The following is a 57,671-nucleotide window of genomic DNA, read 5'->3' as shown; positions in this document are numbered from 1 at the left end:
GATCGCCCGCGCGCCTTCTCCAGGTGGAGAGGCATGCTGGCCCTGAGAGTCGAACTGGAGAATCCGCCTTGGGTTGGAACATGAAACAGAACAGGCCTCGCATCGCACACCCCTCAGGCAGCGCTCGATCATGAGCATCCGACGACTCGCCTACCTGCTATTGGCAGCATTCGCCCTGCTTTCAATGTCTGCAGGGGTCTGGCAGTTGGCCGACAGCCGCAAGAAGGTGCTTGCGGTGGAGTGGGTTCAGAATGCGAACCGGCTATCGGACCTGGCACAGCGCGCAAGCGCGCAACTGGCCATGGAGCGGGGCGCCACGGCAACCCTGCTCGCCAGCGCCGATGCGGCGCCCCTCGCGATGCGGGACGAGATCCTGCGGATTCGCAGCGCCGTTGATTTGATCTATCGCCGGATTGCTGCGCACGCGGCGAAGATGACGCATCGAGCACCGGATCACCCGCTGCTCGATCAGTTGGAACGGCTGGATCGGGGACAGCGGGAAATAGAGCTTTTCCGCGCCCGGCTCGATGAGCAGTTGCGAGGCATTCCGCACGGCCTTGCGGCCGAGACCTGGATCGCGCTGATGAGCGAGCAGATCGAGCAGTTGCGCAGTCTGGGCTCGATCGCGACGCTTCCGCTGTCGGGCAATGACTACACCCAGGCCTCTGCGCCCGTCATCAAGGATCAGCTCTTCACCCTGAGCGAGCACCTCGGGCGCGAGCGCGCCCTGATCGGCGTGGCGATCGCGCGCGGCGCCGCCCTTGGAGAACGGGAACTGGAAGCCCTGGAGGCGTACCGGACCATCGCCCTCCACGCCAGGCACCGCATCGAAGCAATCGTCGAGCAGATGCCGCAGACACCCGAGATCGTGCTCGCACGCGAGACCTATCGGACCGAGTTGCTCGACCGCTACGAAGCCCTGCGTGCCCAGATTCTCGCAAGCAGCTCGGGCGGTCAGGCATACCCCATCGACGCGGAGCAATGGTATCGCGGAGCGACAAGCGGCATCGACGCCGTGCTGGGCCTGACAGCCGCCATCAGCGCGCATTTCGAGCGCGAGTTCGGCAGGCTGCGTACACAGGCCGAAAGCACCTGGGCACTGCTGTGTCTGATCGCTTTTGCCATGCTGGTGCTGCTGGTCGTCACCTTGCAGGTATTGCGCCGCAAGGTGTTGCAGCCGCTGCGCACGCTGGATGACGCAGCCGCCACGATCTCCGTGGGCGACCTGTCACACCCCCTGCCGCCCATGCCCGACGATGAACTCGGCCGTCTGGGCCAGACCTTCGAACACATGCGTGAAGCGCTGCTGGCAGACATCACCCGCAGGGAACAGGACGCCCGGCAGCTGAGCCGGTTCAAGTCGCTGATCGAGAGAAGTGCGAGCGCAATGGTGGTGACGAGCCCGGGCGGAATCGTCGAGTACGTCAACGCCAGCTTCGAGACGATGACCGGCTACAGCCCGACCGAATCCATCGGACGCATGGCCGGGTTCTGGGGCTCTGAAACCGGAGCGTCCACCAACCGCCCCAGCCTCTGGGAAACCCTGCGTCAGGGCAGAGCATGGGAGGGCGAATTCCTGAACCGGCGCAAGACCGGCGAGCTCTACTGGGCGTCGGCAAACATCGCGCCCGTTGTGAACGACGACGGCCACATCACGCATTTCATCGGCATCCAGAACGACATCAGCGAACAACGACGGCTGCAGGAACGGCTCAATTTCCTCCTGCACTACGATGAGCTGACCGTCCTGCCCAACCGGAACCTGCTCGAGCTTCGCTTCGTCGCAGCCCGTGAGGAAGCGCAAGGCCAGGGCGGACAGATCGCCGTCATCACCTTCGGGCTGAGTCGCTTCGAGCGCATCAACGACAGCATGGGGCGCGACGTGGGAGACCGGATCCTGCGCGAGTTCGCCTCGCGCCTGGGTCAGCATGCACGTCGCAGTGACATGGTCTCGCGCCATGGAGGCATCGAATTCTCGATGCTGGCGACGGGGCTCAACACCCGCGAGGACCTCCACAAGCGGCTGGCACCGATCATGGAATCGCTGAACCTGCCCTTCCTGATCGATGGAGAGAGCCTGCGGCTGGTGGTGCGCGCCGGCCTGAGCGTGCTCCCCGAGCATGGCGAGTCCCTCGATGTTCTGCTGCGCAAGGCGACGATCGCCCTGCACCACGGCGAACGCTTCGGGCTCGATCACTGCATTTACGCCGAAGAGCTCGACGAGGACGCACGTGAGCGGCTTGCGCTCGAGAACGCCCTGCGGCGCGCCCTCGAGCAGAATGAACTCGAGCTGTATTACCAGCCGAAGGTCGACATGGCTACCGGCAGGCTCGTCGGCATGGAAGCGCTCGCACGCTGGCAGAGCCGGGACACTGGCGAGTGGATTTCACCCGCGCAGTTCATCCCGGTCGCGGAGGAGAGCGGACTCATTCAGCACCTCGGCGCCTGGGCACTGCGCCAGGCCTGCCTGCAGAACTGCGCCTGGCAGGCAGCAGGGCTGCCACCGCTGGTCGTTGCGGTGAACCTTTCACCCGCGCAGTTGCGCCAGCCCGACCTCCCGGAGGTGGTTTCCAGCGTGCTCGCGGAAACCGGGCTCGACCCCGCGCTGCTCGAGCTCGAGCTGACCGAGAGCGCGCTGATGGACTGCCCGGAACAATCAAACGCAGCCCTGACCCGACTGAAGTCGCTCGGGCTGCAGTTGTCGATCGACGACTTCGGCACCGGATACTCCAGCCTGGCGTATCTGGGCAGGTTCCCGGTCGACCAGTTGAAGATCGATGCGAGCTTCGTTCAGAACGCCACGACCGACGCCACGGCCGCGGCAATTTCCACCTCCGTGATCGCCCTCGCACATCAGATGGGACTGAAGGTGATCGCGGAAGGCGTGGAGACGGAAGATCAGCTCATGTTCCTGCATCGGCACGGATGCGATGCGATCCAGGGCTACTACTACAGCCGCCCGGTTTCCGCCGCCGCCTTCGCAGTGCTCGTCGCCAGCGACAAGCGCCTGGCCTTTCCCGACACTCGCCCCGCGGAGCGAACCCTGCTGGCCGTGGACGACGAACCGGCAGTGCTGGCGATGATCTCGCTCGCGCTCGAGAACGAACCCATGCGCGTGCTCACGGCGCGCAGCGCTCGCGAGGCGCTGGAGTTGCTTGCCAGCAACGAAATCCACGTCATCCTCGCCGACGACCGAATGCCGGAGATGAGCGGCACCGAACTCCTCGAGCGCGTGAAGAGCATGTACCCGGACACCGTTCGTATCGTGTTGTCCGGACACGCAGACCCGGGGAAGATACTCAACATCTTCAATAGCGGTTCGGTGTACAAATTCTTCACCAAGCCGTGGGATGCCGCCAGCCTTCGCGAACAGATTCTGGACGCCTTCGCGTATCGCGACGCCCAATCCAGACGGTCGGACAGCGCCTCGGCCCTCGACCGCAGCACGAACATCGCCCACCGGACGGACCGGCAGAAGTGAGCTGCGAGCGCGCGCCGGGCCTCAGACCCGCGCGCTCGGCCGCTCCGCGACACGGTCGCGCCAGTCCTGCAGGTTTGCCAGGCCCTCGGCACCGGGCCGGAACTTCATCAGCCCGCGCGCGAACTCGATGGCGCAGAACGCGGTGATGTCCGCGATGGTGAAGCGCTCCCCGGCCACGAAGGGGCGCGTGGCCAGTTCGGCATCCAGCCAGCGGGCCACCTTGCGCATTTTCTCCCCTTGCGATTCGCCAAATTCCGGAAACTGCGGCTGCTCCAGCGGTGCCAGCCCGGGATGGGTGTGGCGGATGCAGTTGGCGATGGTGCCAAACAGGTAGAGCTCCATGCGGCGGTCGGCCATCTCGATGAAGGCGCGCTCCTCGAAGGTCTCGCCCATCAGGTTCGGCTCGGGGTACACACCCTCGAGGTAGCTGCAGATCGCCCGCGTCTCGCCCAGGTAGCGGCCGTCGTCCAGTTCGAGCACCGGCACCTTGGCCAGCGGGCTCTTGGCGCGGTAGTTGGAGCTGCGGTGCTCGTCGCGAGCGATCTCGACCACCGCCTCCTGAATGCCGCGAATACCCTTCTCGGCAATGAACATCTGAACACGGCGCGGATTGGGCGCACGCGGCGAAACGTAGAGCTTCATCTTCCTTCCTTGAGAACGGCTGGCATCGGTCAGCCCGGAATAGCAGGATGATCGGTCCAAGAAGCTACGCCGGCAAGCACGCCGCAAGCGCTTCTATGCCAACCCACGTAGCGGGCGTGAAGTCCGCCACGATCGCATCCCGAAAGCTGCACGCCACGGCGGCGGGGACACTAGAATCGAACATCCTGTACCGCACGGTCGATCATGAGCACACCCGACTCGAACCTGTTCCACGCCGCGGTCATGCAGTCCTGGAACGCGATCGTGATCACCAGCGCGGACCACGCGGCAGGCTATCCGGTGCTGATCGCGAATCCCGCGTTCTGCAAGATGACCGGCTACACCCTGGACGAGCTCAAGGGGTGCTCGCTGAAGGTGCTGCAAGGTCCGGAAACCGACGCGGCGGTGATCGAGGAGTTGCGCGCCTGCCTGACGGAGGGGCGCTTCTTCGAAGGCACCGCGATCAACTATCGCAAGGACGGCACGACCTACGTCGTGCACTGGAACATCACCCCGATCCGCGACACAGACGGCGTCATCACCCATTTCGTCTCGGTGCAGGAAGACATCTCCGCCTACGTACGCGCCAGCCGCGAAAACCGCCTGCTCGCCCGCGCGCTGGATGCTTCTGGCGACCCGATCATGGTGACCGACGCGCAGGAGCGGATCCTCTTCGCCAACGCCGCATTCTCGAAGACCACCGGCTATCCTGCCGAGGACTTGATCGGCAGCACCCCCACCCTGCTTTGCTCCGGCCGGCACGATCCGGAGTTCTATACGGCCCTCCGCAGGGCGCTTGCGAGCGGACGGGACTTCCGTGCCACCTTCATCAACCGCCGGCGCGACGGATCGCTCTACCACGCCGACCAGAGCATCTCGCCCATTGTCGACGACGCCGGCCAGACCACCCATTACGTGTGCGTAAGCCGGGACATCACCGACCAGGTGGACCGGGAGGAGGCCCTGCTGGAGGCCGCCACACGGGATGCGCTGACCGGCCTGTACAACCGTCGCTACGGAGACCAGCGGCTCGACGACGCCCTGGAACGGGCGGAGGCGCTCGGCCACCCGCTGTCCCTGATCCTCGCCGACATCGACCACTTCAAGCAGATCAACGACCGCTACGGACACCCCGCCGGAGATCGTGCCCTGGAGGAGATCGGGCGCATCCTGCGCCAGGCGGTCCGCAGCCGCGACGCGGTCATCCGCTGGGGTGGCGAGGAGTTCATGATCGTGCTCGAGGACTGCCCCCTCCAGCCGGCCAAAGAGCTTGCAGAACGCATCCGGCTGAAGGTGAGCGAGTACCGCGACGCCACGTTCGGCGGGCTGACGATTTCACTCGGACTCGCCACCTTTGCGGCCGACGAACCGAGGAAGCGGCTGGTCGCCCGCGCCGATGCCGCGCTCTACGACGCCAAGCATGCGGGACGCAACCGGATTTCGGTCGCCGCGCCGCCCCGCGCCGCTTCGGGCTGAAGAGCAAGCGGGCGCCAGGCGCCCACAAGCCCGGGATAACACGGGGCCATCCGCACCGGAGCGTGAAATAACCCTTCTTCGATCAGGTATAAATCCGGCACAATTACGGCAAGGACGGGAGGAAACGGGCCGGGCCGTAACACCCCCGGTGGATCGCCCTCCGAACTTCAGCATGCACACCGTCATTCTCGATCGCAGCGCGCCCCAAGCGGCCACACCCCTGCTCAGCCCCGCCCAGATGCTCGGGCTGGTTGCAGTCATCGGCCTGCTGCATCTCACCGCGGCCTACAGCTTCCTGCTGTTCCATACTCTGGTCGAGATCCTGCGCATCGTCGTGCTCGGCGGCATCTTCGTGCTGGCCTGGCACTCCCGCCGCTGGAGCGCGAACAACTTCCTGCTCATCATCGGCACCGGCACCCTCTTCGTGGCCGGGCTGGAACTGCTGCACACCCTGTCTTACAAGGGATTGAACCTGTTCCCGGGGCGCGATGCCAACCTCCCCACGCAGCTCTGGATCGCCTTCCGCTACCTGGAAGCCGCCTCCTTCCTGTTCGCCGCGCTGGCGATCGGGCGCAGTCACTCACCACACCGCCTGGTGCTCGGCTACGGGTTCATCACCGCTGCGATCGCGGCTGCGGTATTCAGCGGCTACTTTCCCGATTGCTACATCGAAGGCAGCGGGCTCACCCCGTTCAAGGTCTACAGCGAATTCGTGCTCATCGGGCTCTTCGGCCTGAGCCTGGCGATCCTGCTCGCACGACGCGATCACTTCACGCCCCATGTGCTGCAGCTGATCGTGGCCGCGGTCGTCTTCGGCGCACTGACGGAGGTCGCCTTCACGCAGTACGTGGGCGTCTTCGACTACGCCAACGAGGTCGGGCACTACCTGCTGCTGGTGTCGACCTACTTCCTGTACCGGGCAATGCTGGTCACCGGCATCGTCGCTCCGTTCGATCTGCTGTTCCGCAGCCTCAAACAGAACGAAAGCCAGCTCGAGGCCAGGGTCGCCGAGCGTACACGCGCGCTGCGCGAAAGCGAGTCGCTCAACACCGCCTTCCTCGACAACTCGCCCGCAGTGATCTACCTGATCGACCGCACGGGCCGCTATACCCTCGCAAATGCCGCCTTCGAGCGTCTTGCAGGGCGCCCGAAGTGCGACATCCTCGGCAGGACGCCCTTCGACCTGTGGCCTACGGAAACGGCCACGGAACTCGACCGCAACAACCACCTGGTCATTGAAACAGGGGTTCCGATGCTGATCTCCGAGCGTCTCGGCAGCGGCATCGACACCCGCTTCTTCGAAACCAGCCACTTCCCGCTGCTGGACCCGAGCGGCGCAGTCGTCGGCGCGGGTGGCATCGCAACCGACATCACCGAGCACCGCCTGGCCGAAGAGCGCTACGGCATCATGATCCGCACCTCGATGGACGCCTTCGTGCTCATCGACGCCGCGGCGCGCATTCTCGAGGTCAACGACGCCTGCTGCACGCTCACCGGCTACACACGTGAAGAGTTGCTCGGCCTGTCGATCCAGGACATCGAGGCCGCAATGGATACGCAGGCGGTGCACCGCACCATCGAGCATGTCGAGCGCGAAGGGGCGGCCCGCTTCGACAGCGTGCTGCGGCGCAAGGATGGCGAACAGCGCGACATCGAGGTCAGCATCCAGTGCCTGAACCACATCGTTGAAGCACGCCTGTTCTGCTTCATCCGCGACATCACCGAGCGCAAGCGCACGATGGCGCGCATCGATTACCTCGCACACCACGATACGCTCACCGGGCTGCCGAACAAGCGCCTGTTCCAGGAGAAGTTCGCCCCCCTGGCCGCACGAGCCCTCGCCGCACAACGCCGGCTTGCACTCGCCTACGTGGACCTCGACAACTTCAAGAACGTCAACGACACGCTCGGCCACGTCGTCGGGGACAGCCTGTTGCGTGAGGTCGCGCAGCGCCTGAACACCCTGCTCGGAGAAGGCGACCGTCTGTGCCGCATCAGCGGCGACGAGTTCCTGCTCCTGCTCGACAATGTCGGCGACCAGGCCAGCGTCGCCGCGCGCGCCGGGGAGATCCTGAGCCAGATGGCGACACCGGTGCACGTTGACGGACACGAATTGAGCAGCACGGTCTCGGTCGGCCTCGCACTGTTCCCCGAGGATGGCACCGACTTCGACACCCTTTACAAGAAAGCCGACACCGCGATGTTCCAGGCCAAGGCGGCTGGGCGCAATGTGTTCCGCTTCTTCGACGAGGCGATGCACGCCGAGGCGATCGAACGCATCGCCCTGCTCGCCGAACTGCGCGGCGCAATCGAGCGCAACGAACTGCGTCTGCACTACCAGCCCCAGATCGACCTCGAGACCGGGGCGCTGATCGGCGCCGAGGCGCTGTTGCGCTGGGAACGCACGGACCAGCAGATGACGCCGCCCGGGCTGTTCATCCCGCTTGCCGAAGACAGCGGGCTGATCGTACCGATCGGCACATGGGTGCTCCACGAAGCCTGCCGCGAGGCCATGCGCTGGCAGCAGCAGGGCCTGCCGCCCATGGTGGTGGCGGTCAACCTTTCAGCCGTGCAGTTCCACCGCACGGACCTGCTCGAAACGGTCCGCAATGCGCTGGCCCTGTCCGGACTGCCCGCCGCCCGGCTCGAGCTCGAACTCACCGAATCCCTGCTCATCGGCGACACCGACGCAGCGCTCGACACCGTCCGCCAGCTCAAGGCACTCGGCGTTCGGCTGTCCATCGACGACTTCGGTACCGGCTACTCCAGCCTCGCCTATCTCAAGCGCTTCGCGGTCGACAAGCTCAAGATCGACCAGTCCTTCGTGCGCAGCATGGACAAGGAGCCCAGCAACGCCACGCTCGTGCGCACCATCGTGCAGATGGCGCACAACCTCGGCCTGAAAACGATCGCCGAAGGCGTGGAGCACGAGGGTCTGATCGCGCAGTTGCGCAACCTGCAATGCGATGAAGCGCAGGGCTATCACTTCGCACGGCCAATGCCGCCGGACGCATTCGCGTCCTGGGCCACCGCGTTCGCGGCCCGGATCGCAGCCCGCCGCGAGCCCGAGAACGCATGAGCGAAACCCGCCTCACCGCGGTGCGCGGCGAGATCGTCCATTTCCTGGCCGATCCGGCACACGATACGACCGCACTCGTTCACTTCAATGACGGGCTTCTGATCCTGTCTGGCGGTCACATCGCCGAATGCGGCCCGGCCCAGGATCTGCTCCCGCACCTGCCCAGCGGCACACCGGTGGCCGACTACCGTGGCAAGCTGATCCTGCCCGGCTTCATCGACACGCACGTCCACTACCCGCAGACCGACATCATCGCCAGCCATGGCGAACAGCTGCTCGAGTGGCTGGAGAAGTACACCTTCCCCGCCGAGCGCCGTTTTGCAGAACGCGCCCATGCCGACGAGGTGGCAGGCTTCTTCTGTGACGAATTGCTGCGCAACGGCACCACCACTGCATGTAGCTTCGCCACCGTGCATGCGGCTTCGGTGGACGCGCTGTTCGAGGCTGCGCAGGCGCGCAGAATGCGAATGATCACCGGCAAGGTGCTGATGGACCGCAACTGCCCGGACTTCCTGTGCGACACCGCGGCCTCCGGCTACGCCGAATCGAAGGCCCTGATCGAGCGCTGGCACGGTCGTGACCGCCTGCTATATGCGATTACCCCGCGCTTCGTGCCGACCTCCACGCCCGCGCAGTTGGCACTCGCGGGCCAGCTCTTCGCCGAGCATCCAAGCGTGCTGCTGCAGTCCCACGTCGCCGAGAACCGCGCCGAGCTCGAATGGGTCGCCCGACTCCACCCCGAAGCACGCAGCTACCTCGACGTTTACGCACACCACGATCTGCTCGGCAAGCGCGCCCTCTACGCACACTGCATCTGGCTCGACGACACCGATCGCCAGCGCATGGTCGACACCGGCACCGCGATAAGCTTCTGCCCCACCTCGAACCTCTTCCTCGGCTCGGGTCTGTTCGACCTCGCCCGCGCCCGCGAGCGCGGGATTCGGGTGGGCCTGGGCACGGACGTGGGCGGCGGCACCAGCTTTTCGATGCTGCAGACCCTGAACGAGGCCTACAAGGTGCTGCAGCTTGCCGGCCAGTCGCTGTCGGCGGTGGCCGCTTTCCACCTCGCCACACTGGGCGGGGCGCGCAGCCTCTACCTGGACGACCGCATCGGCAACTTCGCGCCTGGAAGGGAGGCGGATTTCGTCGTCCTCGACCCCTGCGCCACGCCCCTGCTCGCACGCCGCAGCGCAGCCTGCAACACGCTGGAAGAGCGCCTCTTCACAATGATGATGCTGGGCGACGACCGCGCGGTCGCGGCCACTTTCGTGCTCGGCGAGGCGGCCTGGCGGCGCGACACGCTGCCCACCTGAGGCAGCAGGGCACCGGCACATCCGCGGCGGGGTGGTAAGCTTCGCTCGAGACTTCGAGCCACCCCGCCCCCGCCCGAACAAACAAGCACCTACGCGGAGATACCAAGCCTTGCACCCGCTTCGGGAATTCAGTCACATCCTGCTGCACGCATTTCGCAACCTGATGCCGATCGTCGTCGTGGTCGCAGTGTTTCAGCTTGCGGTGATCCGGGAAGTGCCGGACGGCTTGCTGTCGATGGCGGGCGGGCTGCTGATCGTCGCGATCGGCGTCGCACTGTTCCTGCAGGGCCTGGAACTCGGGATTTTCCCGATCGGCAAGAACCTGTCGAACGAGTTCGCCAAGAAGGGCTCCTTGCTCCTGCTGATGGTCTTCGGCTTCTGCCTTGGATTCGCCGCGGTGATTGCCGAGCCGGCGCTGATCGCGGTCGCCTCGCAGGCGGAATCCATCAGCGGCGGGCGGATCGACGGCTTCACGCTGCGCGTGCTGGTGGCCCTGTCCGTGGGCGCCGTGGTGGCGCTGGGCGTGGTGCGCACGATCCTCGGCCACTCGCTGCACTGGTACATGATCGTCGGCTATCTGCTGGTGGTCACGGTGACCTTCTTCGCGCCGGAGGAGATCGTCGGCCTGGCCTACGACTCGGGCGGCGTAACTACCTCCGAGGTGACGGTGCCGCTGGTGACCGCGCTCGGCCGGCGCAGGTGGCGTGGCCATCCCGGTCGAGCTGAGCGTCCGCCATGCGGCGCGCATGATGGTGAACATGCGCCTGCGCCGGCTGCTGGTGCTCGACGGCAACGAGCTCGCCGGCATCGTGACCATGAACGACATCGTCACCGACATCCTGAACATGGCCGAAACCGAAACCCCCTGACTGCCTCCTCCGCAGCCCCCAGGAGCGCCGCGAGATGACTGCCCTGCATACCCTGCTCGCCCCGACCGACCTGTCCGCGCTCGCACGCCACGCCGCCCTGCGCGCAGCGATGATCGCCACCGAAACCGGGGCGCGGCTGTGCCTGCAGCATGTGGTGAACATCAACGCGCTCGACAGCCTTCGCCACCTGCTCGACCAGGGGGCGGACGAGATCGAGCGGCGCCTGCTCGACAGCGTGCACGACGACCTCGTGGCGCTTGCTGCGGACATCGCAGCACGCACAGGCATCCCCGCTGAGGTCCGCCTCAGCAGCGGGCCGATCCTCACGGAAATCGCTGCCCACGCCGGCGCCATCGACGCCAGCCTGGTGGTGATGGGCGCGCGCGGCGCAGGTTTCCTGCGCGAGATGCTGATCGGCTCGACGACCGAACGGGTGCTGCACAAGACCCGCCACCCTTTGCTCGTGGTCAAGCAGAGCCCACACGAGCCTTATCGGCGCGTGCTTGTCCCGGTGGATTTTTCCGAGCGCTCGGCGGAGGCGATCCGCATCGCCCAGGACGTGGCGCCGAGCGCCGAGATCTTGCTGCTGCACGCCTTCGACGTGCCGTTCGAGGGCAAGCTGCGTTATGCGGGCGTCGAGGACGCGCAGCTCTCGTCCCTGCGTGTGAATGCCAAGCGCGAAGCGGTGGAGCAGCTCAACGCGCTGATCGATGCGGGCGGCTTTCCCACCGATCGCATCCGCCGCCTGGTGCTGCACGGCGACGCCAGCACCTGCATCCTGGAGGAGGAGCAGCAGCAGGACTGCGACCTGATCGTGATGGGCAAGCGCGGGCGTGGCGCGCTCGAGGAGATGTTGCTGGGCAGCGTCTCCAAGCACATCCTGCTGCAATCCAGCGCGGACGTGCTGATCACGGACCGCGTCTCCGGCGGCTGAGCGCCGCGGGCCTCCTGCATGAGGGGCGCAGGAAGCGGGGCCGGCCGGTTCGCCCTCCCCGGCTCAAGCCATCTCGAGAAAATCTCCCCAGGCTTCGATCGGCATCGGCTTGCCGAACAGATAGCCCTGGTAGAACTCGCAGCCGTGCTGGCGCAGGAAGTCGCGCTGGGCCGGCGTTTCCACGCCTTCGGCCACTACCTCCAGCCCGAGGGCGTGGCTCATCGACAGGACGGCGAGTACGATGGCCTCGCTGCCCTCGTCCTGTGCCATGTCGCGAATGAAGGACTGGTCGATCTTCAGCTGGGCGAAGGGCAGACGCTTCAGGTAGGACAGCGAGGAATAGCCCGTGCCGAAGTCGTCCAGTGCGAACTGGATGCCGAGTGAACGCAGTTGGTTCATGCGGATTACCGTCTCATCCAGGTCGGCGAGGATGGCACTCTCGGTGAGCTCCAGCTTGAGCCGGCTGGGGTCGATGCCGGCGCGCATGACGACTTCCCGCACGCTGGCGACGAAGTCGGCCTGATGGAACTGGCGGGCGCTCACGTTCACCGAGATGCAGAGCGGATGCGTGCGCTCGTCGGACTGCCACACAGCCAGCTGGGCACAGGCGGTGCGCAGGACCCACATTCCGAGCGGAATGATGTGCCCCGTGTCTTCGGCGAGCGGGATGAACTCGGCGGGCGACACCATCCTGCCATCGTCCTGCGGCCAGCGCAGGAGTGCCTCGGCGCCGGTGACGCGGCCGTGACGGTCCACCAATGGCTGGAAGAACAGGCGGAAAGCCTCCTCAGCAAGGGCCTCGTGCAGGCGTGCCTCCATGCGCGCATGGGCATCCACCACCGCCTGCATTTCCGGGCTGAAAAAGCGCACGGTGTTACGCCCGTCCTGCTTCGCCCGGTACAGCGCCACCTCGGCCTGCTTGAGCAGAGTGTCCAGCGAACTTTCGCCATCGAAGAACAGGCTGACCCCGATACTCAGCGTGGCAAAGTGGCGTTCGCTCTCATCCCCGCCGAGCACGTAGGGCGCCTCGAGCACCCGCTGCAGCTTGCGTGCGACGTGCTCAGCGTGGGCGAGCGCCTCAGCCTCGGTACCGCCGATCTGCTCGATCAGCACCGCGAAGTCGTCATCCCCATGACGGGCGACCGTGTCTTCCTCACGCACCCCGCTCCGCAGACGCCTGGCCACCGTACGCAGGAGCTGATCGCCGGCAGCGTGACCCAAGGTGTCGTTGAGCTGGCGGAAACGATCGATGTCGACCAGCATCAGCATGCCCCAGACTTCCTTGCGCGAACTGTTTCGAACCGCCTGGGCGATACGATCGTGCAGCAGGGCCCGGTTGGGCAGCTCCGTGAGGGCATCGTAGTAGGCAAGCCGGTGCAGCAGGGCCTCGGACTGCTTGCGCTGGGTGATGTCCTCCTTGACCGCCACGTAGTGTGTCACGACGCCGGCCGCATCCTTGATCGGCGCGATCGTGGCGAGCTCCAGATAGGTCGATCCGTCCTTGCGCGTATTGTGAAACTCGCCGCGCCAGACCTCTCCGCGTCCGAGCGTTGACCACATGTCTTGGTACGTTGCCTTGGGCGTGAGTCCGGTGTTGAGCACGCGCGGATTGCGACCGACGACTTCATCATGTGCATAGCCGGTGGTGCGCCGGAAGGCGTCGTTGACGTAGAGGATCTGTGCATCGGTGTCGGTGATCACGATCGACTCGGGACTCTGCTCGATCACCATCGACAGCCGCCGCAGTTCGCCCTCGCGCTTCTCGATCTCGACGGCCATGCCGTCCACCCCTGCGGACAGTTCGTCGAGTTCGCTGACCCCCGTGTCGTACCCCACACGTGTGCCAGGGCTGCCGCTCGCGATACGGGCAACGGCATCGCGCACTCGCAGCGCCCACACCTCCACCAGACGATAGATGTAGAAGCGCGCAAGCAGGGCCGAGACGAGGGCCAGACCGGCGATCAGCGACAGATGAAGCTGGAAGCGGTGGTCAACCGCGTCCAGCGAGCGATCCAGCGGCGCGCCGATGGTGAGGAAGCCCGAGTCGGGCGCAAAGTCCGGCGTCGAAACGCCGTACAGGCGGAGCATGCCGTCGAGCCCGGCAAACTGCGCGATCCCGGTTTCCGTCCGCATGACCTGTGTCATCTGTTCCAGCGCGTCCGCCGGGACGACGTGGTCGCGCCAGCGCGAAACATCGGGGTGATGAGCGAGCACATGCCCGGTCGCGCTGATCACGCTCGCCTCCCACTCACGCGGCAGATTGAAGTCCTGGATCAGGCGCTCGAACCAGCCCTGCGTGATCGAGGCAAAAAGCACCGCACGTACCTCACCCGCCTCGGTGGCGAGCGGATACCCGAACACGAGTCCCGGCTTGCCGCTGATGCGCCCGACGATGAACTCCCCGGCGGTGATTCCATGCCCGCCCAGCGCTGCTCGAAACCAGGCGCGATCCGCAACATTGATCGACGCCGCAGCCGGTTCGGCGCTGCAGAACACGCTGCCATCGGGCCGCACCGCGCCAATGTTGGCAAAGCCCTGCACCGAACCCAGCAACCGGCGCGCAATGCCGGTGCAACGCTCGGGGTCCGCATCGCGCAGCTCGTCTGAGCGCGCCATGATCTCCAGAACGAGTACGACCACGCGGTGAGCCGCACGGATCTCGCGGTTCGCGTCTGCGAGCCGGTGTGAAATCTCGGTGTGGATGCTGGCGACCGCCTCCGCACGCCGCTCCTGGTAATCGAGGAGCGCGAACAGCAGGAGCGGGACGACCGCGATCGCGATCGTCAACCACAACCGGAAGCTGAGAGAGTTATGTCGCATCGTTCATGCGGCGCGGAATGCCGGGTTTTCAGCCAATGCAGTACTCGGAAGGGAGCGTGGGCACACTTTGCCCCAATCTGCGGAGTTTGTCTCCTGTCGAGGGCGCTCCCCTGTCAAGAACGTCACGCTGGCACATGCGAATGCGCATGCGGCCAGAAGTGACTCGAAAAATATGACAAAGACCATTTCGGGAAGTTCGCCTTCCCTCCAGTTCCGCCATGACCTTCGACGACCCACCACTCATGCCTTGAGCCGGTAGCCTGTCTTCAGCATCCAGGTCGCCACCGCCACGAATACCGCGAGGAACAGCAGTGCCATCGCCAGGCTCACCCCCACCGCCACATCGGCCGTGCCATAGAAGCTCCAGCGGAAACCGCTCACCAGATACACCACCGGATTGAACAGCGACAGCGTGCGCCAGGCCTCCGGCAGCATGTCGATCGAGTAGAAGCTGCCACCGAGGAAGGTCAGCGGCGTGATGATCAGCAGCGGCACGAGCTGAAGCTTTTCGAAGTTGTCCGCCCAGATCCCGAGGATGAAGCCGAGCAGGCTGAAGCTGAGCGCAGTGAGCAGCAGGAAACCGACCATCCACAGCGGGTGTTCGATGCGCAGCGGCACGAAGAAGGTGGCGGTGGCGAGGATGATGAGGCTGAGCAGGATCGCCTTCGTGGCCGCCGCACCCACATAGCTCAGCACGATCTCGAAGTGCGACACCGGCGCCGACAGGATCTCGTAGATGGTGCGCGAGAACTTGGGAAAGAAGATGCCGAAGGACGCGTTCGACACGCTCTGGGTGAGCAGGTTGAGCATGATCAGGCCGGGTACGATGAAGGCCCCGTAGCTCACCCCTTCCACCTCCGGAATGCGCGCGCCGATCGCCGCGCCGAACACGACGAAGTACAGCGAGGTGGTGATCACCGGGGCCAGCACGCTCTGCAGCAGCGTGCGCTTGGTGCGCGCCATCTCGAAAAAATAGATCGCACGGACTGCGTGCCAGTTCATCTTGCGCCCTCCTTGGCGGGCGTGCCCGCGGCGTCCTTGTTGCGCGGGTCGCCTGCGCCGCCCGGTTCGCGCTCGCTGACCAGGCTGACGAATATTTCCTCCAGCGAGCGCTGGGTCGTGTGCAGGTCGGCAAAGGCGATGCCGGCAGCGGCGAGATCCTGCAGCAGGTGGGCGATCGCCCTCTCGCCGGCCCCCTCGCCGCCCTCGCTGCCCTCGCCCCCCCTGGCCATCTCGTACGCGTAAATGAGCGTGCTGCCGCCCTTACCCAGCGTCAGCCCGTAGTGCGCGAGCGCGGGCGGAACCTCCTGCAGCGGCGCCACCAACTGCAGTGTGAGCTGCTTGCCACCGAGCTTGCGCATCAGCGCGGCCTTGTCCTCGACCAGAATCAGTTCGCCCCGCGCGATCACGCCGATGCGCTCGGCCATCTCCTCGGCCTCCTCGATATAGTGCGTGGTCAGGATCACGGTGACACCGCTGTCGCGCAGCCGGCGCACGAGTTGCCACATGTCGCGGCGCAGTTCCACGTCCACACCGGCGGTGGGCTCGTCGAGGAAGAGGATGCGCGGCTCGTGCGACAACGCCTTGGCGATCAGCACCCGGCGCTTCATGCCGCCCGAGAGCATCATCAGCCGGGCGTCCTTCTTCGCCCACAGCGACAGATCCTTCAGCAGCTGCTCGAGATAGGCCGGGTCGGGCGGCTTGCCGAACAGCCCGCGCGAGAAGCTGACCGTGTTCCACACCGTCTCGAAGGCATCGGTGGTGAGCTCCTGCGGCACCAGGCCCACCAGCGCACGGGCTGCGCGGTAGTCGCACACGATGTCGTTGCCGTCGACGCGCACGCTGCCCGCGCTCGCATTGACCAGGCCACAGACGATGCTGATCAGCGTGGTCTTGCCCGCACCATTGGGGCCGAGCAGCGCAAAGATCTCGCCGCGGCGGATGTCGAGGTCGACACCCTTGAGCGCAGCGAAGCCGGAGGCGTAGGTCTTGGACAGACCGGAGATCGAGATGATGGAAGTCATGGCCCGAAGATAGCAGATCGGCGCACATCGACGGCAGGCGGCTGCGCGAGCGTGCCGCACAGCCGTCGCATCCGGCGCACCGATCACCGCAGGCGGCCGAGTCGCTCGATCAGGTGGTCGCGCAAGGCGCGCAACGCAAGCAGGCCCGCATCGTTGTCGGGGATGGGCGCAGTCGCCCTGCGGCTCATCAGTTCGTGCGCGAGTTCGTGCACCCGGTCGTGCATCGCCAGTGCCTCGTCGAATGCAGGGTCGTTCCCGTGGCGCAGCCTGCCCTCGTCTTCGAGCCACATCCCGAGCGCGCACTGGTCATCGGTCGCAGGCGGCGCAAGCGTCTCGGCGTGCGACAGCAGGTAAGCCTCGATGCGCGCCACCCAGGCGCGATGATGGGCGATCGCGAACATGCGCGGCAGCTCGTCGTACTCGACACGCGGCCGGTCCAGCCAGGACGGACCGGGGCGCCAGCCGCGCACCCAGCCGGGAACGTCATCCGCCGCCATGGGACGGGCGATGCCATAGCCCTGCGCGATCTCGCAGCCCAGATCCAGCAGCAGCTCACCATGGAGAACGGTCTCGACCCCCTCGGCGACCGTCTGCCGGCTGAAGGCGCCCGCGAGGTCGATCACCCCCTCGAGAATCGCCAGATCCTCGGGGTCGTCCAGCATGTCGCGCACGAAGCTGCGGTCGATCTTGAGCGTGTTGGCGGGCAGATTCTTCAGATACGTCAGGGAGCAGTACCCGGTACCGAAATCGTCCAGCGCAAAGCGCACCCCCAGGCTCTGGCAGGCGTGCATGATGCTGGACACTTCCGCGATGTCGTCGAGGGCACTGCTCTCGAGCACCTCGAGCTCGATCTGCTCGGGGCGGACGTGGGGATACGCTTCGAAGCGCTGGCGCAGGCCCGCGACGAAATCCGTCTGCTCCAGTTGGCGCGCGCTCACGTTCACGCTCACGGACAACCGCAGGCCTTGCGCCTGCCAGGAGGACACCTGCGCGAATGCGCTGTCGAGCACCCAGGCACCCACGGCGACTGCGAGCGGATGCTCCTCGATCAGCGGCAGGAAGGCGGCCGGCGGCAGCAGACCGCGCTCGGGGTGACGCCAGCGGATCAAGGCCTCGAGACCCAGCACCGCGCCGGAGCGCATGTTCACCTTGGGCTGGTAGAAGAGCACGAACTCGCCCGCCTGAAGCGCCTGGCGGATACGCTCGCGCCCCTCGTGGCTGTCACGCACGGCGCGGTCCTGCTCGGCGTCGAACAAATAGTAGCGGTCCTTGCCCTGAAGCTTCGCCTGGTACATGGCCTGATCGGCCTGGCGCAGCAGTTGGTCCGCGTCGACGGGGTCTGCCTGCGGGAAGAAGGTGACCCCCAGGCTGGCAGAGACGCGCAGTTCGCAGTCTTCCTCCACCCAGGGCGCGGACGCGGCCTCGAGCAGACGGTTGAGCAAGGGCACACACGCCTCGACCGTCGGCATGTCCTGCAGCACGGCGACGAACTCGTCACCGCCGAGCCGGGCCAGCGTGTCGCCCTCTCGCAGCACCGCATGCATGCGCTGGGATACGCCCATCAGCAGGCGGTCACCCATGTCGTGCCCGTGCCGGTCATTGACCGCCTTGAAGCCATCCAGGTCGAGATAGACGATGGCCAGCCGGGTGCCGCGCCGCAAGCTCATCACCATGCTCTGGTGCAGCCGGTCGGCGAGCAGGCTGCGATTGGCGAGACCGGTGAGCGCGTCGTAGTGCGCGATGCGCTCGAGCTGCTGCTGGTGCGATTTCTGCGCGGTGATGTCGCTGAACAGGGCCACGTAGCACTGGATGCGGCCGTTGTCATCGCGCACGGCGCTGATGGTCAGCAACTCCGCATACAGGCTGCCATCCTTGCGCCGGTTCCAGATCTCGCCGTGCCAGTGGCCGTGCTCATGCAGCGCCTGCCACATCTGCGCGTAATGCTCGGGCTTCTGTCGTCCCGACTTCAGCATACGGGGGTTCTGTCCGAGCAGTTCCTCGCGCGCGTAGCCCGACAAGCGGCAGAAGGCGTCATTGACCTCGAGGATGGTGCCGTCGGCGTCCGTGATCGAGATGCCCTCGCGCGCGTAGGTGAACACCATTGCCAACTGGCGCAGCTCGGCATTCGAGCGCGTCAGCTCGGCGGTACGCTCGCTCAGGCGGGCCTCCGCCGCTTCGCGCCGCGCCACCTCGGCGGCCAGCGCGGCATTGTCGGCCTCGAGCCGGGAGCGGTGTTGCACAGCCGTCCTGATGTCCGAGCGCAGGCGCTCGGCCCGGCGGCGCTGGCGTAGAAAGGCCAGCCATAGCGCCACGAGCGCCAGCGGGAAAGCCATCATCATGCCGATCACGGCCGTCGAGATCACCTGCCCGCGCGCATCCTCGCGCGCGATCAGGGTGAGCACGGACAACTCGGTGCGCGGTACCTGCGCACGCACCAGCAACATGTCGGGCGCAAGCCCTGGCGTATCCGCAAGCATCGCTGCAGGCACAACCGCGCCGGCTTCGGCGGCCGCGAGCGCCTGCAACGCGCCGGGCGCCAGCACAAGCGCCGGCGCGGACGAGGCCAGCGGTGCGCCGCCAAGGCCAAGCACCAGCTCGGCATAGCGCACCGCCTTCTGCTCCAGCCCACGCTCGCCCTCTCGCGCCTCGATCAGCAAGGCACCCAGCGTATCGAGACTGCCAACTGCAACCAGGAACGCGCGCGGCGCACCGCGGAACAGCACCGGCGCCACGATCTCGAAACACCGGTTGCCACAGTCCATGCGCAGTCGCGGCCCATCGAGGTCCGTGAGCATGGGCGACCGCTGCGGCGCGTCCCCCGCGGCGGCCAGCACCCCGCCGGAGCCTTCGATCAGGCGCAGGCTGCGGAACACCGGCACGTCACGCAACCTCGCCTCACGCAGTTGCTCGGCAAGTCGCCGGTCGATCGCGTCCAGACTGGCATTCAGGCCATAGCGGGGCGACATGCCGAGGTCGGCGTTGACGAAGTAGTCTTCGATCTCACGCACCGAGGCGATCTGTATCACGTTGCGGATGCGCTCATCGATGAAGTCGGAGATCACTGCGGCACGCCGCTCGGTGTCCGCCACCAGCCGCCGCTCGGTCACCTCGCGCAGCACGCTCTGCGACGCCAGCACGTTCCACAGCAGCACCGCCGCATAGGCCACGAACAGGCCGAGGATCACCAGCGGCGTATGCCTGCAGAGCAGCAGCGCACGCAATCGGTTCATCGACATGCTTCCAGATCCGGCCGTCAACGCGGCACACTCGCGAAGAAGTCGGGAAAATAGCGCCGGATGCCCGGGTAGTATTTGTCCACCAGGGCGTCATACTCGCCACTTGCCTTCAGTGCGGCGAGGTAGGCGTTGAAGGCGTCGCGCAGCGCCGGTGCATCGGGCGGGAACGCCGCGGCGAGCGCCTGCTCCTCCGAGATCGGCCCCAATACCTTGATGCGGCCAGCCCACATGCGCAGATCGAGAATGGCGTCGGGCACGTCGAGCAGCGTAAACTCCGCGTCGGCGTTGAGCAGCGCCGGCACCATCTCGTTGAGGTTGGTGCTGCGGGTGTAGGCACGCAGGTCGATACCCACGCCTTCCAGCCCGTAATTGGCCGGATCGAGGCAGGTGCCCGTCATCACCAGCAAGCTCTTGCCGGCGATCAGGGCCCGGGTTTCCAGAATGTCGGCGGCGAGATCGTCGCTGCCCGCGATCGGCCTGACCGGAGACTGCGCGCTCGCCACCAGCAGGACCTGCGAGGGAAAGGTGGGCGCAGAGAACAGCAGCACCGCCTCGCGCCATGGCAGCACGGTGAAGCCCGCGGCGATCACGTCGCCGCGCACCGGATAAGCCCCTTCCAGGCGCACCGAATCCCCTTCGCGCACGACCTCACGCCCAAGCAGGTCGCGGATGACCGAGTAGAAGTCGGAATACACCAGCGTGTAGCGCACGCCGATGTGGGCCGCGAAGCCCCGCATCAACTCGACATCGAAACCGTCGCCGCTGCCGGTGACAAAGTTTGCGTAGCGGATTCCAAGGTGACGGAGCTCGCCGCGTGCACGAATCTCGTCCAGATCCGCAGCCGGGGCGGGCAGCGCCATGAAAAAACCGAGAAGCAGGGGCAAGACACGGCGAAGCATGCGAAGCATGGAGAGGATTCCACGGAGAGGTGACGAAGGCGCCGCGGCATTTTCGCGGATAACGCACTTTCGCAACATGGCCGACTGCTCGGCCGATTGCCCGTATTGGGCGCGCGCCCTCACCCGACGCGGTCGCCGCCTCCGCGCTTGGCTTCGTACAGCGCCCGGTCCGCGGCCTTGAGCATGTCCTCGGCGCTGTGCATCGAGGGCTCGATCTCCGCCACCCCGACGCTCACCGCCCCGCTCCAGCATTCCTGCCCGAGGGCGTTGATGTGAGGGCGGCGCGAAGCGACGATCTTGCTGGCCACCTGCCGCGCACCGGCGCGGTCGCTGCGCGGACAGATGACCAGAAACTCGTCGCCGCCGAGGCGGCACACGATGTCGCTGGTACGCACGGCGTCGCGCAGTCGCTGACCAAGCGCGCGCAGCACGGCATCGCCCTCGGCATGTCCGTAGGTGTCGTTGACGCCCTTGAAGCGGTCGGCATCCAGCAGCAGCACCGACAGCGGCGTGCCGTCCCGACAGGCCTCTTCCCACAGCGCCTCGAGCGCGGTGACGGCGTGGCGCCGGTTGGGCAGACCGGTGAGGTCGTCATGGTAGGTCAGCACGTGCAGGCGCTCGTTTGCACGCGCGAGCTCCGCGGTGCGCTCGGTGACGCGTTGCTCCAGCGTGCGGTTGAGTTCGGCGAGCTCGCGGTTACGCTCGGAGACCATCGCCAGCAGCCCGTTCAGGGCACCGAGCAGCGGTTCGGTCGAGGCCTCGCGCTGGCGCTGCTCAAGCTCGGCTTCGAAGGCCTCCGGCGCGCCGAGCCCATTCTCCATCAGCCGCAGCTGCCGCGCCATCGACTGATCGACCCCGAGGATGTGGTGAGCAAGCCAGTTGACCAGATAGCCGACCTCCATCCGCACCGTCTGCTCCCGCTGCGGTCCCTTGGCATCCTCGGCCGCGCCCATCGCATGAAGCTCGTCGATGAAGCGCTGGTGCTCCCCGCGGTGGAAGTCGACATGGCGCGGGTCGATGCCCGCCGCGATGAACATGGCCTCCTCGTCACCGAAGTGCGTTTGGCTGTACTCGATCAGCTCGGCACGGGCCGCATCGATCTGTGCCTGCGAAACCCCGCCCTCCCCCATCAGCAGGCCACCGAGGCGGTTGATCAGGTCGACCAGGCGGCGGTGCTGCCGGTCAACATCGGGAAGGTCGGTCATGAAGGCATCCGACCACTTGAATAGTTCGCTCATTCTGGCACTCCATTGAGCCCGGCGCTGGTAAGCCCGGGCGATTCCTTCAGCCGCCGCTGCGGCCGTAGTGTTCGATTGCCGGACCGATCGCGTCAAGCGGCAGCACCCTGCCGGCCGCGCCCCGGCGGATGGCCTCCTTGGGCATGCCGAACACCACACAACTGGCCTCGTCCTGGGCGATGGTCTGCGCGCCGGCATCGAACATCTCGCGCAGCCCGCGGGCGCCATCGTCGCCCATGCCCGTCATGATGACGCCGAGCGCCCTGCGCCCTGCGTACTTGGCGACGGAATTGAACAGCACATCGACCGAGGGGCGGTGGCGGTTGACCGGCGGCCCGTCACGCACCTCGACCACATAGTGCGTACCGCTGCGGCGCACCGACATCTGCCGCCCGCCCGGCGCGATCAACGCACACCCGGGGCGCACGCTCATGCCGTCCTCCGCCTCGAGCACCTCGAGCTTGCACAGCTGGTTGAGGCGCTGGGAGAACAGTGCGGTGAACTTTTCCGGCATGTGCTGCACCACGACGATACCCGGCATGGTGAGCGGCAGATTGCGCAGCACGGCCTCCAGCGCCTGCGTGCCGCCGGTTGAGGTGCCGATCGCGATGATGCGGTCGCCGACCTCTGGCCGGGCTTCGCGCGCATGCGCATTTCCAGCCTGCACCGGGTTTGTGCGCGCGGCGGAGGGTCCGTCGGTCGACACCGCCCGAATCGGTCTGTGATCGTCCATCTCCATGCTCAGGCCCGCCGATAAATCGTCGGACGCTCCTGGCGCAGGCCGACGTTGAGGCCGTTCAAGCTCTCCGAGTGGCCGATGAGCAACCAGCCATCGGGGCGCATCTGGCGCGCAACGCGTTCGACGATGCGCTGTTTGGTGGGCGTATCGAAATAGATCAGCACATTGCGCAGGAAGACCACATCGAAATCACCGAGACTCCCGAGGTTCTCGTTCAGATTGACCTGTGCGAAGCGCACCCGCCTGCGCAGGGCGGCGTCAATCTGCAGCGTCTGCTCGCCGCCCGTGTTGTCGAGCCGACAGAAACGGCGCAGGTAGTCCTTGGGAATACCGTCGATGCGGTTGGTGGTATAGACGCCTGCGCGGGCCTTCTCGACCACCTGGCGGCTGATGTCGGAAGCGAACACCTCCCACGCCGAAGCCACGCCAAGCCGGTCGGCAAGCACCATGGCAATGCTGTAGGCCTCTTCGCCGGATGAACTCGCCGCACTCCAGATCCGCGGCGGCCTGGCACGCTGCTGAAGCTCAGGCAACACGGTGGCGGTGAGAAAATCGAAGTGCTTGGGCTCGCGGAAGAAATAGGTCTCGTGCGTGGTCAGCAGATCCACCATTCGATCGAACTCGTCGGCCGACTTGCGATCGGAAACCACCGCGAAATACTCGCCGAAGCTCTTCAGCCCAAGCGCGCGCAGCCTGCGCGCCAGCCGCCCGCTCACCAGGCTCTTCTTCTGCGGCGACAGATCCACGCCAGCGACCCGCCGCATCAGCGTGCGGAACTGCTCGAACTCGTGCTCGGTGATCGAAATTTCCGACATGGATGGCCCTTTCCGACAAGACCGTAGTGTACGCGCCGGATGGCGGTGCAGGGTGTGCCGTAGTGCGCACGCGGGCGCAACGGAGCCGTGCTTGAGTTACCCCAGCGTCGCCGTGGCAAGCTTGGCGCCGAAGCCGATGAACACCCCGCCCACCCCCGCGGTCGCCCCGGCCGCGGCACGGCGGTGACGGCGGAACTGCGCCGCGAGACGGGCGCCCGCGAAGATGAGCACCGACAGGTAGAGCAGGCTGCAGACCTGCACGATCACGCCCAGGATCACGAAGGACAGCGCCGGGTGGCCGTAAGCGGGGTCGACGAACTGGATGAAGAAGGACACGAAGAACAGGATCGCCTTGGGGTTCATCAGGCTGATCAGCAGCGCGGTGCGGAAGGGGTGTGGCGTGCTGCGCACCGGCGGGTAGTCCGGCTTGCCGTCGCCGACCGCTGCGGCGGTTTCGTCCCCCCGCCGCCAGGTGGCGAGCGCACCGCGCAGCAGACTCAAGCCCACCCAGGCCAGGTAGGCCGCACCGGCGTACTTGATGACCATGAACAGTTCGGGCGTGGCGCGCAACACCGAAGCCATGCCGGTGACCGCCAGCAGCATCAGGAGGGTGTCACCGACGAAGATGCCGGCCGCGCCCCGGTAGCCGGCGCGCACGCCCCAGCGCGAGGCAGCCGCCATCACGTAAAGCGAGTTGGGCCCGGGCAGCAGCACGATGAAGATGGTGCCGAGGACGAAGGTGAAGAGGTCGGTGATGCCGTAGAACATGGCCGGAGCGCTGCACGAAGACGGGTGGGGAGCCACTTTGCCACGCCGCTCATGCGTTCGCCAGTCGTGCACTCGGATGCAGCCAGTTCCGCACTCCTTGTCTGCCGCCCAGCTAAAAGTTTAGATATGATCGACTACTCATTCGGGTATAAAGTATTCTTATACGAGCGCTGCGAAAGTTCGGCATGCCGAAAGAGGCGATTCGCCTCGGTGCGGCCGATAGCGTCGTTCCACTGCACCAGATTCCGGAGATGGTGTTGCGCAAGAGCGCCCAGTAGCGCGTCGCACAGGAAATCCGAACCCGTCTTGCAGCAAGCGCGCGCCGCCCGGCCTTACCCGTCGCTGCGCGCGGCCCGGCTGCTTTGAATCAGGGCCCACAGACTCACCAGCCCCAGCGCACCGACGATAAGCGCTATGCCGGCGAATTCTGCCGCCGTCGGGCGTTCGCCGAGCTCGATCCAGCCCGCCAGCACGCCGACGAGGGGAACCCCCAGCACCGAGAGCCCCGCCATCCCCGCAGACAGGTGCTGGAGGATGTACAGCCACAGCACCCAGGCGAGCCCGGTCGCGAATACGGCGTTAAAGACCAATGCGCCGAAGAAGTACGGCGACGGTTCGATCGGCCGCGAGGGATGCAGCCCCGCGAAGACGCACAGCGCGATCGCGCCGAACAGCATCTGCCACGCAGTGAGCGCGAGCAGATCGAACTTGTGCCTCTGGCGCATGCGCTTGGCGAGCACCGAAGAGGCCGCCCAGATCGCGCCGGCCAGAACGGCCAGCAGATTGCCAAGCACCGAGCCCCCCAGCGACCAGGGTTCGAGCACCAGCACCAGCCCACTGGCTGCCAGCGCGATGCCCAGCCACTGCACGCCGCGCACGCGCTCGCCCAGGGCGAGCCAGGCCATCGGGAGCACCCAGAACGGCATGGTGTAGACGAGCACTGCAGTCTTGCCCGCACCCGCGGTCACCAGCGCCCACTGGATGAGCGCGGTGAAAGCCCCCGTCTGCAGCAGGCCGAGCAACACGACCTCACGCCAGGCCTCGATCGTCATTGGCCGCCGGAGCAGCGCGAGCACCCCGAACAGCGTGAGCGCGCCGAACGCGGCGCGGATGGCAGAGAAATCGAAGGGATCGACGTAGTCGATCACCTGCTTCATGACGACCCAGTTGTATCCCCAGATCAGGGAAAGCGCGACGAGCGCAAGCAAGGCAATGCGGGATGCGCCGGGCGCGGACATCGATCCTCCAGAAGGAAAATGCCGCGACACCCCGGTCGGGCGGCGCGGCGTTTCAGGTGCCGTCGGCTGCGTGCGGATACAGCGCCAGGCAGCGGCAGGCAGCGGCTTCGGACTCGGATTATGCGCCCGCACATGGCAAGATGCGAACCCACGCAGTACAACCGACGCAGCACGTACAGAGCGCCCTCCGTCTCACCCGCGCCCCTGTGCACGAAGCGCCTTCGGGCTGCGAGTGAGCCCCGAAAGAAGGAAGCGCATGCCCAAGTTCGACGCCAACCTGACCCTGCTCTTCAACGATTTACCCTTCCTCGCGCGCTTCGAGGCGGCTGCGGAAGCGGGCTTTCGCGGGGTGGAATTCCAGTTCCCCTACGCCTTCGACCGGAACGAGATCGCCGACCGGCTGCACGCGAACGGCCTGGTGGCGGTGCTGCACAACCTCCCTGCGGGCGACTGGGATGCGGGCGAGCGCGGCATTGCATGCCACCCGGGCCGGGTGGGCGAATTTCAGGACGGCGTCGGGCGCGCGATCGAGTACGCCACGGCGCTCGGTTGCGCACGGCTCAACTGCCTCGCGGGGGTCCCGCCTGCCGATCTGGCCCCGGCTCAGGCGCACGAGATCCTCGTCGCCAACCTGCGCTTCGCCGCACGCGAGCTGAAGGCGGCCGGCATCCGCCTGCTGATCGAACCGATCAACACCTTCGACATCCCCGGCTTCCACCTGCATCACAGCGCGCAAGCCATCGCGCTGATCGATGCAGTGGGCGCGGACAACCTCTTCCTGCAATACGACGTGTATCACATGCAACGCATGGAAGGCGAACTCGCCAACACGATCGCCCGGCACCTGCCGCGCATCGGGCACATCCAGATCGCCGACACGCCAGGCCGGCACGAGCCGGGCAGCGGCGAGATCAACTACCCCTGGCTGTTCGACTTCATCGACCGCATCGGCTACACGGGCTGGATTGGCTGCGAATACCGCCCAGCGGCCGGCACCCGCGACGGCCTGGCGTGGATGCACTCAGCGACGACCGGCCGGGCCCGGTCCGACTGACCTCCGGCCACGCCATCTTCCCTGGGCTTCAGCCGGCCTTGGGCTGTGCGGGACCGAACAGGCGGTTGGTGAGCTTGACGTACCACGCCGCCGACTGCACCTGCAGGATGTATGCGAGCGCGATGACCAGCGCGGCGCCCGCGCTTTCGCCACCGAACACGTTCATCGCCAACGCGAGCGCGATCGAGAGATTGCGCATCACCGTGCCGTAGACCAGCGCGATGGCGTCACCACGCGGCAGCAGGGTGCGGGCAACCACCGTGCTGAGCACGTAGTTGATGCCGTACAGGCACAGCAGCGGCACCAGCACGACGACGATCTCTCCGGGCTGGGCGACGAGGTCCTTCGCCTTGAGTGCGAGTGCGACAAATACGATGCCGAGCACGCCGAGCGTGGAGAATGGCGGGAAGCGTGGCCCCCAGGTTTTCTGGTATTCGGCCTGGCCGTGGCGGGCAATGAGCCACTTCTGCGTGAAGTGGCCGGCAACCATGGGCAGGAACACGATGATGATGATCTGCATGAAGATCGCGGCCATGTCGACCGGCACCTCCGCCCCCATCAGCCAGCGCACGTACAGCGGGGTGGCGAGCGAGCCGAGGATGAGGCCGAGCACGGTCATCTTGACCGCAGCACCGAGGTTACCGCCGGCGAAACCGGTCCACGAGATGGTCATGCCGCTCGTAGGCAGCAGCGCGGCCAATAGCAGGCCGAGCGCATAGAAGGGCTGCTCGGGGAAGAAGAGCTTGCCGAGGCCGAAGGCCACGAAGGGGATGATGGCGAAATTGATCGCCTGCGCGAGCGCCTGCGCCTTGAGGTCGCCGCCCTCGAGCACCTTCTGCAGCTTGAGGTTCACCATCATCGGATAAACCATCAGGAAGGTGAGCGGCACGATCAGCGACTTGAGCCACGCCACCGGCGCGACGAGGCCGAAGCCGAAGCCCAGCACCATCGCCACCGGGATGGCGAAGATGAGGTTCTTGTTGATCTTCATGAGGAGCGCGAGCATGGCGGGTCTTCCCTGTTGTCGCTGTTGTGATCCGATGCCGCCATCGTAGCAGCGGGAGAGGCACAAGCAAGCGTGATGCCAGCCTGCCAGCCCCCTTGTCTGGCGCAGACCATGGTCTGCCGCCCCGGGCGCCTTGCGCCAGCAAGCTGCCATCGCAGGCACATTGCGGGCAAAACCGCTGCCACTACTGGCAGCAGCCCCGCTCGTCAACACGCGGACGCACTCTGTGTCCCCCGCGCCGTCGTGGACGGAAAAGGGCCCGCACACGGCGGGCCCCTTCACCAGCGACGGCCCAGCCGTCCCTGTTACTTCTTGCCGGCGGCGAGACCGTTCAGGATCTCCTGCTTGGCGTCTTCAACCGTGCCCCAGCCCAGAACCTTGACCCACTTGCCGGGCTCGAGATCCTTGTAGTGCTCGAAGAAGTGCACGGTCTGCTTCATCAGCAGCTCGGGCAGGTCGTCGGTGGTCTGCACCTTGTCGTACAGCGGGGTCAGCTTGGACACCGGCACGGCGACGACCTTGGCGTCCACCCCGCCGTCATCTTCCATCTTGAGCACACCCACCGGACGGCAGCGGATGACGACGCCCGGCTGCAGCGGGAAGGGGGTAACGACCAGCACGTCCACCGGGTCGCCGTCGCCGGCGATGGTGTGCGGCACGTAGCCGTAGTTGAGCGGGTAGCGCATCGAGGTGCCCATGAAGCGGTCGACGAAGACGGCGCCGCTGTCCTTGTCCACCTCGAACTTGATCGGATCGCCCTGCGCGGAGATCTCGATGATGACGTTGATGTCGTTCGGCACATCCTTGCCGGCGCTGACCATATCGAAGCCCATGAATCCCTCCCGTGGAAAAATGTGCGCGGATTATAGGGGGAAACCACAATTTCTTGCACTGCGGCATTGCCCCGTCCGCATGAAAACCATCAGGCCGGGGAGTCGAACCCGGCATCCTCGACCGCAGCGCGCAGCGCCTCGACCGAAGTCTGTGCAGGGTCGTGGCGCACGGTGGCAGACGCCGTCCCGAGCGAGACCTGCACGTCCTGCACGCCGGGCAGCGCCTGTAGCACACCGGTCACATTCTTCACGCATCCGCCGCAGCTCATGCCGTCCACCTTGATCGTCACTTCATTCATGTGTTGCTCCTTGTCGATACCGAACGCCGGACGGCGCCCTCAGGTCACGCAGACCACACCACGCCACAGGTCACCGCCCAGTGTGGGGGCATGATAGAGGCCGAACACCCCGAAACCCAGCACCAGCACGCCGGACGCAATGCGGACCCAGCGGTTGCGGGTGATGTCACGAAACCGCTTGAACAACATGCCTGCCAGCAGCAGATTGGGCAGCGTCCCCAGGCCGAAGGCCAGCATCAGCCCTGCCCCGCGCGTACCCGAGCCGGTGACCAGCGCGGTGGCGAGGACGGAGTAGGTCAGCCCGCAAGGCAGAAAGCCCCACAGTAGTCCAAGCGGCAGCGCCTGTCGGATCGAGCGCGCAGGCAGGAAGCGCCGGGTCGCGGGCTGGATGCGCCGCCATAGCACGCCGCCGGCACGCTCGATCGGAGTGAGCAGGCGGGTGAAGCCGGTGAGATAGAGCCCTAGCGCGATCAGCATGAGGTTGGCGAGCACGTACAGCGCCATCTGCACCGGCAGCATGCCTTCGTAGAGCAGGCCGACCGAGCCGAGCAGACCCACCGCCCCGCCGAGCGCAGTGTAGGTGGTGATGCGGCCGATGTTGTACGCCAGGTGCAGCGGCCACTGCGGTTTGCCGCCAGGCGTCTGCACCTGCATGGTCAGTGCACCGACGATGCCGCCACACATGGCCACGCAGTGCGTGCCGCCGAGCAGGCCGATGAGGAAGACTGCGATGTAACCGGTGTCAGGCATGGATGAAAAAGGCCCCGCGGGGAATGCGAGGCCTCATTCTACGCTGCGTTGCCGCAATACTCAGATCACGCGCGAGTAGCGCGCACGCTCGCGGTCGGCGCGCAGGTAACGGTCGAACACCATCGCGATGCCGCGTACCAGCAGGCGCCCGCCGGGCTGCACGCTGATCCAGTCGCCATCGATCTTCACCAGGCCGGCCTTCTCCATCTCCTGCAGGTCGGCGAGTTCTTCGGCGAAATACTCGCGGAAGTTGATCAGATGGGCGATCTCGATCGACTGCATGGACAGCTCGAAGTGGCACATCAGCGCCTGGATGATCGCGCGCCGCAGCAGATCGTCTGCGGTAAGCTCGATGCCGCGCAGCACCGGCAGTTCGTCGCGGTCGAGCGCATCATAGTACTCGTCCAGGCTCTTCACGTTCTGCGCATACACCGGCCCGATCTTGCCGATCGCCGACACGCCGAAGGCGAGCAGATCGCACTCGGCCTGGGTGGAGTAGCCCTGGAAATTGCGATGCAGACGCCCCTGGCGCTGGGCGACGGTGAGTTCGTCGTCCGGCTTGGCGAAATGGTCCATGCCGATGTAAACGTAGCCCGCCTCGGTGAGGCGGCGGATGCCCAGCTGCAGCAACTGCAGCTTGGTATCCGCGGTGGGCATGTCGCCGCTGTTGATGCGGCGCTGGGGCTTGAAGAGGCCCGGCAAGTGCGCATAGCTGTACAGCGAGATGCGGTCGGGCGAGATCTCGAGCACCTGCTCCAGCGTGCGGTTGAAGCTGATCACGTTCTGCTTGGGCAGGCCGTAGATGAGGTCCATGCTCACCGACTTGAAACCGGTGGCGCGCGCCGCGTCGATGACGAGCTTGGTTTCGTCGTAGCTCTGGATGCGGTTGACCGCCGCCTGCACGTCCTCGGCGAAGTCCTGCACGCCCACGCTCATGCGGTTGAAACCGAGGTCGGCGAGCAGCTTCACCGTCTCGAAGTCGACCTTGCGCGGGTCGACCTCGATGGAATACTCGCCATTGGGCACCAGCGTGAAGTGCTCGCGCACCGCCGCCATGAGCTCTCGCAACTCGTCGTGGGACAGGAAGGTCGGCGTGCCCCCCCCCAGGTGCAGCTGGGTGACCTGCCGGCTGCCGGTCAGGCAGGCGGCCTGCATCTCGATCTCTTTCGCCAGATATTTCAGATACTTGGCAGAGCGCCCATGATCCTTGGTGATGATCTTGTTGCAGGCGCAGTAATAGCAGATCGTGTTACAGAAGGGGATGTGGAAGTATAATGAAAGTGGTTTGCTTACGCCGCCCACGCCCCTCTTGGCGAGCCAGGTCTTGAGCGCATCCGCATTGAAGGCCTCGACGAAGCGGTCCGCCGTGGGGTAAGAGGTGTATCGCGGTCCGTTGATGTCGAAGCGACGAATCAGTTGCGGATCGAAGATGAGTTCGTTCTGACTTTTCATGATCTTGCTGCTGAGGTGTGTGCCAAACAATGGCAGATCACCGGAATCTTTAGGTTGACGTGGGTCAACGGGCATGTTTTAGACGCCTATTAAACCCTCACCGGGGTCTTTTTTCTGGGAAGCGGGATTATCGTGCAGATGAGGGCTACCGTGCCAATCACCGTGAGCGGGCTGAAAGTGGCCTGCTCGCAATGCAACCTCGTCGAACTGTGCCTGCCCTTCGGGATGTCGGACAGCGAACTGAGCCGGCTCGACGATCTGGTGGGTGCGCGCCGCAAGGTGAAGCGCCAGCATTGCCTTTATCGGGCCGGCGATCCCTTCGAGGCCATCTACGCCATCCGCGCCGGCTCGTTCAAGACCGATGTGCTGCTCGAGGACGGCCGCGAGCAGGTGACCGGATTCCAGATGACGGGCGAGATCCTCGGCCTGGACGGCATCAGCACCGAAGCCCACTCCTGCAACGCAATCGCGCTCGAGGACAGCGAGGTGTGCGTGATCGCCTACGACAAGCTCGAGCAGATGTCGCACGAGATCGAGGGGCTGCAGTTGCAGTTCCACAAGGTCATGAGCCGGGAGATCGTGCGCGACCACGGCGTGATGATGCTGCTTGGCTCGATGCGCGCAGAGGAGCGCCTGGCTGCCTTCCTGCTTAACATGTCGCAGCGCTTCAACGCGCGCGGCTTCTCGCCGCAGGACTTCAACCTGCGCATGACGCGCGAAGAGATCGGCTCCTACCTGGGGCTCAAGCTCGAAACCGTGTCGCGGGCCTTCTCGCGCTTCCAGGAAGACGGGCTGATCTCGGTGCAGCAGAAGCATGTGAAGCTGCTCGACCCTGCCGGGCTGAAGAAGCTCATCCAGCACCAGCAGGGCGTGCGCTGAGCGCTCGCGTACGCGTTCAGGCAAGGTAGCCGGCGGCCTGCTTGGTCAGCGCCACCGAGACGATCCACAGGTAGACCAGCAGCGCGGCCACGAAGGCGCCGACGCGAATACCCTGCGTGCGTCCGCGCTTGAGCGCCACCGTGCCGAGGAGGATGTAGACGATCAGACCAAGGATCTTCGCCGTGGCCCAGCCCGCCACGAAGGGATACTGCTGGATCAGCACGGTCAGGGTGATCGCCGACAACAGCAGTGTCGTATCCACCAGATGCGGCAGAATCCTGGTGAGGCGATGCTGCAGCAATGGATTTCCGGTCATCATCCATAGCCCCCGCAGCAGGAACCCCGCCGCGCTCAGCACCACGCAGGTGATGTGCAGATTCTTGATCGCGTAATAGAACATCCCTTCTCCCTTTGGTGACCGGCCAGAGAGCCGGAATGTGCTGCCGCCAGCCCCCGGGCACAGCGGCTCGATTAGAATTGCGACCCCACCGGAGAGTTCCGAGATGCCTCATTCCCACATACAACTCGACATCCCCGCCCTGCTGGGCCGCATCCCCCTGTTCGGCGAACTCTCGGAGGCCGACATCCAGCTCGTGGCGCGTTTCACCCGCGAGCGCCAGGTGGCACGCGGCGAAGTGCTGTTCCAGCGCGGGGATCAACCGCACGGCTTTTACTTCGTCGTCTCCGGTCAGGTCAAGCTTGCGTTCTCATCCTCGCAGGGCACCGAGAAGGTGGTGGAGATCATCGGCCCGATGCAGAGCTTCGGTGAGGCGGTGATGTTCATGGACCACCCCTACCCCGTGTTTGCCGAGGCACTCACCGACACCGTGCTGATCCACGTCGGCCAGCAGGTGGTGACCGAGCTCATCGACCAGGATTCGACCTTCGCCCACAAACTGCTCGCCGGCATGGCGATCCGCCTGCATGGGCTGATTCAGGACGTCGAAACCTACTCGCTGCGCTCGAGCACGCAGCGCGTGATCGGCTATCTTCTGCAGGTGGCCGACAGCGACACGCCCTGCGAAATCGCGCTGCCCACCAGCAAGCAGGTGATCGCCTCGCGCCTGAATCTGACGCCGGAAACCCTGTCACGCATCTTCCACGACCTGAGCGATGCCCGCCTGATCAGCGTGCAGGGCAAGCGCATCACCCTGCACGACCCCGCCCGGCTGTCGCGCTACGGCGCCTGAACTTCAACGCTCCAGCACGTATTCTCCCGGCGCGTCGGCCAGCGCAGGGAACGCCGCATTCGCGGCCGCCCTTGCTTGCACCTGCTCGCCGGCGCGCGGCTTGAGCCAGGCCATCCAGTCCGGCCACCAGCTTCCCTCGCAGGCCTGCGCGCCCTGGCGCCAGCGCTCGGGCGTGTCCCCGGGCTGCGTTTCGCCCACCCAGTAGCGCCGCTTGGGCGGGTCGACCACCGGATTGACGATACCCAGGATGTGCCCCGAGCTCGATTGCACGAAGCGCACCGGCACGCTCACATGATCGACGATGCGGAAGGTCTGCCGCCACGGCGCGATATGGTCGTCCTCGCAGCTCACGGCATAGAGGGGCTGGCGGATACGCCCGAGATCCAGCGCTTCCCCGGCGACGACCAGGGCATCGGGCTGGATGAGACGGTTACGCAGATAAAGCTCCTCCAGATACCAGGCGTGCATGCGGTAAGGCATGCGGGTCGCATCCATGTTCCAGTACAGCACATCGAAGGCCGGTGGTTTCTCTCCGTACAGCCAGCCACGCACCACGTAATGCCAGATCAGGCTGTTGGAGCGCAGGAGGCGGAAGGAGGCGGCCATGGACTTGCCGTCCAGGTAGCCCTTGCGCGCCATCTGGCTGATCAGGTAGTGGATGCTGCCTTCATCGATGAAGACCTCGATATCGCCCGGCTTGTGGAAATCGACCAGGGTGGTGAAGAGCGTCCAGTCCGCCACCGGCACCTCGCCCTCCGGGTAGTGCCGGTTAGCCCAGGCCATGTACATCGCAAGCGCCGTGCCGCCGATGCAGTAGCCCGCTGCATGCACCTTCGCCGCACCGGTGAACTCACGCGCCACGCGCACAATGGTATCGACCCCCTCCCGCAGGTAGTCGTCGAAACCGGTGTCGCGCATCGACGCGTCGGGGTTCTTCCAGCTTGTGATGAACACGTCCAGCCCCTGGTCGAGCAGATAGCGGATCATGCTCTTCCGCGGCTGCAGATCGAGGACGTAGAACTTGTTGATCCAGGGCGTGATGATGACCAGCGGCTCGGCACACACTTTCTTCTGCACCGGTGCGTAATGGATCACCTCCAGCAGGCGATTGCGGAACACCACCGCACCCGGCGTGGTGGCAAGGTTCTCACCGACCCGGAAATCGTCCGGGTTGGTCATGCGTACCTCGCCCGCCTGCACGTCCTCGAGATAGTTCGAGAAGCCGTCGATGAGGCTTTGCCCACGCGTATCGATCGCACGCTGCAAAGCAACCGGATTGGTCCACAGGAAGTTGGTGGGCGCCACCGCGTTGAGCCATTTCCGCCACCAGAACGCCGCGCGCCTGCGTTCCTTGCTCGACAGGCCGGGCGTCTCGTAGAGCATGTCCTGAGTGTGGCGGGTGAAGGCCAGGTACCATTCCTTGATCAGATCCCAGGTCGGGCGCTCGGTCCACACCGGATCGGCGAAACGGGCATCGTCGACGTTGGGTTCGATCGGGTCGGGGCTGGGCAGCCCATGCATCCGTGCCCAGGAGTGCCATTGCAGCGCCCACAGATCCGAGGACAGACTGAGCATGTGCTCGCCCAGTTCCTGCGGGTGGGACAGCCAGGCCAGCTGCGCATGCAGGATGGGCGCGCCAACACCGAGCGGGTCGAAGGCGTCTTCCATCTGCTCATGGAAGCGATGAAGCAAGGCAGCCGCCGACGCGGCGCCGTGATTGGCCGTACCGTTGCGCAGGCGTGCGCCGTTGCGGGGGCTGCTGCCGTTTGCGTTCGCCATCGTCGTCTGCCTCTGCATTTCGTTCAATCCAATGTGTAGGGCGTCTGCGGCTCGGCCACCGCCACCTCAGGCCAGCCGAACTCGCCCTCGATGGCTTCCGCGAAAGCCGCCGAGGCCGCAGCCTCGCCGTGCACGATGAAGGTTCTGCGCGGCGGACGTTCGAAACCGCGCAACCAGTGCAGCAACGCCGGCTGGTCGGCATGGGCCGAAAGCCCGCCGATCGTATGGATGCGAGCACGCACCGGAATGCGCTCGCGGAACAACGTCACCTGTCGGGCCCCATCGACCAGCCGCCGCCCCAGCGTGCCCGCCGCCTGAAAGCCGGCGATCACGATCGCGCATTCTCGCCGCCCGATGTTGTGCCGCAGGTGATGCTTGACGCGCCCAGCGTCGCACATTCCGCTTGCCGAGACGATAACGAGTCCGCCCTGTACCGCATTGAGCGCCATCGACTCCTCCGCGTCCTGGACGAAGCGCAGGTGGAATCGGTCTGCATGATGCTGAACCCACGCGTAGAGCTCGCGCGTTTCGTCGTCCCACAGGTTGTCATGACGGACGGTGAGTTCGGTCACCATCGAGGCCATGGGCGAGTCGACGACCACGTCGAGGCGAGGCACGCGCCCGGAGCGCACGAGGTCGGCGAGCACGAACAGGATCTCCTGCGTGCGCCCCACCGCGAATGCGGGAATGATCACATTGCCGCCATCGACTTCGAGCGTCCGGTGCAGCACCTGGGCGAGTTCATCCAGCGTCGACTGGAAAGGACGGTGCGCTCGGTTGCCGTAAGTGGACTCGATGCAGAGATAGTCCGCGGCCCGAATTCGCGCCGGATCCTGCAACACCGGGCGCATCGGCTGGCCGAGGTCGCCCGAGGCAACCAGGCGCCGGGCGTGGCCCTTCTCCTCGATGTCGATCTCGATGATCGCCGAGCCGAGGATATGCCCGGCGTCGCGGAACCAGCAACGGACCCCCTTGCCGGGGACGACGGGCTCGCCGTAGTCGACCGCATGCAGACGGCGCAGGCTCGCCCGCGCCTGTTCCACCGTGTAGAGCGGCCCCTGCTCGGCGCCACGCCGTGCCTTGCGCGAGCGCGCATTGCGCAAGGCCCACTCGGCTTCCTTCTCCTGGATGTAGGCAGAGTCGAGAAGCATCACGCCGAGCAGGTCAACCGTCGCCGCGGTCGCATGAAACCGCCCCTTGAACCCCAGCGAAACCAGCCGGGGGACGAGACCGGTATGGTCGAGGTGAGCGTGCGTGAGCAGCACGAAGTCGATCTGCGAAAGATCGAAGTCCAACGCCTCGCGGTTCTTGCGATCGGCCTCACACCCGCCCTGAAACAAGCCGCAATCGACAAGGAAGCTCCCGCCCGCATGATCGACCCGGAGGCACGACCCGGTCACCTCGCCTGCCGCACCATAAAAAGTCAGCTTCATGGAACACCTCCATCTGCCTACACTGTGCCCCGCAGGATTGCACGCCGGTTTGATCACGATCAATCGGTATGGATACCGAGTCGTCGCTATAATCGACGCGTAACGCTCAACAAGGAGTCCCCGTAATGTTCCAGCACATCCTCGTCCCGACCGATGGCTCGGCGCTGTCCGAAAGCACCGTCGCCCGCGCAGTATCCTTCGCCAAGGAAGCCGGTGCACGCATCACGTTCTTCTACGCACAGCCTGATTTCCCGATGCCGATCTACGGCGAAGGTGCACTGATCGACCCTACCACGCCGGAGCAGTTCGCGAAATCCGCGGCGGCGGAGGCCGAATCGATTCTCGCCAAAGCGAAGAGTGTGGCCGATGCCTCCGGTGTCGCTGCCGGGACCGACACCGCCGTGAACGAAGTCCCGTACGAAGCGATCATCGATGCCGCTGACCGCCATGGCTGCGACCTGATCTTCATGGCCTCGCACGGCCGCCGCGGGATCGCAGGGCTGCTGCTTGGCAGCGAGACGCAGAAGGTGCTCACGCACAGCAAGACCCCCGTGCTCGTGTACCGCTGAACACTGCGCTGTCCACGCCCCATAAGCAGAACGGCCCGCATCGCGGGCCGTTCTGCTTATGGGGCGTGGACAGTCTAGCCACCGCGCTCCAGCCGGGTTTTCTGCTCGTCCTCCGCCATATGACGTTTGGCGAAGCGGTACAGGTAAAGGGCCATACCGAGAATGAAGACGATCGTGAACAGGCTCAGCAAGCCAATATCGCTCGTCAGCAACAACTCCCATGCCATGATGTGACTCCTCTGCAGTCAGTGGGTAAATCAGACGTTCGGATCAATAAGGATCTCCGTCTCTGCAGGGAGGTATGCGGACCCGTCCATTCTCCAGCTTCGGGTCTCATCTTCTATGACAAACAGCCAGCGCCCGGTCGATAGCGGCGCCAGCCGGGCCTCGTAGGCCCCATCGGCGCGCTCGGCAATGACGACCTGATCGAGCCCGCCACGTGTGGGGTGTGCAACCGTCACCAGCAAGCGCTGGGGCAAGTTCGCTGCATCGCGCGCACCGAGTTCAACCCGGATCGAACTGCTCCGCACCTTGAGCGCTGCCCGCATGCCCAGCTCACGTGCATGTTCGACGCGCCCGATCGTCTGAACGATCGCGCGACCTTCCTTGTAGTAATCATCCACCACCATGCCGTCAAAGGTCCTGGCGGCGATCACCAAGGTGGCAATCCCCGCCACCACAGCGATGGCGGGAAACATGATCAGGAACCAGGGCCAGCCCTGACGATACCAGGGCTGAACGGGATTCTCGGTCGAGTGGTGAGTGGACATGTCAGCGTGGAATCAGGAAGGTGGTCTGTTCCTTCAGGGTCAGCGAAGGATCATCCTCGGCAGTGACCTGGAAGTGAATCGTGTTGGCACCGGGCTGCCCCTGGTCGTAGGGCACCAGCACCTGCATGGTCACCGACTGTGCCGCGGCGGGCGCGACCTGGATCTGTTCGCTGCCGCCCAGACGGATACCCGGCAGGCCCGACACCTCGAGACGGAAGCTGCGCGCCGCTTCGGTCATGTTCATGACCTGCAACTGATAGACGTTCTCGATCATTCCGCCTTCAACCTCACGCCCAAGCGACGAGCGGTCACGCAGGACATCCATGCGCAGCGGCTCCCTCGCTGCGAGCCCCCACACGAAGGCAAGGCAGATCAGAATCAGGATGCCGCCGTAGATGAGGGTACGGGGACGCAGCACATGCGCGATGATCTCCTTGCGGCCCCAGCGGTTCTTCATCGCATTCTCGGTGGAGTAACGGATGAGGCCGCGCGGATAGTTCATCTTGTCCATGACCTGGTCGCACGCATCGATACATGCGGCACAGCCGATGCACTCGTACTGCAGCCCATCACGGATGTCGATCCCGGTCGGGCACACCTGCACGCAGATGCCGCAATCGATGCAGTCTCCCTTGGCGACGGTACGCGGGTCGATGCCCTTCTTCCGCGTGCCGCGCGGCTCGCCGCGCGCCTCGTCATAGGTGATGACCAGGGTGTCCGGATCGAACATCACCGCCTGGAAACGCGCGTACGGGCACATGTACTTGCACACCTGCTCGCGCATGACACCGGCGAAGAGATAGGTGAAGCCACCGTAGAACAGGATCCAGAACGTTTCCCACGGCCCGAAATTGAAAGACGTCACGGACGCGAGCAGTTCGCTCAACGGAGAGAAATAGCCAACGAAGGTAAACCCGGTCCACAAGGACACGAGGATCCAGACCAGGTACTTCGCACCGCGTCGCAGCGCCTTCCCGGCGCTCATCGGCGCCTGGTCCAGTTTCTGACGGCGGACGTGGTCGCCTTCGATCTTCTGCTCGATCCACATGAAGATCTCGGTGTAGACCGTCTGCGGACAGGCGTAGCCGCACCACAGGCGGCCGGCGATCGCGGTGAAGAAGAACAGCGCGTAGGCCGAAATGATGAGCAGGATGGCGAGGAAGAACACGTCCTGCGGCCAGAACACCCAGCCGAAGATGTAGAACTTGCGCTCGGTGAGATGGAGCAGGACGGCCTGGCGGTCGTTCCAACTCAGCCAGGGCAGGCCGTAGAAGATGATCTGCGTGATCCACACCAGCGCCCAGCGCCAGTTGGCGAAAATGCCGGTCACGGAACGGACGAAGAGCTTCTTGCGGGCAGCGTAAAGCGTGTCCTGGGAAGAGTCTGCTTGCTGCGCCTTGCGCGGCTCAGGGGATGGGCTGTTCATGGCCTTTGTACCAGTGTTTTTTGTTCTTTTTGTTGTTATGGAAACCCCGGGAGGACCCCCTCCTCCCGGGGCTGGACTACACCCTGCTTGAAACGATCACTTCTTGTTCAGGCTCAGCACGTAGGCCGTGAGAATATGAACCTTGTCCTCGCCGAGGAAATCACCGAAAGCCGGCATCTTGTTGTTGCGGCCATGGGTGATGGTCTCGATGATCGTCGACTCGGTCGAGCCATAGAGCCAGTTGTTGTCGGTCAGGTTGGGCGCGCCGAGCATCGGGTTGCCCTTGGCATCCGCACCGTGGCATGCGATGCAGTTGGTGTCGAACAGATCCTTGCCACGCTGAGCGCGCAGCGAATCGTGCGCCAGCCCGTTCATGGAACGGACGTAGTTGGCAACGTCCTTCACACCGTCCGAACCCAGCACCGCGCCGAACGGCGTCATGATGCCGTTGCGGCCGTTGGTGATGGTCTCGCGGATGTTGTCCGGCTCGCCGCCCCACAGCCACGCGCCGTCGGTCAGGTTCGGGAAGCTCTTGGCACCCTGTGCCGCGGCACCGTGGCACTGCTGGCAGTAGGTCAGGAACAGGCGCTGCCCCATCGCCACGGCTTCGGGCTCGGCCGCCACCGCCATCACGTCCATCTCGCGATACTTCGCGAACACAGGGCCGAAGCGCTCTTCGCCCGCCCGCATTTCGGCGTCGTACTGCGCCCACTGCCCGCGGTGCTGGTTGAAGGAGCCGAAGCCCGGGTAGATCGCGAGATAGCCGATGCCGAAGAAGATGGTGATCCAGAACAGATACATCCACCAGCGCGGCAGCGGGTTGTTGTACTCCGCCAGCGACTCATCCCACACGTGACCGTGCAACTCGACCGGCCCCTTCTCGCGCCGGGTCATGTTCGACACGAGCACGAACACACAGAACAGGATGGAGAGGGCCACGAGGACCATCACATACATGTTCCAGAAACCGCTGATAAAGTCAGCCATTTTTCTTTTCCTCTTGGTCTTGCCGGCCGCCCCGGGCCGGCAGGTCGTCATCGCTCAGAGGCAGGCGCGCCGCAGCGTCGAACCCCGGTTTGGCATGCTTGCTGTAAGCCCAGGCGACGATGGCCAGGAAGCACAGCAGCCCCAGAACGGTGAGCAAGCTCCGGATGTCGTTGATATCCACGGCGCACGCCCTCCTTATCGGAAGTGGGAAATCGCGGTACCGAGGCCCTGCAGGTAGGCCACGATGGCGTCGAGTTCGGTCTTGCCCTCGAGTGCAGCAGGTGCCGCGGCGATCTCTTCGTCGCTGTACTTGTGCAGACCCACCTTGTTGAGCGCACGCATGCGGTCCTGGATGTCGTCGCCCTGGATCGGACGATCCAGCCAGGGGAAGGCCGGCATGTTCGACTCGGGCACCACGTCACGCGGGTTGAGCAGGTGAACACGCTGCCACTCGTCCGAGTAGCGACCGCCCACACGCGCCAGATCCGGACCGGTGCGCTTGGAGCCCCACTGGAACGGGTGGTCGTAGATGAACTCGCCCGCCACCGAGTAGTGGCCGTACCGCTCGGTCTCGGCGCGGAACGGACGGATCATCTGCGAGTGGCAGTTGTAGCAGCCTTCGCGCACATAGATGTCGCGGCCAACGAGGCGAACCGGATCGTACGGCTTGACGTCGAGTGCATTGCCCTTCTGATCGATCGCGGTAGTGGTCGAGTGCTGGAAGAACAGCGGCACGATCTCCACTAGACCGCCCACGCTGACGGTAAGCAGCGTGAACACGATCATGAGGAATACGTTGCGTTCGATCTTTTCGTGTTTGGATTGAGCCATGTTGTTGTTCTCCGATCAGGCGTGGGCAGCCGCAGGCGCGAGCACCGGGGCGTCATAGGCCTTTTGGCCGGCGATGGTCTTCACCATGTTGTAGAACATGATCAGCATGCCGCCGAGGAACATCGCACCACCGATGAAGCGGATGGTCCAGAACGGGTAGCTGGCCTTGACCGATTCCACGAAGGAATACGTAAGCGTGCCGTCCGCATTGGTCGCGCGCCACATCAGCCCCTGCATCACGCCCGAGATCCACATCGACGCGATGTAGAGCACGATACCGATGGTCGCGATCCAGAAGTGGGCATTGATCAGCTTGACGCTGTACATCTCGCTCTTGCCGTAAAGGCGCGGCAGCAGGAAGTACACCGAGCCGATGGAGATCATCGCGACCCAGCCGAGCGCGCCGGAGTGCACGTGGCCGACGGTCCAGTCGGTGTAGTGCGACAGCGCGTTGACCGTCTTGATCGACATCATCGGGCCTTCGAAGGTGGACATGCCGTAGAAGGACAGCGAGGTGACCAGGAACTTCAGGATCGGGTCCGTGCGCAGTTTGTGCCAGGCACCCGACAGGGTCATGATGCCGTTGATCATGCCACCCCAGGACGGCGCGAGCAGGATCAGCGAGAACACCATGCCGACGGACTGAGTCCAGTCAGGCAGCGCGGTGTAGTGCAGATGGTGCGGACCGGCCCACATGTAGGTAAAGATCAGCGCCCAGAAGTGCACCACCGACAGACGGTAGGAATACACCGGACGGTCGGCCTGCTTCGGCACGAAGTAATACATCATGCCGAGGAAGCCTGCGGTCAGGAAGAAACCGACCGCGTTGTGGCCGTACCACCATTGGACCATCGCGTCCTGCACGCCCGCATAGGCCGAGTAGGACTTCATGCTGAAGAGCGAGACAGGGATCGCTGCACTATTGACGATGTGCAGCAACGCCACGGTAAGGATGAAAGCGCCGAAGAACCAGTTCGCCACATAAATGTGCGAAACCTTGCGCTTGGCGATGGTGCCGAAGAAAACCACGGCATAGGACACCCAGACAATCGCGATCAGGATGTCGATCGGCCACTCGAGCTCGGCATATTCCTTGGAGGACGTATAGCCTAGGGGCAGCGTGATCGCAGCGAGCACGATCACCAGTTGCCAGCCCCAGAAGGTAAACGCCGCCAGACCGGGAGAGAACAACGTGGTGTGACAGGTGCGCTGCACGACATAGTACGACGTCGCAAACAGCGCCGAGCCACCGAACGCGAAGATCACCGCGTTGGTGTGCAGCGGACGGAGCCTGCCGAAATGCAGGAATTCGTGCACGTTCAGTTCTGGCCACACGAGCTGTGCTGCGGCGATGACGCCGACCAGCATGCCCACGATGCCCCACACCACCGTCATGATGGCGAACTGGCGCACGACTTTGTAGTTATAAGTCGCTTGCGATTGCATGTGAGTCACCTCTTCGTTTTAAAAACCGACCCCGGCGCGGCAGCTCCCGACGCCGCGCTTCTTGCCCAGCCGAATCAGCCTAACTTCAGCATGATCGGGCCATTTGACATAGATCAACATTGTATTTCAGGCGAGCTAGGTGAGGAAGAGAAACTTGGACCTAGACCAACTCCAAAGCCAGGTGCAAGCGTGTCCGGACACCCCACCCGGACCCCAAAAAAAAGGGTGCGCATTCACGCACCCCCAACCCCAACAGAGAGACAAAAAACCCGGGTGTTGCGGCCATCACAGCCTTTGCCGCAAAACTCACCATGGGTCGTATTGTGCCGCGGACCCAAAAGTCGATGTTGACCTAGATCAACATTTATCGGCCCCTACCCCCGGTTGTCGCGCTGTTTCTCTCCATCCTCCGGCAGCTCATGCCGGCTATCGACGGGGGCTTTCTCATCCATCGGCGCTTCATCGCGATCATCCATCAGCAAACGGTAGGCCGGCCCCTCCAGGTCGTCATACTGACCGCTGCGCAGGGACCACCAGAACAGCACGCCAATGACGAACACCAGCACGACCGAGAGGGGAATCAGAAGATAGAGGCTTTCCATGCTGTTTTCCTCGCACACTCAACGCGCGGCCGGCACACGCTGCAGGCGCATGGCGTTGAGCACCACCAGCAGCGAACTCGCCGCCATGCCGATGCCTGCCATCCAGGGCGTCACCAGGCCGGCCATGGCCAGCGGCACCGAGGTGAAGTTGTACGCGAACGACCACCACAGGTTCTGCCGGATGATCCGCAAAGTCTTGCGCGAGAGGTCGATGCTGCGTCCGAGGCTGGACAGGTTTTCGCTGAGCAGCACGATGTCGGCCTGGTTGCGCGCAAGGTCGGTGCCGCCACCCATCGCGATGGACACATGCGCCTGCGCCAGCACCGGCGCATCGTTTACCCCATCCCCCACCATCGCCACGATTGCGTTGCGATCCTTCTGCATTGCCGCGATGGCCTCCTGTTTGCCCTGCGGACTGAGCCCCCCGCGCGCATCCTCGATGCCGAGTTGCCGCGCCATGTCGGCAACGACCGTCTCCGCATCACCGGAGAGCATGCCGGTGTGCACGCGCTCCCCGCCAAGCCGGCGCATCAGCAGCGGAGCCTCGTCGCGCACCTGGTCTGCGAGGCGGAAGGCACCCAGCCAACCCGACGCGGTACCAAGCGCCACCACCGTTCCGCCCCGCACAGCGAACGCATCCAGCGCCCCGGGCAACTCGAGCCCCGTGGACCGGGCCACATAGTCTGGACGACCGATCCACATCTTCTCACCGGCCACGGTACCGACCATACCCTGACCGGTTTCGGCGCGCACATCCACCGCCACCGGCAGGCGGTCACCTTCGACCGCCTCGCGCAAGCCAGCAGCTACCGGATGCTCGGAGCCTTGCTCCAGCGCCGCCGCAAGCACCAGCACTGCACGGCCTTCATGTGCCCCGAGCGGCAGCACCTCCTCCAGGCGCATGCGGCCGTGGGTGAGCGTACCGGTCTTGTCGAACACAAAGTGATTGGCCTTCGCCAGGGTTTCGATCGCATGTCCCCGCGTGACCAGCACGCCCAGGCGCGCCATGGCATCGGTCGCGACCGTGAGCGCAGTCGGTGTCGCCAGCGACAGCGCGCACGGACACGCCACGACCAGCACGGAGACGAAGATCCACAGAGCCCGATCCGGGTCGACCATGTACCAGGCCACGCCGGTCCCGCTCGCCAGCACCAGCAGGGTGACGATGAACCAGGCGGCCACATGATCCGACAGCGTGGCTATGCGCGGCTTGTCGCTGGCCGCGCGCTCCATGAGCCTGCGAATGGCCGCAAGCCGCGTCGCATCGCCCACCTGCTCCACCCGCAGCAGCAGCGGCGAGGAAACGTTGATGCTGCCTCCGGTCAGCCGGTCGCCCGGACGCTTGGGGACCGGCATGCTCTCGCCGGTGAGCAGGGCTTCATTCGCCTCACCCTCACCCTCGAGCACCACCCCATCGACCGGGAACACCTCTCCCGGGCGCACCCGCAGCACGTCACCGGGCACCAACTGCGAAGTCGGCACCCTCTCGCCCACTGCGCTGGCGGGCCAGCCCTCGACGCGCTCGGCGAAGGAAGGCAGCGCCTTGCCGAGCTCCTCCACGCCGCGCATCGCGCGCTGACGGGCCACCATCTCGAGGTAGCGCCCACCGAGCAGGAAGAACACGAACATGGTCACCGAGTCGAAGTACACCTCCGGCCCGTCGGTCAGCGTCGCCCAAAGGCTGGCGAGGAAGGCGCTGCCGACCCCGACCGCCACCGGAACATCCATCCCCAGCCGGCGCAGGCGCACATCTCGCCACGCACGCTGGAAGAAGGGCGCTGCCGAATACAGCACCACCGGAAGAGTCAGGAGCAAACTCGCCCAGCGCAGCAACAGCTCGATGTCCCAGCTCATGTCGCCCTCGCCCGCCACATAGACGGGGAAGGCGTACATCATGACCTGCATCATGCCGAAGCCGGCGACGAACACCCGCCACAGCATCGAGCGGCGCTCGCGGTTCGCGACCTGCTCCGAGCGCTCTGCGTCGTAGGGATAGGCACGATAACCTATGCCCTGGATCGCGGCGAGGATGTCGGAAAGCTTGATCCTGCGCTCATCCCAGCGCACGCGGGCGCGCCGGGTCGCGTAGTTGATCTGGATCGCCGACACGCCGGGAAGGCGTGCGACATGATTTTCGTTGAGCCACACGCAGGCCGCGCAGGTAATGCCCTCGAGAATCAGCGAAGCCTCGCGTTCGTGCTCGCCCACGGGCCGCACGAAGCTCTTCTGGAAGTCGGGGTGGTCGAACAGCCCGAGCTCCTGGAGCTCGGCAGGCATGGCCTCGCGGCGCGTCTCGGGCATCGCGTCGCGGTGGCGATAGTAGTCGACCAGGCCATTGTCCACGATGGACTGCGCCACGGCCTCGCAGCCGACACAGCACATGCGCCGGCTGCGGCCGTCGATGCGCACGTAATGATCCGTGTCGGACGGAATGGGCAGACCACAGTGATAGCAGTCGGTATCAACGGCCTCGCTGGCCACGGGAGCAGTGTGTTCGGCGGGCATCATGTGCGGCAATGAGAAACCGCCCCGGCGCGCGCTGCACCCCGGGGCGGGTCGTGAAGGAGCACGGGTTTTAGCACATTTCTCCCGACCCGGCCATTGCACTGCAACATGAGGTTGCTGCGCGCGCGTTCGAACGCGCGCGCAGCAACGCCAGAAGAGCTTACTTCGCCGCCATGCGGATTGCGCCGTCGAGACGAATCACCTCACCGTTGAGGTAGGCGTTCTCGACGATATGGCGCACCAGCGCAGCGTACTCCGCGGGCTTGCCTAGGCGGGAAGGGAACGGCACCATCTTTCCGAGCGCATCCTGCACCTCCTGCGGCATGCCCATCAACATGGGCGTTTCCATGATGCCTGGCGCAATCGTCATGACGCGGATGCCGTAGCGCGCGAGCTCGCGCGCGACCGGCAGGGTGAGCCCGACCACGCCCGCCTTGGACGATGCATAACCAGCCTGCCCGATCTGACCATCGTAGGCGGCAACCGATGCGGTGTTGATGATCACGCCGCGCTCGCCGCCTGCGTCGGGCTCGGCCTTGCTCATCACATCTGCCGCAAGGCGCAGCATGTTGAAGGTGCCGATCAGATTGATCGAGACCGTGCGCGCGAAGCTCTCGAGCTTGTGCGGCGCCTCACGCCCAACGACCTTTTCGGCCGGCGCCACGCCGGCGCAGTTCACCAGACCGGTCAGACGGCCGAATCGGCTCACCGCGGTATCGATCGCGGCCTTCGCGCTGGCCGCATCGGCCACATCGGTCACGACGAACACAGCGGCATCGCCAAGCGCCACCGCCTGTGCCTCGCCAGCTTCCTTGTTCACATCGGCAAGCACCACCTTCGCCCCTGCCTCGACCAGCATGCGGGCCGTCGCGGCACCCAAGCCAGAACCACCGCCCGTCACCACGAAAACGCCATTCTCGATCTGCATTCGCACCCTCTCCGTTCAAAGACTCCAGACTCGCCCCTTTGTCTGGGCGACCGGTAGAGAACATAGTTTGCGTTTACGTTAACGTCAACATCGCCATGAGGGGCTGTCAGATCGCAGTGCGTCCTGAAGGTCTGCAATCCAGCGCCCACCGCGAACCAGCGCACAGCCACGAGGGAGAAGTGCTGAGATAATTCGAGCAAGAATGAACCGAACCACGAACTCCCTGAACCAAAGGGAGGCGCGAACCGCGACCGCGGTTATAAGGAGGAGCACGCGATGACCATGCCACGCTTTCATACCGAAAAGGGCGACGGCCTGTTTCACCCCATTCCCTTCCTGTTTGTCACGCGCCGGATGTGCGAGGAGATCATGGCCGAACGCGAGGCGATTCTTCACGAACAGCCCGCAGCCGCGCGCAAGAAGCAGGAAGCGCTGTTCGCGCGCTACGATCCCGCGGTAAGCGCCAACGCCTTCAGCGGCATCCTGGGGCTGTTCGACACCGCGAAAAGCGAGTTACGCAGCCACGGCTGACGAACCGCACATCCTCGATGCACTCCGCCAGAGGCGGCAAGCAAAAGGGCCCGTCATCACTGACGGGCCCTTTTGCTTGATTCTGGTGCCGGTGAGAGGAGTCGAACCCCCGACCTTCGCATTACGAATGCGCTGCTCTACCAACTGAGCTACACCGGCTAAGGGCGCGGATCTTACCCCGGATCCCGGTCGGCAGCAACACCATAAACGCAAATTGTAGGGAGCACATAAACTGTCCGGACTTGTAGCACGTGATCTGTCCGGTTTCATTGCTCACCAGGGAGGCTGCGATGGGACGCACGGCACGGCCTCACCAAGACACAAGCCCCCAAGCCCGCACAACCTCCTTTGCCATAAGCAAAATTATCAGACGATTCTATTTTTCTGAATACAACTCTACTAGAATGGGCGACATCGAAGGGCGGAGGAGACAAGCCCGCATCCAAGAACGCAGCACCGCAAGGGAATCCCCTTGCGGTAGCCGCGCCGAAAGCGTCCGCGACGCCGCTCTCCCGCGTGCGTACCGCTGCACCCTGCCCCATTCGAAACTTCACATGCTCGGCCTCGACTTTTTCGACATCGCCCTCATCGGCATCGCTGCATTTGCCGCTGGTGCGGTGAACTCAGTCGCGGGCGGCGGCACCTTCTTTTCGTTTCCGGCCCTGCTCGCAATCGGCGTGCCACCCGTAATCGCCAATGCCAGCAACTCGGTGTCGCTGTGGCCCGGCAGCCTCGCAGGGGCCTGGGCCTTCCGGCGCGAACTGAAGCGCTTCTCGAAAAGCCTGCCTATGTTGTCCGTGGTCGCCTTCGTAGGGGGCATCGCTGGCGGCCTGCTGCTGCTTGCGACCTCCAACGCGGCCTTCGCGCAACTGATCCCCTGGCTGCTGCTGATCGCCACCGTACTCTTCGCCTTCAGCACGCAGATCTCCGCGCTCGTCAAGAAATGGAAGCCTGCGCCTGCCGGGACGGATGAGCGCCACATCGGACCAGGCGGCTACGCTTTCCAGCTTGTGGTGTCGATCTATGGCGGCTTCTTCGGTGCCGGCATGGGCATCCTGATGATCGCCGCGCTTGCGATCCAGGGCTTCAAGGACGTGCACGAGATCAACGCGCTCAAGAACTGGCTCTCCGCGGTAATCTACAGCGTCGCGGTGGGCACGTTCGTGATCGCGAACGCGGTATCCTGGCCCCACACCCTGGTGATGCTCTTCACCGCAACCCTCGGCGGCTACTGGGGCGCGGCGATGGCGCGCAGGCTGCCTGCGATCTGGCTGCGGCGCTTCATCATCACCGTCGGCGGGCTGCTGACGGTGTACTACTTCGGCAAGACGCTCTGAACGCGATGCTGGTCGGCCTGTCCGCCGCGCTCGGCGCCGGTCTGCTATGGGGGCTGGTGTTCCTGACCCCGCTCGTGCTTGCCGATTACCCCGGCTTCATGCTCGCAGTGGGACGCTACCTGGCCTTCGGCGTGCTCGCGCTCGGGCTGGCCTGGTTCGACCGCGCAGCTCTCGCCCGCCTCACCCGCGCCGACTGGCTGGAAGCGGCCAAGCTCGCATTGATCGGCAACCTGCTCTATTACGCCACGCTGTCGAGCGCGATCCAGTTCGCCGGCGCACCCGTACCGACCCTGATCATCGGCACGCTGCCGGTCGTCATCGCGATCAGCGCCAACCTGCTCGACCGCCGGCGCGGCGGCGGCGAGGACAGCGTGCCCTGGCTGCAGCTCGGCATGCCGCTCGCACTGATCCTCGCCGGCCTGCTCGCAGTGCACTCGGGCGGCGGGCAGCAGGCCGCAACCGAGGGCCGCTACGCCCTGGGCCTCGTGTTCGCGCTCATTGCGCTGGCATGCTGGACCTGGTACCCGATCCGCAACAGTCGCTGGCTGCGCGCGCGCGGCCCCGGCCTGTCGCGCGCCTGGGCCACGGCGCAGGGCCTGGCCACGCTGCCGGTCGCCCTGCTTGCGGGCGCAGGCTACTGGATCTGGAACAACCTGGGCGCCGGGGCGCCAGCCTACGACTGGCCGCTCGGGCCGCAGCCGATACGCTTCGTGCTGATGAGCTTGCTGCTGGGCCTGGCCGCATCCTGGCTCGGGACCCTGTTATGGAACAAGGCCAGCCATCTGCTGCCAGCCGCCCTGGTCGGCCAGCTGATCGTGTTCGAGACCCTGTCGGCGCTACTCTATGCGTTTCTCTGGTATGGCCGCTGGCCCACGGCGGGCGAGGCAGCAGGCATCGGCCTGCTGGTCGTGGGCGTGCTCGGCGGCGTACGCGTCTTCCGTCGCAGAGGGCGTGCGGCGCAAGGCTGAGGCCGCACACGCCGAATGTTTCACAACCGGGGGCTTCGGACAAGCATGGATCAACTGACGCAGATCATCCTCCAGGCCGGCCGCTCGGCGGTCGAACTCTCGCTCTTTATCCTGCTGCCAATCATGGTCGTCATGCTGTCGCTGATGCGACTGCTCGAGGCGCGCGGCATCCTCGACTGGCTGGTGGCCCGGCTGGCGCCCCTGCTGCGCCCGGCTGGGCTGACCGGTCTGGGTGTCTTCGCCGCGCTGCAGATTCACTTCGTCAGCTTCGCTGCCCCCGTGGCGACCCTGACCATGATGGAAGGCCGCGGCGCCTCCGACCGGCACCTTGCCGCCACGCTGGCGATGGTGATGGCCATGGCGCAGGCCAACGTAACCTTTCCCATGGCGGCGATGGGGCTGGCCTTCGGTCCGGCGCTGCTGCTGTCAGCCATTGGCGGCCTGGTGGCGGCCGCCGTGACCTTCCACGTCTTCGGTCGCAAGCTTTCGAACGTCGAGACGACGGTGGACGAGACCCTGCACCACCGCGTCGCCGACGATGCCAAGGGCGTACTGGACGTGATCAACCGCGCCGGCGCAGAGGCTTTCAAGATCTCGGTCGGCGCCATCCCGATGCTGGTGCTGGCGCTAGTGGCGGTGATGGTGCTGCGCACCACCGGCGGCATCGACCTGCTCACCACCCTGCTCACCCCGCTGCTGCGCGCCTTCGATCTCGACCCGGCGCTGATCCTGCTTACGCTGACCAAATACATCGCCGGCGGCACGGCGATGATGGGCGTGATGGACGAACTGCTCAAGAACGGCGAAACCACGGTGGCCACGCTCAACGCGAGCGCGGGCTTCCTGATCCATCCCTTCGACGTCGCTGGCGTCGCGGTGCTGATCTCGGCGGGCCGGCGCGTGGCGGCGGTGTGGAAACCCGCTGCGCTCGGCGCCACGGTCGGCATCCTTGTGCGCACCCTCGGGCACGGGCTGCTGTAGCCTGTCGCCTTCATCCGGTCGCACACCGCACCGCCGTTCACGCTCGACACCGCACTCGCCGCCGCCCCAATCACGATGATCGTCACGCCCCCTCGTTACGACACTCGACCCAATCCTCGCCCGGAGCCCTCGCGATGATCGCCGCCCTGACTATGCTTCTCGTCTTTCAGCTTGCGGGCGAGGTAATCGCTCGCGGCTTCGCGCTGCCCATCCCCGGCCCGGTGATCGGCATGGCCCTGCTCTTTCTCGCGCTGATGCTGCGCGGGGGACCGGGCGAGAACCTGCGGCAGACGGCAGGCCAGCTTCTGCAGCACCTGTCGCTGCTGTTCGTGCCGGCCGGCACCGGCATCGTGCTCTACGGAGACCGCATCGCTGCCGAGTGGTTGCCGCTGTTGGTATCGCTCTTCGTCAGCACCTTTCTCGCGATCGCGGTGACCGCGCTGGTACTGAAGGCACTCACGCGCGGGCGCAAGCCGACGGTGGAGAATCGTCAATGAACCCGAACCTCGAGGAGATCTGGGTCTATCTCTCCGCCTCGCCGCTGCTCGGGCTTACGCTCACCCTGCTCGCCTATCAGGCCGCGTTCTGGATCTACAGGCGCGCCGGCTTCCACCCCATCGCCAACCCGGTGCTGATCAGCGTGGCCATCCTGGCCACCTTGCTGCTGGCGACCGGCACGCCCTACCAGACCTACTTCGACGGAGCGCAGTTCGTACACTTCCTGCTCGGCCCAGCCACCGTGGCGCTGGCAATTCCACTATACGCCCAATGGCCCAAACTCAAGGCCATGGCCGCGCCGCTGCTGGTCGCACTCGTCGCGGGTTCACTCACCGCCGCGCTCTCGGCCTGGGGCATCGGCGCACTGCTCGGTGGCAGCCGCGAGTCACTGATGTCACTCGCCCCCAAGAGCGTCACCACACCCATCGCCATGGGCGTAGCCGAGCGCATTGGTGGCCTGCCCTCGCTCACCGCGGTGCTGGTGATCAGCGCCGGCATCATCGGTGCGGTGTTCGGGCGTGCCATCCTGCGCCGGTTGCATGTGGGCGACCACGCGGTGCATGGTTTCGCAATCGGCATCGCCTCGCACGGCATCGGCACGGCCCGCGCATTTCAGGTCAGCGAGCAGGCAGGCGCCTTCGCCGCGCTGGCGATGGGACTGAACGGTCTGGTCACGGCGCTGTCCCTGCCTTGGATCATGCCTTGGGTGGAGCGCCTGTTCGCGGGCTGATCCCATCCAGGGCCCGCGAGCCCCCGCAGAACCCGGACCCACCCCAAACGCAACCTAACCCCAGCCGCGAGACCGACCGAGTGCTGCACGCCATCTACCGCTGGATCGACCGCAACCTGCTCGAACTCGGCCGCGAGATGCGGCTCTCCTACCTGCCGCCGCTGATGGTGTATTGCGCGGCGGGGGTATCCGGCCTCACCGGCATCGTCGGCACCTTCTTCGTCAAGGACTACCTTGGCCTGTCGGCCGCCTTCCTCGCCGCGCTCGGCTTCTGGGCAGGCATCCCGTGGGCGCTGAAGATGCCCATCGGCCACCTGGTGGACCTCATGTGGCGACACAAGGCCGGGCTGGTCTACCTCGGCGCCAGCCTGATCGCCGCCAGCCTGCTGATCATGATCGGGCTCATCGGCAGCCCGGACGCGATGCGTGCGGTGATGCCGATCGAGGCCTGGTTCGTGCTGTCGGTGCTGCTGTCGCCGGTGGGCTACGTGATGCAGGACGCGGTGGCCGATGCGATGACGGTCGAGGCGGTGCCGCGCCTGGACACCCGCGGCGATCCGATTGCATCGGAGACCATCCGCCTGATGCACACCACCATGCAGATGCTCGGCCGGGTGGCGATCATCGGCGGCACGGTGCTGGTGTCGCTCGCCAACGTAGCGATGTTCCAGGGCTCCGAGAACCTGCCCGAGGCCGACAAGGTCGCGATCTACCTCCGCATCTACGAGCTCGCGCTGATCATCCCGCTGCTGTCGGTCAGCGGTGTGCTGCTCGGCGGCTTCCTCAAGCGCCGCGAGGCCCGGCGGCTCGCCGCACTCGGGCGCAGCGGCGCCGAGATCGACCGCCTGCTCCACGCCCCGGAAGGGAAGACCGCGCCCAACTGGTGGATCCTCGGTGGCAGCGCGGTCTTCGTTGCCCTCACCATCGGCATCGGGCTGTCGGGCTTCAAGTACGGCCAGGAGGTGATCTTCGCCACCTCGTTCGCGATCATCGGCGTCATGATCAGCCGCCTGCTGCGCGAACTCTCGCCCGAGGCCGCGCGCACCCTGCTTGGCACGGTGATCATCATCTTCGCCTTCCGCGCCCTGCCCGGCCCGGGCGCCGGGGCGAGCTGGTGGATGATCGACGCGCTCGGCTTCGACCAGAGCTTCCTGTCGCGGCTGGACCTCATCACCAGCACGCTCACACTCGCCGGCCTGTTCCTGTTCCGCCGCTTCATGGCCGAGAAGTCGATCGCCGACATCGTGATCTTCCTCACCGTCGCCAGCACACTGCTTTCGCTCCCGATCATCGGCATGTTCCACGGCCTGCACGACTGGACCGCGGCGCACACTGGCGGCGTGGTCGACGCGCGCTTCATCGCGATCGCCAACACCGCGCTCGAATCCCCGCTCGGCCAGGTTTCGATGGTGCCGATGCTGGCGTGGATCGCAAACTCCGCGCCGCCGCACCTCAAGGCCACCTTCTTCGCGGTGATGGCGTCCTTCACCAACCTCGCGCTGTCGGCCTCGCAACTGGGTACCAAGTACCTCAACCAGTTGTACACGATTACGCGCGAAGTGAAGGATGCGGTGACGGGCGCGGTCACCACGCCCGCAGACTACGGCGAACTCGGTGCCCTGCTGATCACCGTCACGCTGATCGGGCTCGCGCTGCCGCTGGGCGCCATCCTCTTCACCCGCATCACCCGACTGCGCAGCGCCTGACCCGAAGCGTAGCGCAGACGAGCATTCGACCGAGCGCGCGCATTGCCTTCGGATCGAAGCAAGCGGACACTTGAGGGCATCCCGCACAAACAAGAAAAGCGAGGTCCATGATGACACCCAGTTCGGTTCACGACATCCGCAACCTGGCCCTCTTCGGCCATACCGGCAGCGGCAAGACCAGCCTGGTCGAAGCCCTGCTCGCTACCGCCGGCGAGATCAACGCTCCGGGCAGCGTCGAGCGCGGCGACACCGTCGCGGATTTCGACCCGCAGGAGAAGGCCATGGGCCACTCCCTGCATTCGGCACTGGTCCACCTCGAGTGGGCGGGACACTGGATCAACCTGCTCGACACCCCGGGCCTGCCTGACCTCGCCGGTCGCGCACTCGTTGCCCTGCCCGCCGTCGACACCGCCCTGGTCACGATCAACGCCGCCGCTGGCATCGAGAGCGGGACGCGGCGCATGATGGACGCCGCGCAAGGCAAGTGCCGCATGATCGTGGTCAACAAGATCGATGCGGCTGGCACCGACCTCGGCGCCCTGATGGATTCAATCGCGGCCGCCTTCGGCCGCGAATGCCTGCCGATCAACCTGCCCTCCGCCGACGGCAGCCGCGTGATCGACTGCTTCTTCGCCCCCGACAATGCCGCGGCCACCGCCTTCTCCAGCCCCTCCGCCGCGCACGACGCGATCGTCGACCAGGTCGTCGAGCTGGACGAGGATCTGATGGCGAAGTACCTCGAGCAGGGCGAATCCCTCGACCCCGAGCAGCTGCATGCGCCCTTCGAGCAGGCCTTGCGCGAAGGCCATCTGGTGCCCGTGTGCTTCGTCTCCGCGCGCAGCGGCGCAGGCGTGCGCGAACTGCTCGACATCCTCGGCAAGCTCGCACCCGACCCCACCGAGGGCAACCCGCCCGCCTTCCTCAAGGGTGAAGGCGCCGCGGCCGAGGCGGTGAAACTCGCGCTCGATCCCGAACGCCACGTCGTCGCCCATGTCTTCCAGATCGCCAACGACCCCTATCGCGGCAAGCTAGGCATGTTCCGCGTCCATCAGGGACAGGTCACACCCAACTCGCTGCTCTACGTGGGCGATGGGCGCAAGCCGTTCAAGGTAGCGCACCTGCTCCGCATGCAAGGCAAGAACACGGTGGAGAGCACGCTCGCGGTTCCGGGCGATCTGTGTGCGGTAGCGCGCGTGGACGAGGTCTGCCGCGACGCCGTGCTGCACGACTCCCACGACGAGGATTATTACCACCTCGCGCCCGCCGCCTGGCCGCAGCCGGTGTTCGGGCTCGCGCTGATGACGCGCAAGCCCGCCGACGAGCAGAAGCTGTCCGAAGCGCTGGCGAGGCTGATGGAAGAGGATCCGTGCCTGGAGGTCAGCTTCGACAGCCGCAACCGGCGTACCGTCGTGCGCGGTCTGGGCGAGCAACACCTGAAGATCGTGCTCGACGAGTTGTCGGCACGCTGGAACCTGCAGCTCGACACGGCGACACCCAGTATTCCGTATCGTGAGACGATTACGGTCGTCGCCGAGGCGCGTTACCGCCACAAGAAGCAGAGTGGCGGCGCCGGCCAGTTCGGTGAAGTGGCCCTGCGGGTGGAGCCGCTGACGCGCGGCGCCGGCATCGAGCTGGGCGACGAGGTCAAGGGTGGCACCATTCCGACCCACTTCATGCCTGCGGTCGAAAAGGGTGTGCGCCAGGCCCTCTCCGAGGGGGCGTTGGCCGGCTTCCCGCTACAGGACCTCCGCGTCGTGGTCACGGACGGAAAGCATCACGCGGTGGATTCGAACGAGGTCTCCTTCGTCACCGCAGGCCGCCATGCACTGATCGAAGCCGTGCTCGCGGCGCGACCCGTGGTGCTCGAACCCCTGCTCGACGTACAGGTGAAGGTGGCGGACGCGCTGTTCGGTGAAGTCAGCGCCGAGCTCGCCGGCCGGCGCGGCCGCCTCACCGCCACCGACAGCCCGGCGCCCGGATGGACGCTGATCTCGGCGCGTGTACCGATGGCGGCGCTCGAAGGCTTCGAGAGCCGGCTGAAGGCGATCTGCGCGGGGGAAAGCGAATTCGTGCTCGAAGCAGGCGGTCACGAGCCCGCGCCGCAGGACGTACAATCCGAACTCGCGCGTGCCCACGCCAATGGTGGCGAAAACGGCGCGCACTGAGCCCGCAGCGCCGGCTCGGGCAACCGGGCCGGCCGACATCGCAGAAGCCGCGCAAGCAACCATGAACCGATCCGACCTGCAACGCGCCTACTGGCGCCGCAACCTGTGGCTGACGCTCGCGCTGCTCACGTTGTGGTTCGGCACCACCTTCGTCGCCGGCTTTTACGCGGAGGCGCTCAACCAGATCGAGTTTCTGGGTTTTCCGCTCGGCTTCTACATCTTCGCCCAGGGTGCGCTGATCGTGTATCTCGTGATCATCGTGGTCTACGTGACCGTGATGAATCGCATGGATCGACGCTTCCGCGTCGACGGGCGGCGCTGAACGACCGCATCGCGGAGGAACGCCCAGCCCGGGGCTCATGGGCAGACTGGGCCTCACAGGCGCGTGCCGCGCATGCCGGCACGCGCGGCAGATTGCTGACCCTGTCTTACTTTCCCTGCGAGACGGCCGATTCGTCGGCCGCCTTCTTCTTGCGCCCCCATTCGATCGGGTGCGCGTGACGGCTGAGGATGAAGTCGAGCAGGAACTTGCTCCAGATCGTGATGCCTGCGGTCGAACTCCAGGTGTCGTAGTCGAGCCGTGCGGTAACGACGCCGAAGATCACGAACACGACGATCACCCCGCACACGAGGTTGATGACCGCGGTGAAGGGCGCGAACTTCGCAGGATTGGCGGGGGGCAGGCCGCGTTTGAGCGCAACCTCGGAGAAATCGCGCTTGACCAGGATGCGCCAGGCGCGCCGCAGCCAGAAAAAGGCGATCGGAAACAGGGCCAGGAAGAGGATCCAGGTCACTGCCATGCTGATGTCGAAAACCATGTGCTGCTCCAGTCACTGCGGGCGCCGCGGATGCCGGGAGCCCTTGTGGCAAGGTGCCACAAAATGGAAAGCCCCGCCATCGAGAGACGCAGGCGGGGCTTTCGTTCCCGCCGCCACCCGAGGGTGACGGACCGGGTTCATGCTGCGAACTGCTTAGTGCGCGCCATCCACCGCCTTGGCGCCACGCGGGATGCGGACTTCTTCCACCAGGTGCTGGATGTGCTCCGGCGGCTCCTTCGTGACCTTATCCACTGCGAAGGCGACGATGAAGTTCACCAGCGCACCGATCGCACCGAAGGCTTCCGGCGTGATGCCGAAGAAGCTGTTCGCACCACCGATCAGGTCGAGGTACTCGGTGCCCTTGATGAACACGATGCCCTTGTGTGCGAACACGTAGAACAGGGTCACGAACAGACCGGACAGCATGCCGGCGATCGCGCCTTCCTTGTTCATCTTCTTGGAGAAGATGCCCATCATGATCGCGGGGAACAGCGACGAGGCCGCAATACCGAAGGCCAGCGCCACCGTACCGGCCGCGAAGCCCGGCGGGTTCAGACCGAGGTAGCCGGCGAGCACGATCGCGAACACCATCGAGATCTTGCCGACCATCAGCTCGTTCTTGTCCGACATGTTGGGCGCGAACACGTTCTTCACCAGGTCATGCGACACCGCCGAAGAGATCGCCAGCAGCAGACCGGCAGCGGTCGACAGCGCAGCAGCCACACCGCCCGCGGCAACCAGCGCGATCACCCAGTTCGGCAGCAGCGCGATTTCCGGGTTGGCCATCACCATGATGTCGGCGTTGACCGTCAGCTCGCTGCCCTTCCAGCCAGCCTGCTCGGCCTTGGCCAGCACGTCGGCGTTCTTGGTCTTGTCGTTGTAGTACTGGATGCGACCGTCGCCGTTCTTGTCTTCCCACTTCAGCAGGCCGGTCTTCTCCCAACGCGACATCCAGTCCGGACGCTCGTCGTACTTGAGGCTCGACTCCGCGGCGTACAGGTCGCCGTTGGCTTCGATCGCGACGTTGACCGTCTTGTGCAGGTTGTACTTGGCCATCGCGGCAACAGCGGGCGCGGTGGTGTACAGGATGGCGATGAAGACCAGCGCCCAGCCTGCGGAGTAACGGGCGTCGGAAACCTTCGGCACCGTGAAGAAGCGGATGATGACGTGCGGCAGACCGGCGGTACCGATCATCAGCGACACCGTGTAGACAAACATGTTCAGCTTGCTACCCGGCACCGAGGTGGTGTACTCGGCAAAGCCGAGGTCGACCACGACCTGGTTCAGGCGCTCGAGCAGGGTGGTGTCGGTGCCGACCAGCGAACCGCCCAGACCCAGCTGCGGCAGGAAGTTGCCGGTCAGGTTCAGGGAGATGAAGATCGCCGGAATGGTGTAGGCCAGGATCAGCACGATGTACTGGGCCACCTGGGTGTAGGTGATGCCCTTCATCCCGCCGAACACCGCGTAGGCGAACACGATGCCCATGCCGAGGTAGATGCCGGTCTCGTTGCTCACGCCCAGGAAGCGGGAGAAGGCCACGCCGACGCCAGTCATCTGGCCGATCACGTAGGTCCTGAATCCGTGTTGTCTTCAGCGCGTACCCGCTCCGCGAGCCCCAGCGCATGAT

Annotated in this window: 49 protein-coding genes, 1 tRNA gene and 1 pseudogene; 19 read left to right on the top strand and 32 right to left on the bottom strand. The window is 65.3% G+C overall.

Going from position 1 to position 57,671, the window contains the following annotated elements:
• The first annotated feature begins 130 nt into the window (after positions 1-130).
• On the top strand, positions 131-3,481 hold the full coding sequence (locus ACUH78_RS08490) for an EAL domain-containing protein (protein ID WP_445333233.1): 3,351 nt from the start codon (positions 131-133) through the stop codon (positions 3,479-3,481).
• 21 nt (positions 3,482-3,502) lie between these two features.
• Here ACUH78_RS08490 and ACUH78_RS08485 read toward each other — a convergent pair whose 3' ends face one another.
• Positions 3,503-4,123 (bottom strand): glutathione S-transferase family protein, encoded by a 621-nt coding sequence (locus ACUH78_RS08485; protein ID WP_445333232.1) that lies wholly within the window; start codon positions 4,121-4,123, stop codon positions 3,503-3,505.
• A gap of 204 nt (positions 4,124-4,327) precedes the next feature.
• Between ACUH78_RS08485 and ACUH78_RS08480 the strand changes: the two genes are divergently transcribed.
• The 5 genes from ACUH78_RS08480 to ACUH78_RS08460 all read left to right on the top strand — a co-directional run bounded on the left by ACUH78_RS08480 (position 4,328) and on the right by ACUH78_RS08460 (position 11,794).
• Positions 4,328-5,599, top strand: a complete 1,272-nt coding sequence (locus tag ACUH78_RS08480) for a sensor domain-containing diguanylate cyclase (RefSeq protein WP_445333231.1) — start codon at positions 4,328-4,330, stop codon at positions 5,597-5,599.
• 172 nt (positions 5,600-5,771) lie between these two features.
• Positions 5,772-8,678: a bifunctional diguanylate cyclase/phosphodiesterase gene (locus ACUH78_RS08475; RefSeq protein ID WP_445333230.1), complete on the top strand. Its 2,907-nt coding sequence runs from the start codon at positions 5,772-5,774 to the stop codon at positions 8,676-8,678.
• Complete coding sequence (guaD, locus tag ACUH78_RS08470; RefSeq protein WP_445333229.1) at positions 8,675-9,991, top strand: guanine deaminase; 1,317 nt, start codon at positions 8,675-8,677, stop codon at positions 9,989-9,991. The genes ACUH78_RS08475 and guaD overlap by 4 nt, the downstream gene beginning before the upstream one ends.
• A gap of 163 nt (positions 9,992-10,154) precedes the next feature.
• Positions 10,155-10,898, top strand: a complete 744-nt coding sequence (locus ACUH78_RS08465; RefSeq protein ID WP_445333228.1) for a DUF1538 domain-containing protein — start codon at positions 10,155-10,157, stop codon at positions 10,896-10,898.
• On the top strand, positions 10,895-11,794 hold the full coding sequence (locus ACUH78_RS08460; RefSeq protein WP_445333227.1) for a universal stress protein: 900 nt from the start codon (positions 10,895-10,897) through the stop codon (positions 11,792-11,794). The genes ACUH78_RS08465 and ACUH78_RS08460 overlap by 4 nt, the downstream gene beginning before the upstream one ends.
• A 63-nt stretch (positions 11,795-11,857) precedes the next feature.
• Here ACUH78_RS08460 and ACUH78_RS08455 read toward each other — a convergent pair whose 3' ends face one another.
• The 10 genes from ACUH78_RS08455 to ACUH78_RS08410 form a co-directional block, all read right to left on the bottom strand.
• A complete protein-coding gene (locus ACUH78_RS08455) occupies positions 11,858-14,614 on the bottom strand; it encodes a bifunctional diguanylate cyclase/phosphodiesterase (RefSeq protein WP_445333226.1) in 2,757 nt (918 codons plus the stop codon).
• A gap of 240 nt (positions 14,615-14,854) precedes the next feature.
• Positions 14,855-15,616: an ABC transporter permease gene (locus ACUH78_RS08450; protein ID WP_418363452.1), complete on the bottom strand. Its 762-nt coding sequence runs from the start codon at positions 15,614-15,616 to the stop codon at positions 14,855-14,857.
• Complete coding sequence (locus ACUH78_RS08445; RefSeq protein ID WP_445333225.1) at positions 15,613-16,638, bottom strand: ABC transporter ATP-binding protein; 1,026 nt, start codon at positions 16,636-16,638, stop codon at positions 15,613-15,615. The genes ACUH78_RS08450 and ACUH78_RS08445 overlap by 4 nt, the downstream gene beginning before the upstream one ends.
• Before the next feature lie 83 nt (positions 16,639-16,721).
• Entirely contained in the window at positions 16,722-19,874 is a 3,153-nt protein-coding gene (locus ACUH78_RS08440) for an EAL domain-containing protein (protein WP_445333224.1), read from the bottom strand.
• A gap of 17 nt (positions 19,875-19,891) precedes the next feature.
• A complete protein-coding gene (locus ACUH78_RS08435; RefSeq protein WP_445333223.1) occupies positions 19,892-20,782 on the bottom strand; it encodes a transporter substrate-binding domain-containing protein in 891 nt (296 codons plus the stop codon).
• 110 nt (positions 20,783-20,892) lie between these two features.
• The gene (locus ACUH78_RS08430; RefSeq protein WP_445333222.1) at positions 20,893-22,011 is read right to left on the bottom strand and encodes a GGDEF domain-containing protein; all 1,119 of its coding nucleotides are present in this window, start codon (positions 22,009-22,011) and stop codon (positions 20,893-20,895) included.
• Between the two features lie 46 nt (positions 22,012-22,057).
• Positions 22,058-22,744, bottom strand: a complete 687-nt coding sequence (locus tag ACUH78_RS08425) for a chemotaxis protein CheB (protein WP_445333221.1) — start codon at positions 22,742-22,744, stop codon at positions 22,058-22,060.
• 8 nt (positions 22,745-22,752) lie between these two features.
• On the bottom strand, positions 22,753-23,565 hold the full coding sequence (locus ACUH78_RS08420) for a CheR family methyltransferase (RefSeq protein WP_445333220.1): 813 nt from the start codon (positions 23,563-23,565) through the stop codon (positions 22,753-22,755).
• A gap of 96 nt (positions 23,566-23,661) precedes the next feature.
• On the bottom strand, positions 23,662-24,333 hold the full coding sequence (gene leuE, locus ACUH78_RS08415) for a leucine efflux protein LeuE (RefSeq protein WP_445333219.1): 672 nt from the start codon (positions 24,331-24,333) through the stop codon (positions 23,662-23,664).
• Between the two features lie 332 nt (positions 24,334-24,665).
• Complete coding sequence (locus ACUH78_RS08410) at positions 24,666-25,571, bottom strand: DMT family transporter (protein WP_418363459.1); 906 nt, start codon at positions 25,569-25,571, stop codon at positions 24,666-24,668.
• A gap of 256 nt (positions 25,572-25,827) precedes the next feature.
• Here ACUH78_RS08410 and hyi point away from each other — a divergent pair, with 256 nt between their 5' ends.
• Positions 25,828-26,625 (top strand): hydroxypyruvate isomerase, encoded by a 798-nt coding sequence (hyi, locus tag ACUH78_RS08405; RefSeq protein ID WP_445333218.1) that lies wholly within the window; start codon positions 25,828-25,830, stop codon positions 26,623-26,625.
• 28 nt (positions 26,626-26,653) lie between these two features.
• On the opposite strand, the gene ACUH78_RS08400 is transcribed toward hyi, so the two are convergent.
• From ACUH78_RS08400 to hemN, 5 genes are all read right to left on the bottom strand, one after another.
• Positions 26,654-27,631: an arsenic resistance protein gene (locus tag ACUH78_RS08400; RefSeq protein WP_418363461.1), complete on the bottom strand. Its 978-nt coding sequence runs from the start codon at positions 27,629-27,631 to the stop codon at positions 26,654-26,656.
• A 305-nt stretch (positions 27,632-27,936) separates the two neighbouring features.
• Positions 27,937-28,464: an inorganic diphosphatase gene (gene ppa, locus ACUH78_RS08395; protein WP_418363462.1), complete on the bottom strand. Its 528-nt coding sequence runs from the start codon at positions 28,462-28,464 to the stop codon at positions 27,937-27,939.
• A gap of 89 nt (positions 28,465-28,553) precedes the next feature.
• Positions 28,554-28,763, bottom strand: a complete 210-nt coding sequence (locus ACUH78_RS08390; RefSeq protein WP_445333217.1) for a heavy-metal-associated domain-containing protein — start codon at positions 28,761-28,763, stop codon at positions 28,554-28,556.
• Positions 28,764-28,802: 39 nt separating this feature from the next.
• On the bottom strand, positions 28,803-29,513 hold the full coding sequence (locus tag ACUH78_RS08385; protein WP_445333216.1) for a sulfite exporter TauE/SafE family protein: 711 nt from the start codon (positions 29,511-29,513) through the stop codon (positions 28,803-28,805).
• A 60-nt stretch (positions 29,514-29,573) separates the two neighbouring features.
• Positions 29,574-30,965, bottom strand: a complete 1,392-nt coding sequence (gene hemN / locus ACUH78_RS08380) for an oxygen-independent coproporphyrinogen III oxidase (protein WP_418363465.1) — start codon at positions 30,963-30,965, stop codon at positions 29,574-29,576.
• 138 nt (positions 30,966-31,103) lie between these two features.
• On the opposite strand from hemN, the gene fnr reads away from it, so the two are divergent.
• On the top strand, positions 31,104-31,844 hold the full coding sequence (fnr, locus tag ACUH78_RS08375; protein ID WP_418363466.1) for a fumarate/nitrate reduction transcriptional regulator Fnr: 741 nt from the start codon (positions 31,104-31,106) through the stop codon (positions 31,842-31,844).
• A gap of 16 nt (positions 31,845-31,860) precedes the next feature.
• Here fnr and ACUH78_RS08370 read toward each other — a convergent pair whose 3' ends face one another.
• Positions 31,861-32,244, bottom strand: a complete 384-nt coding sequence (locus ACUH78_RS08370) for a SirB2 family protein (protein ID WP_418363467.1) — start codon at positions 32,242-32,244, stop codon at positions 31,861-31,863.
• Positions 32,245-32,347: 103 nt separating this feature from the next.
• Here ACUH78_RS08370 and ACUH78_RS08365 point away from each other — a divergent pair, with 103 nt between their 5' ends.
• On the top strand, positions 32,348-33,034 hold the full coding sequence (locus tag ACUH78_RS08365; RefSeq protein WP_418363468.1) for a Crp/Fnr family transcriptional regulator: 687 nt from the start codon (positions 32,348-32,350) through the stop codon (positions 33,032-33,034).
• A gap of 3 nt (positions 33,035-33,037) precedes the next feature.
• Here ACUH78_RS08365 and ACUH78_RS08360 read toward each other — a convergent pair whose 3' ends face one another.
• Positions 33,038-34,702, bottom strand: a complete 1,665-nt coding sequence (locus ACUH78_RS08360; protein WP_418363772.1) for a PHA/PHB synthase family protein — start codon at positions 34,700-34,702, stop codon at positions 33,038-33,040.
• Between the two features lie 134 nt (positions 34,703-34,836).
• Positions 34,837-36,246 (bottom strand): MBL fold metallo-hydrolase RNA specificity domain-containing protein, encoded by a 1,410-nt coding sequence (locus ACUH78_RS08355; protein WP_445333215.1) that lies wholly within the window; start codon positions 36,244-36,246, stop codon positions 34,837-34,839.
• A gap of 125 nt (positions 36,247-36,371) precedes the next feature.
• On the opposite strand from ACUH78_RS08355, the gene ACUH78_RS08350 reads away from it, so the two are divergent.
• Positions 36,372-36,815, top strand: coding sequence for a universal stress protein (locus tag ACUH78_RS08350; protein ID WP_418363470.1), 444 nt, complete (start codon positions 36,372-36,374; stop codon positions 36,813-36,815).
• A gap of 74 nt (positions 36,816-36,889) precedes the next feature.
• Here the strand turns inward: ACUH78_RS08350 and ACUH78_RS08345 are convergent, their stop codons facing one another.
• The 10 genes from ACUH78_RS08345 to ACUH78_RS08300 form a co-directional block, all read right to left on the bottom strand.
• Entirely contained in the window at positions 36,890-37,042 is a 153-nt protein-coding gene (locus tag ACUH78_RS08345; RefSeq protein WP_418363471.1) for a DUF3149 domain-containing protein, read from the bottom strand.
• A gap of 30 nt (positions 37,043-37,072) precedes the next feature.
• Entirely contained in the window at positions 37,073-37,585 is a 513-nt protein-coding gene (locus tag ACUH78_RS08340) for a FixH family protein (protein ID WP_445333214.1), read from the bottom strand.
• Position 37,586: 1 nt separating this feature from the next.
• Complete coding sequence (gene ccoG, locus ACUH78_RS08335) at positions 37,587-39,011, bottom strand: cytochrome c oxidase accessory protein CcoG (RefSeq protein ID WP_445333213.1); 1,425 nt, start codon at positions 39,009-39,011, stop codon at positions 37,587-37,589.
• Between the two features lie 96 nt (positions 39,012-39,107).
• Positions 39,108-39,998 (bottom strand): cytochrome-c oxidase, cbb3-type subunit III, encoded by an 891-nt coding sequence (ccoP, locus tag ACUH78_RS08330; RefSeq protein ID WP_418363474.1) that lies wholly within the window; start codon positions 39,996-39,998, stop codon positions 39,108-39,110.
• The gene (locus tag ACUH78_RS08325; protein ID WP_418363475.1) at positions 39,991-40,179 is read right to left on the bottom strand and encodes a cbb3-type cytochrome oxidase subunit 3; all 189 of its coding nucleotides are present in this window, start codon (positions 40,177-40,179) and stop codon (positions 39,991-39,993) included. The genes ccoP and ACUH78_RS08325 overlap by 8 nt, the downstream gene beginning before the upstream one ends.
• 14 nt (positions 40,180-40,193) lie before the next feature.
• The gene (ccoO, locus tag ACUH78_RS08320; RefSeq protein ID WP_418363476.1) at positions 40,194-40,829 is read right to left on the bottom strand and encodes a cytochrome-c oxidase, cbb3-type subunit II; all 636 of its coding nucleotides are present in this window, start codon (positions 40,827-40,829) and stop codon (positions 40,194-40,196) included.
• Between the two features lie 15 nt (positions 40,830-40,844).
• On the bottom strand, positions 40,845-42,275 hold the full coding sequence (gene ccoN / locus ACUH78_RS08315) for a cytochrome-c oxidase, cbb3-type subunit I (protein WP_418363477.1): 1,431 nt from the start codon (positions 42,273-42,275) through the stop codon (positions 40,845-40,847).
• 374 nt (positions 42,276-42,649) lie between these two features.
• Entirely contained in the window at positions 42,650-42,877 is a 228-nt protein-coding gene (ccoS, locus tag ACUH78_RS08310) for a cbb3-type cytochrome oxidase assembly protein CcoS (RefSeq protein ID WP_418363478.1), read from the bottom strand.
• A gap of 18 nt (positions 42,878-42,895) precedes the next feature.
• Positions 42,896-45,385 carry a heavy metal translocating P-type ATPase gene (locus ACUH78_RS08305; RefSeq protein ID WP_445333212.1) on the bottom strand — a complete coding sequence of 830 codons (2,490 nt, stop codon included), beginning with the start codon at positions 45,383-45,385 and terminating at the stop codon, positions 42,896-42,898.
• A 157-nt stretch (positions 45,386-45,542) separates the two neighbouring features.
• Positions 45,543-46,310: a 3-hydroxyacyl-CoA dehydrogenase gene (locus tag ACUH78_RS08300; protein ID WP_418363480.1), complete on the bottom strand. Its 768-nt coding sequence runs from the start codon at positions 46,308-46,310 to the stop codon at positions 45,543-45,545.
• A gap of 276 nt (positions 46,311-46,586) precedes the next feature.
• Here ACUH78_RS08300 and ACUH78_RS08295 point away from each other — a divergent pair, with 276 nt between their 5' ends.
• The gene (locus ACUH78_RS08295) at positions 46,587-46,841 is read left to right on the top strand and encodes a hypothetical protein (protein ID WP_445333211.1); all 255 of its coding nucleotides are present in this window, start codon (positions 46,587-46,589) and stop codon (positions 46,839-46,841) included.
• An 83-nt stretch (positions 46,842-46,924) separates the two neighbouring features.
• On the opposite strand, the gene ACUH78_RS08290 is transcribed toward ACUH78_RS08295, so the two are convergent.
• Positions 46,925-47,000, bottom strand: a tRNA-Thr gene (locus ACUH78_RS08290).
• A 395-nt stretch (positions 47,001-47,395) separates the two neighbouring features.
• On the opposite strand from ACUH78_RS08290, the gene ACUH78_RS08285 reads away from it, so the two are divergent.
• The 8 genes from ACUH78_RS08285 to ACUH78_RS08250 all read left to right on the top strand — a co-directional run bounded on the left by ACUH78_RS08285 (position 47,396) and on the right by ACUH78_RS08250 (position 55,548).
• Positions 47,396-48,178: a sulfite exporter TauE/SafE family protein gene (locus ACUH78_RS08285; RefSeq protein ID WP_435749526.1), complete on the top strand. Its 783-nt coding sequence runs from the start codon at positions 47,396-47,398 to the stop codon at positions 48,176-48,178.
• A 5-nt stretch (positions 48,179-48,183) separates the two neighbouring features.
• On the top strand, positions 48,184-49,146 hold the full coding sequence (locus ACUH78_RS08280) for a DMT family transporter (RefSeq protein WP_445333210.1): 963 nt from the start codon (positions 48,184-48,186) through the stop codon (positions 49,144-49,146).
• A gap of 45 nt (positions 49,147-49,191) precedes the next feature.
• Entirely contained in the window at positions 49,192-50,127 is a 936-nt protein-coding gene (locus ACUH78_RS08275; protein ID WP_445333209.1) for a nucleoside recognition family protein, read from the top strand.
• 134 nt (positions 50,128-50,261) lie between these two features.
• Positions 50,262-50,624 carry a CidA/LrgA family protein gene (locus ACUH78_RS08270; protein ID WP_435749529.1) on the top strand — a complete coding sequence of 121 codons (363 nt, stop codon included), beginning with the start codon at positions 50,262-50,264 and terminating at the stop codon, positions 50,622-50,624.
• Positions 50,621-51,355 (top strand): LrgB family protein, encoded by a 735-nt coding sequence (locus ACUH78_RS08265; protein WP_418363486.1) that lies wholly within the window; start codon positions 50,621-50,623, stop codon positions 51,353-51,355. The genes ACUH78_RS08270 and ACUH78_RS08265 overlap by 4 nt, the downstream gene beginning before the upstream one ends.
• An 80-nt stretch (positions 51,356-51,435) precedes the next feature.
• Positions 51,436-53,061, top strand: coding sequence for an MFS transporter (locus ACUH78_RS08260; RefSeq protein WP_445333208.1), 1,626 nt, complete (start codon positions 51,436-51,438; stop codon positions 53,059-53,061).
• Between the two features lie 110 nt (positions 53,062-53,171).
• Positions 53,172-55,226 (top strand): elongation factor G, encoded by a 2,055-nt coding sequence (gene fusA / locus ACUH78_RS08255; RefSeq protein ID WP_445333268.1) that lies wholly within the window; start codon positions 53,172-53,174, stop codon positions 55,224-55,226.
• A gap of 61 nt (positions 55,227-55,287) precedes the next feature.
• Positions 55,288-55,548, top strand: a complete 261-nt coding sequence (locus ACUH78_RS08250) for a DUF4212 domain-containing protein (protein ID WP_418363488.1) — start codon at positions 55,288-55,290, stop codon at positions 55,546-55,548.
• Between the two features lie 106 nt (positions 55,549-55,654).
• On the opposite strand, the gene ACUH78_RS08245 is transcribed toward ACUH78_RS08250, so the two are convergent.
• Both ACUH78_RS08245 and ACUH78_RS08240 read right to left on the bottom strand, forming a co-directional pair.
• Positions 55,655-56,044 carry a hypothetical protein gene (locus ACUH78_RS08245; RefSeq protein WP_418363489.1) on the bottom strand — a complete coding sequence of 130 codons (390 nt, stop codon included), beginning with the start codon at positions 56,042-56,044 and terminating at the stop codon, positions 55,655-55,657.
• Between the two features lie 153 nt (positions 56,045-56,197).
• A pseudogene (locus tag ACUH78_RS08240) lies at positions 56,198-57,616 on the bottom strand (sodium:solute symporter family protein); the annotation flags it as partial.
• Between the last annotated feature and the right edge of the window lie 55 nt (positions 57,617-57,671).

It is taken from the genome of Thauera sp. ZXT1-4 (genome assembly GCF_052598215.2).
Note: the sequence above shows the minus strand (reverse complement) of the source record. Positions and strands in the feature narration are given on the sequence as shown.

Bases quoted from the DNA above. Each gene is read 5' to 3' on its own strand.
- ACUH78_RS08490 (WP_445333233.1), top strand. From the start codon at position 131: ATGAGCATCCGACGACTCGCCTACCTGCTATTGGCAGCATTCGCCCTG.
- ACUH78_RS08485 (WP_445333232.1), bottom strand. From the start codon at position 4,123: ATGAAGCTCTACGTTTCGCCGCGTGCGCCCAATCCGCGCCGTGTTCAG.
- ACUH78_RS08480 (WP_445333231.1), top strand. From the start codon at position 4,328: ATGAGCACACCCGACTCGAACCTGTTCCACGCCGCGGTCATGCAGTCC.
- ACUH78_RS08475 (WP_445333230.1), top strand. From the start codon at position 5,772: ATGCACACCGTCATTCTCGATCGCAGCGCGCCCCAAGCGGCCACACCC.
- guaD (WP_445333229.1), top strand. From the start codon at position 8,675: ATGAGCGAAACCCGCCTCACCGCGGTGCGCGGCGAGATCGTCCATTTC.
- ACUH78_RS08465 (WP_445333228.1), top strand. From the start codon at position 10,155: ATGCCGATCGTCGTCGTGGTCGCAGTGTTTCAGCTTGCGGTGATCCGG.
- ACUH78_RS08460 (WP_445333227.1), top strand. From the start codon at position 10,895: ATGACTGCCCTGCATACCCTGCTCGCCCCGACCGACCTGTCCGCGCTC.
- ACUH78_RS08455 (WP_445333226.1), bottom strand. From the start codon at position 14,614: ATGCGACATAACTCTCTCAGCTTCCGGTTGTGGTTGACGATCGCGATC.
- ACUH78_RS08450 (WP_418363452.1), bottom strand. From the start codon at position 15,616: ATGAACTGGCACGCAGTCCGTGCGATCTATTTTTTCGAGATGGCGCGC.
- ACUH78_RS08445 (WP_445333225.1), bottom strand. From the start codon at position 16,638: ATGACTTCCATCATCTCGATCTCCGGTCTGTCCAAGACCTACGCCTCC.
- ACUH78_RS08440 (WP_445333224.1), bottom strand. From the start codon at position 19,874: ATGTCGATGAACCGATTGCGTGCGCTGCTGCTCTGCAGGCATACGCCG.
- ACUH78_RS08435 (WP_445333223.1), bottom strand. From the start codon at position 20,782: ATGCTTCGCATGCTTCGCCGTGTCTTGCCCCTGCTTCTCGGTTTTTTC.
- ACUH78_RS08430 (WP_445333222.1), bottom strand. From the start codon at position 22,011: ATGAGCGAACTATTCAAGTGGTCGGATGCCTTCATGACCGACCTTCCC.
- ACUH78_RS08425 (WP_445333221.1), bottom strand. From the start codon at position 22,744: ATGGACGATCACAGACCGATTCGGGCGGTGTCGACCGACGGACCCTCC.
- ACUH78_RS08420 (WP_445333220.1), bottom strand. From the start codon at position 23,565: ATGTCGGAAATTTCGATCACCGAGCACGAGTTCGAGCAGTTCCGCACG.
- leuE (WP_445333219.1), bottom strand. From the start codon at position 24,333: ATGTTCTACGGCATCACCGACCTCTTCACCTTCGTCCTCGGCACCATC.
- ACUH78_RS08410 (WP_418363459.1), bottom strand. From the start codon at position 25,571: ATGTCCGCGCCCGGCGCATCCCGCATTGCCTTGCTTGCGCTCGTCGCG.
- hyi (WP_445333218.1), top strand. From the start codon at position 25,828: ATGCCCAAGTTCGACGCCAACCTGACCCTGCTCTTCAACGATTTACCC.
- ACUH78_RS08400 (WP_418363461.1), bottom strand. From the start codon at position 27,631: ATGCTCGCGCTCCTCATGAAGATCAACAAGAACCTCATCTTCGCCATC.
- ppa (WP_418363462.1), bottom strand. From the start codon at position 28,464: ATGGGCTTCGATATGGTCAGCGCCGGCAAGGATGTGCCGAACGACATC.
- ACUH78_RS08390 (WP_445333217.1), bottom strand. From the start codon at position 28,763: ATGAATGAAGTGACGATCAAGGTGGACGGCATGAGCTGCGGCGGATGC.
- ACUH78_RS08385 (WP_445333216.1), bottom strand. From the start codon at position 29,513: ATGCCTGACACCGGTTACATCGCAGTCTTCCTCATCGGCCTGCTCGGC.
- hemN (WP_418363465.1), bottom strand. From the start codon at position 30,965: ATGAAAAGTCAGAACGAACTCATCTTCGATCCGCAACTGATTCGTCGC.
- fnr (WP_418363466.1), top strand. From the start codon at position 31,104: ATGAGGGCTACCGTGCCAATCACCGTGAGCGGGCTGAAAGTGGCCTGC.
- ACUH78_RS08370 (WP_418363467.1), bottom strand. From the start codon at position 32,244: ATGTTCTATTACGCGATCAAGAATCTGCACATCACCTGCGTGGTGCTG.
- ACUH78_RS08365 (WP_418363468.1), top strand. From the start codon at position 32,348: ATGCCTCATTCCCACATACAACTCGACATCCCCGCCCTGCTGGGCCGC.
- ACUH78_RS08360 (WP_418363772.1), bottom strand. From the start codon at position 34,702: ATGGAAGACGCCTTCGACCCGCTCGGTGTTGGCGCGCCCATCCTGCAT.
- ACUH78_RS08355 (WP_445333215.1), bottom strand. From the start codon at position 36,246: ATGAAGCTGACTTTTTATGGTGCGGCAGGCGAGGTGACCGGGTCGTGC.
- ACUH78_RS08350 (WP_418363470.1), top strand. From the start codon at position 36,372: ATGTTCCAGCACATCCTCGTCCCGACCGATGGCTCGGCGCTGTCCGAA.
- ACUH78_RS08345 (WP_418363471.1), bottom strand. From the start codon at position 37,042: ATGGCATGGGAGTTGTTGCTGACGAGCGATATTGGCTTGCTGAGCCTG.
- ACUH78_RS08340 (WP_445333214.1), bottom strand. From the start codon at position 37,585: ATGTCCACTCACCACTCGACCGAGAATCCCGTTCAGCCCTGGTATCGT.
- ccoG (WP_445333213.1), bottom strand. From the start codon at position 39,011: ATGAACAGCCCATCCCCTGAGCCGCGCAAGGCGCAGCAAGCAGACTCT.
- ccoP (WP_418363474.1), bottom strand. From the start codon at position 39,998: ATGGCTGACTTTATCAGCGGTTTCTGGAACATGTATGTGATGGTCCTC.
- ccoO (WP_418363476.1), bottom strand. From the start codon at position 40,829: ATGGCTCAATCCAAACACGAAAAGATCGAACGCAACGTATTCCTCATG.
- ccoN (WP_418363477.1), bottom strand. From the start codon at position 42,275: ATGCAATCGCAAGCGACTTATAACTACAAAGTCGTGCGCCAGTTCGCC.
- ccoS (WP_418363478.1), bottom strand. From the start codon at position 42,877: ATGGAAAGCCTCTATCTTCTGATTCCCCTCTCGGTCGTGCTGGTGTTC.
- ACUH78_RS08305 (WP_445333212.1), bottom strand. From the start codon at position 45,385: ATGATGCCCGCCGAACACACTGCTCCCGTGGCCAGCGAGGCCGTTGAT.
- ACUH78_RS08300 (WP_418363480.1), bottom strand. From the start codon at position 46,310: ATGCAGATCGAGAATGGCGTTTTCGTGGTGACGGGCGGTGGTTCTGGC.
- ACUH78_RS08295 (WP_445333211.1), top strand. From the start codon at position 46,587: ATGACCATGCCACGCTTTCATACCGAAAAGGGCGACGGCCTGTTTCAC.
- ACUH78_RS08285 (WP_435749526.1), top strand. From the start codon at position 47,396: ATGCTCGGCCTCGACTTTTTCGACATCGCCCTCATCGGCATCGCTGCA.
- ACUH78_RS08280 (WP_445333210.1), top strand. From the start codon at position 48,184: ATGCTGGTCGGCCTGTCCGCCGCGCTCGGCGCCGGTCTGCTATGGGGG.
- ACUH78_RS08275 (WP_445333209.1), top strand. From the start codon at position 49,192: ATGGATCAACTGACGCAGATCATCCTCCAGGCCGGCCGCTCGGCGGTC.
- ACUH78_RS08270 (WP_435749529.1), top strand. From the start codon at position 50,262: ATGATCGCCGCCCTGACTATGCTTCTCGTCTTTCAGCTTGCGGGCGAG.
- ACUH78_RS08265 (WP_418363486.1), top strand. From the start codon at position 50,621: ATGAACCCGAACCTCGAGGAGATCTGGGTCTATCTCTCCGCCTCGCCG.
- fusA (WP_445333268.1), top strand. From the start codon at position 53,172: ATGACACCCAGTTCGGTTCACGACATCCGCAACCTGGCCCTCTTCGGC.
- ACUH78_RS08250 (WP_418363488.1), top strand. From the start codon at position 55,288: ATGAACCGATCCGACCTGCAACGCGCCTACTGGCGCCGCAACCTGTGG.
- ACUH78_RS08245 (WP_418363489.1), bottom strand. From the start codon at position 56,044: ATGGTTTTCGACATCAGCATGGCAGTGACCTGGATCCTCTTCCTGGCC.